The following is a 57,671-nucleotide window of genomic DNA, read 5'->3' as shown; positions in this document are numbered from 1 at the left end:
AAGCTAAAAACAGCAGATGACAGCACTGTGACAGTCGCTGCTATCGCGCTGCCCAAGCGAGCTAAATATGACGCGTTAAGGCGGCTTTTGAGCTGTAAAAACCCTACTCGCAGAGCAAAGAACGGGCTCTTGCACGGTGTTATCGCATGACGTGGTCATGATGCTGTCATATCATTGAGCCAATATGACCCTGCCCATAGTGAAGTTGGCCCGCTAGCATAACCACACACTAATTAACTCAAGGTCTTTCATGCGCTTTAACCCATTTCGTACTCATCCCTTACTGGCTCATATAAGCATCGCTTGGCTGGTACTTGCCGCGCTACTCAGCTATCAGCTGGGGGAGCTCAAATACAGTGGTGATATTGCCTGGCTTGATATCCTTGGCGAAGGCGGCATTGTGCTCATGACATTAAGCTGGATTGTCGCACTGCTGGTGTCTCGGCCACCGGGTAAAGTCACAACCTTGTTGGTGCTAGGGCTGGGGCTATTTATGTTTTCTGCATCATTAGACTTGCTTGATGAGTGGTTACACCAGCCCAGTCGTTATTGGTTAAGTTGGATTGAGTCTCTGCCTGCCCCCATAGGCATGTTATTCACCAGCGCCGGGCTGTATTGGTGGCATCAAGAGCAGTTTGTGCTAAACCGCCAACTGGCTCGCCGTGAGGCGCATATGCGCGACCACCAAAAAGTGTGCCCGGTCACCGGATTATATCGTATTCAGTATGTGCAAAAAGTCTTCGATAGTAGCCGCGAGAGCGAGACTAAATGCTGTATTGCCATGATTGATGTAGAGAACTTTGCCGCCGTCAACGCCCGCTTCGGCCTTGCCACCGGCGATCGATTACTGCGTGAGCTCAGCGATTTAATGGTGATGAATATTCGTATGGGCGATATACTCAGTCGTTATGCCAGCGACAGCTTCATTCTGCTTTTGCCCGCCACCACGAGTCGCCAAGCACAGCAGCTTATCGCGCAGTTACAAAGCGCCATTGGCCACTGCGCCTTTCGCCTTGACCCCCAAGGGCAAGCCCACTACATAAACACTTACAGCGCCGTTATTGAAACCGCAAAAGATGAGCCGTTGCCGCAGCTGTTGAGGCAGCTGCAACAGCAATTACAACAACAAAAACACCGACCAGGCCAGGGTGATGCCACGCTTTGCGCTTCAAGATAAAAAAGTCATTAGCAGTGAGGGGCTGATCAGTGCCATCGCCGAGCTGGCTCTGGCTCGTGGTGCTGATTTGCACAAGCTACTGCGAGGCACGGGGATTTTTAGTGACGACTTACTCGACCCGCACAGCCGTTTTAGTCATCATCAGCTAATGCGCTTGCTGGCACAATACCACGGCCAATTTCCTCACCCCGATGCGGGATTTTTATTAGGGCAGCAACTACTTAATGAACTGGGCACTGTCGGGCAAGCCTTGCTTAGCGCGCCCACTGTTGGCGATAGCCTACGTATGCTGCAACGCCTCTACCAACACATTGCGCCACTGGTCCATGTTCGTTATCACCTTTATCAGCGCCAAGTGCATGTGTTTATTACGCCAACGCTGGCCCCAGAGAGTAAGGCAACCGAATTACTTATGCAGGCCTATAGCAGCGCTTTCTATGCCCTGTTAAAGCGCCTAAGCCAAGGCTATCCACACTGTCACTTTGATTTTGCCTGTAAGCGCCCACGCCATATGTATGAGTTTGAGCACAACCTCGGCACGCGTTTACGCTTTGCCCAGCCCGTGTATAAATGGTCCTTTGCTGCTAGTATGCTCAGATGCACTAACGACAATGTCAGTCTGTTGCGCTGGCAACGTCTGCAAAGCCAACCTCGGTGTGAGTCGCCGCCGTATTTCATCGATGCGCTGTGCCAGTTGTTATCGCGCCAACCGCACCTTAGCTTAGCCGCACTCGCGCAACATATGGCCATGAGCCCTGCCACTTTTAAGCGCAAACTCAAAGAGCATGGCTGGCGCTTTTCCCAATTACAACAACAACAGCAAACGCTTAGAGCAGTTTATTTACTTAGCATTCGTGATAAAGGCAACGATTATGTGGCCAACCGCTTAGCCTTTTACGACACCCCGAACTTTCGTCGCGCATTTAAGCGCTGGACCGGCCTCACTCCGAGCGAATTAAAAGAGTCAATGAGCCTGTAAAAGGGCATAGGGTAACGCCGTGTAATACTTTTATTGCGCCCATGCATTATGCTGTCATTAACAACAGGAGTGACTTATGCACAGCAAACCCAATTTAAATCACCGAAGTGCCTATCCACGCTGGCTACTCATCGGCATTCGCGCCTTGCTCGCAAAGCTGCTAACCCTCTATTTCGCATGGCATTCACCAAAATGCACCGCTACGTATAAATTAGCGTTAATCGCCGCATTGGCGTATCTGCTTTTTCCCTATGATTTAATCCATGACTTGGCCACAAGTTTTGGTTACGCCGACGACGGCACCTTTATGGGCGCGGCGATCATGACGTTTTCATCATGCATTGATGCGCGAGTAAAAAGCCTAGCCAAACGCAAAGCACAGGCCATGGTCTATGTCCCCAAGGGTAAGCGTTAACTGCGTGCCTGCGCTTGCTCATTTAAGCGCAGCAAAAGCGACGTAAACACCACACCACTGTGTGCTTTAAGGCCAATTTCACAGGTGCGACTGTTGCTGTAACCGCTTTTGCAGCCAGGGGGCTGCGAGTCTGTGAGATGACGCAAAGCATGGCTGTTAAGCTCAGGATACGTGAACCCTTTATCACCGGCAAAACCACAACAACTGATATCGGTGGTACTGACTTTCTCACTCAATGCATTTGCCAGCGCCAACATGGCCTTGCCTCCGTCGAGGTGTTGCGAGCTACAGGTGACATGTAACCAGATAGGCTCGGCACTGGGGGTAATGTGCAGATGTGGCAGCAGGTACTGCTGCGCAAAGGTAATACTATCAAGCGGCGCGATGTCACCGTCACTAGCGCTGTGCAAGGCACAGGGGCTGGCATCCATGACCACTGGCCAACGCCCGTTGTCACTGAGCTCGGCCATAACCTGCTGAAGCTGTTGCTGCTTATACTGGGCTTGGTGCACCGCGCCTCGACTGTGAAACGCCATACCACAACACAATTGCCCTAGTTGTTTGGGCACAATAACCGTAAAGCCTGCTTTGGCACATAATTGTTGCAGTGTTTGCTGCACACTGTGCTCGCCATCGTTGGCAAAAACCCTATTTGCACAACTAGGAATGTACACCACGTTACGCTCCCCTGACTTACTGTGGCTCTGTGCTAGGTTTGGCTGCTTCTGCCCTTGCGGCCAGGCGCTGAAATAGAGAGGGGTGCCAAAACGCTGATGCAACCACTGGGTGCTGTTGTGTAGCTGCGTCTCGCCCACTACATGGGCCAGTTTTTTCATGCTACTGAGGCCAAAACGGGCAAGCTGCGTACTGCCCTGAAAATGCTGCGCACTGTATTGGGCAATGCGATTAGCCAAACGCGATTGCGCAAACCCCTGTTGGCGTAGCGATTTCACATAGGCACCGGTGTCTATGCCAACAGGGCAGCGCGTTGCACATAATCCGGTCGCGGCGCAGCTGCTATCGACTAAGTGCTGAAAGCGGCTTTGAACGGCCCCTAAACGCTGCCTTAAACGAGGGCTTGGGCTGGTGCTACTGGCTAATTGCGCCTGAAGCTCTTGTTGATGACGACTCAAACTAATACGTTGGCGCGGCGTTAATGTGTAACCTTGCGATGGACAAACAGGTTCGCAAAAGCCGCACTCGATACAGCTATCAATAGTGTCATCGGTCGCTGGCAGAGCTTTAACATGCTGCAGGTGCGCACGCGGGTCGCTATTGATGATCACCCCAGGGTTAAAAATCCCCTTGGGATCAAACAGCTGTTTTATCTGTTTCATGACTCCATAGCCGTCATCTCCCCACTCTAGGGCTACAAAGGGGGCCATGTTTCGTCCCGTCCCATGCTCGGCTTTCAGCGAACCATTGAGTTCAACGGCCACCAACTGCGCCACCTCGGCCATAAATTGCTCGTAGCGCGCCACCTGCTCATCGTTATCAAAGCGCTGGGTAAATACAAAATGAAGGTTACCGGCTAAAGCATGACCGAAAATAATGGCTTCTTGGTAATCGTGCTTGGCAAACAAGGCATGCAACGCCTTAATGCCGCGTGCCAAATCGCTGAGCGCAAAGGCGACATCTTCAATAATCACTGTGGTGCCTATCTCCCGCACCGCCCCCACCGCTGGGAAGGTGCCCTTACGCACATTCCACAGCGCCTGTGCCCGCTCGCTATCACTGCTAAGAGCATATTGATGAATAATATCGCTTTGATAACGCTCGAGTAAGGCACTGACAGCGGCGCTGGTGGTCTGTAATTCAGACTCGTCAGCGCCGGCAATTTCAATCAACAGCGCGGTGGCCTGCGCCGGAAAATCGACAACCTCGTTGGGCATAATGGTCTGTTCGCGCACCGACATCAGCGCGCGTTTATCGAGCATTTCCACCGCCTCTACGGGGTAGCGACTGAGCTGCTCAATAAAATCGCAAGCGCTGTCTATTGTCGCAAAGGTAAACAGCCCAGTGTGTTTATGCGCACTATGAGGCACGGTGTGGTAGGTAATATTGGCAATGAATCCAAGGGTGCCTTCGGAGCCGATCAGCAAATGCTTGATAATATCGATGCCATCTTGGTAATCGACAAGCGCATTCAGGCCATATCCTGTGGTGTTTTTCAGTCGGTATTTATGTTCAATGCGCGTGCGCAGCGCCTGGTTTGCCCGCACTTGCTCGCCGAGATGCTCGAGGGCCTGTACGAATTCGCCGTGACTGCGACGAAATTGCTCACAAGAGTGTGCATCTGCGGTATTTAGCTCAGTGCCGTCGGCCAATATAATGTGCATGTCCTTAAGCGTGTGGTAGCTGTTATGCTTAACACCACAGCACATGCCTGAGGCATTATTTGCGGCAATACCGCCCACCTTGCAGCTGTTGATCGAAGCCGGATCAGGGCCTATTTTACGCCCAAATGGTGCCAGCAGCTGATTGACCTTAGCACCGATAAGCGCCGGTGATAGCGTTATCCAATCACCGTTGCTACCGATTTCATAATCCTGCCATTGCTCACTGAGCACCACCAATACACTGTCGCTAATCGCCTGCCCGGAGAGACTGGTGCCAGCAGCACGGAAGGTTAACGCAACCCCAAAGCGCTGGGCTAGGGTGATTAACTGTTGCACCTGCGCGCGGTGGTGTACACGCACCACACACTCGGGGGTAAGGCGATAAAAACTGGCGTCGGTGCCTAGGGCATAACGCAAAGCATAATCTGTGATCACCTGCTCGCAGGATAAGGTTTCACGGGCAGCCTCAATGAAGGCTTCCATGGCGGCGCGGTACTCTGACATAATGACGGTCACTAATAGCGGGCGATGTGCCTTAGCATAGCTTGGAATAAAATATTATTAAATCCCTTAAGGTAGATAGTTTTACGCCTAAGCAACTGAGATCAGTACATGTTAAGGTCAGTCCGTCTAAAGTGATTGTTTTTTTACCACTACACACTATAGAATCGTGAATAGTTTATTCCAAAATCAGTCTCGGAGCGAGCCGTGTTTTTTCGCCAGATAGCCAAGGCACTAAGCCTTGCCATAGTAGGATATGCCGTTATGAGTGCCCCAAGTTTTGCCGCTACCCAGCTCACCTTAAAGCAGCAAATTGGCCAAAAGCTAATGTTAGACTTTCGCTATTACTGCGGTGATAGCACTGCCAGTGACCGCTGTCGCACCCCGATGACCAAGCTGCCACAGGCCCTTGCCGATGCCATTAGCACGCACCACATTGGTGGCGTGATCCTATTTGCCGAGAACATCGACAACACCGAGCAAATTGTCGCGCTGAACCGCGACTTACAACAAGCGGCGCTGGCCTCCTCATTAGCGGCCCCTTTGTTTATTAGTGTGGACCAAGAAGGGGGGCGCGTTGCTCGTATTCCCCGTCATCTTGGTACGGCGATGACTGGCAATATGTCCATCGGTGCGACCTATGCAAAGCATGGCAGTGAATATGCCAGCGCCAGTGCTAAAGTGATTGCTAAAGAACTTCGGGCCATTGGTTTTAACGTTAATTACGCGCCCACCTTAGATGTCAATATGAATCCTAACAACCCGGTGATCAATGTGCGCTCCTTTGGTGAAGACCCGGCCCGCGTCGCAGAGCTTGGCGGCGCTCAGGTTGACGCCTATCAACACCAACAGGTCATTGCCGCGTTAAAGCACTTTCCGGGTCATGGCGATACCAATGTCGATAGCCACACGGGTTTACCTAAGGTCATGCATAGCAAAGAGCAGGTCATGGCCCAAGATATTGCCCCGTTTAGGGCGGTGATTGAGGCCGGCCATGCCCCGGGCATGATTATGACCGCACACATTCAATACCCGGCGCTCGACAGCAGCACCTTTGTCAGTAAACAGGGGCAAACAATGGTTAAACCGGCTACTATGTCGCGGGCCATTATGACCTCACTGCTGCGTGAGGAGCTGGGTTATCAGGGTGTCACCATCACCGATGCGTTAGATATGGCGGGTATCAGTGACTTTTTTACCCCCGAAGACGCACTCATTAACACCTTCAAGGCCGGTGTCGATATTGCGCTTATGCCCATTGCTATTCGCAATGAACAAGATATTGCCGAGCTTAATAAGCTCATTGATGCCGTAGCCCATGCCATTGAGCGCGGCGAGTTAGAGCGCGGCGAATTTGCGCAATCAGCGCAGCGGGTTATGGCTTTGAAAGCCGACTATCAATTACTGCCAGCGCACTTTGACAATCACCTGCTACAAACCGAGCTAGCGGCGATGACCTTAGGCAACGCCAGTCACCGGGCCATTGAAGCCGAGCTGGCCAGCGCCGCTATCACCGATATCAAAGCTGGACAGCGGGCCACCACCTTAATTAAACAAGCGCGCAAAGTGGCGCTCATTATGCCCGATACCCGCAAGTGTATGGCGTTGCAGCAAGCTCTGGATCACCTCAGCGAACAGCACCGAGTGTTTCACTGCATTAGTTTGCAAGGCCACGACCCTGAGCAAGCATACTTGGATATCAATGACGCCGATGTAGTTATCGCGGCGAATGCCAGCCCACCACAAAGTGCCGTCGAAATAGGCGGCATGGACGATGTTTCAGCCTTAGCGCAATTTGCGCTGAATCGTCAGCAGCAACCCGATGCGCTGGAATCGTTATTACAACACGCGCAGCAAAGCGACACCCCGGTGATATTTGTCAGCTTGCGAGCCCCTTATGACATTACTCAATTTGGCGCCTACGCGCAGGCCGTGTTGGCAACCTATGCGTATAATATTGATGTTGATGATGGCGAAACCGTACAAGGCCCAGCCTTTACTGCATTGGCCAAGGTACTCTTAGGACTGCGGCAGGCCCCTGGAGAACTGCCGGTTACTATAGCGCCGACCAAGGTTCTGCGCTAGGGTGGGGATAAACACGATATAAGATACTGTTATGGACGCAAACGCCTCTTTAAAAACACCTGCGGACATCCGTCGGTTGATACGCGATGGTCATTATTCAGGGCATACCTCAGGGTTTGCCCCCGGTTATGTGCAAGCAAATGTGGTGATCTTACCTAAAAAATATGCCTATGATTTTTTGGGCTTTTGTCAAAATAACCCACGCGCCTGTCCGTTACTCGGTCACACTGAAGCGGGCGCCACCGAGCTACCGCGTTTAGCGCAGGATCTGGACATTCGCACCGACATTCCCAAATACCGAGTGTATGAGCTAGGACAAAAGATCAGTGAGCAAACCGAAATTACCTCGCTGTGGCGCAAGGACTTAGTGACCTTTCTGATCGGCTGCTCATTTTCTTTTGAAGAGGCGTTATTGGCCGATGGCATTGAAGTGCGTAATATCACCGAAAACTGCAATGTTCCCATGTATGTGACTAATCAAGCCTGTCACCGCAGCGGCGTGTTTGGCGGCAACATGGTGGTGAGTATGCGGCCCATGACCCCTAAAGATGCCATTCGCGCCATTCAAATATGCAGCCGCTTTCCTAGTGTGCATGGCGCACCGGTGCATTTTGGCGATCCTCAGGCCATTGGCATTAACGATATTAAGCGGCCCAACTTTGGTGATGCGGTGAGTATAAAGCCAGGCGAGGTGCCGGTTTTCTGGCCATGTGGGGTGACGCCGCAGGTGGCCATTGCCACTGCTCGCCCGGATTTTTGCATCACCCATAGCCCCGGGCATATGCTGATTTTAGATATTAAAAACACCGCACTATCGAGCTTTTAGGAGTGTTTATGCTATTGAATTGCGACTTAGGTGAAAGCTTTGGCAACTGGCGTATGGGTGAAGATGCCTTAGCCATGCCCCACATTGATTTAGCCAATATCGCCTGCGGCTTTCATGGCGGCGATCCTCAGGTAATGGCCTGCACCTTAGCACTGGCCAAACACCATCAGGTAAGTATTGGCGCACACCCCAGCTACCCTGACCGTCAAGGCTTTGGGCGACGCTCCATGGCGCTCAGTGCTGACGAACTATGTAGCGATTTACATTATCAAATCGCCGCTTTAGAGGGCATGGCTAGGGTGCAAGGATTAACGCTGCGCTATGTGAAGCCGCATGGCGCCTTATACAACGACATGATGCGTGATAACGCTATTCTCGCCACCGTGATGCAGGCCATCGCCAGCTATCCGAGCGAGTTGCAGCTGATGTTGCTGGCCACCGGGCAGCGTCAGCAACATGAATTAATGGCGCAGCAGCACGGCCTGTCATTATTATTTGAAGCCTTTGCCGACCGCCGCTACACCGATCAAGGCACCCTTACCCCACGCTCACAATCAGGCAGTGTGTTGGATAAGCAAGCTATGCTTGAGCAAGTTCAATTATTGGTGGCCGAGGCCAAAGTCATCACCGACAGTGGCCAAAGCCTCACGCTCAATGCCGATACCTTGTGTGTTCATGGCGATAATCTCGAAGCCGTCAATGCCATCAAAGAGATCCGTGCACTGTGTGCCCGCTAACACCGCAACTACAACTCAGTCGACACATTGAAGATTGCCTGGTGGCGCAGAATTTGCGCGGCATGACGCTGGTACAAAAGGCGCTGCAGCCCGGCTATGTCTATCGCGCCGCAAAACAGTTATTTGCGGCCCAAGAGCAAATTTTAATTGCTACAGGCTTCCCCGTAGCGGGGACTTTTGAAACCGATGGCCCGGTCGGTGCAATGGCGCTATATCAGGCGCTAACCACACTCGGCAAAGAAGTTAAATTAATCTGCGCAGATCCGCTATACAGGAAGATCGCCGAGGATTATAACTGTATGCCGCTGCCTTTAAATGATGTCGTAGGCGCTCATCAACAAGCCCAGGCCTACTACCACCATCACCGGGTCAGCTGTGTGCTCGCCATTGAGCGTCCTGGGCTCAACGCGCAAGGACGCTACACCAATATGCGCGGTGAAGATATTAGCTCCGGCTGCGCCAGCTTTGACCCCTATATGACGTTGGCCCCGTGTCCAACCTTGGCCATTGGCGATGGCGGTAATGAAATTGGCATGGGAAAGGTAAGCGAAGCCCTTGAACAACTCGCAATTACCCCCAGTGTCACCAGTTGTGATGAGTTGGTTGTGGCCGACGTATCGAACTGGGGCGCATATGGCTTAATTGCTTTTCTGGGGTTGTGGCAGCAGCAAGACCTGTTAGGTGATATTGATAGCCCGGCGTTATTGCGCTACTGCAGCGAGCTCGGCAGTGTCGATGGCGTCACTTTACGCAATGAGCTGACCGAAGACAGTCTCGATGCCAGCCATGGCCAAGGCATCATCAACCAATTACGACAGTTAACGGGCTTTTTGCCCCAAGAGAATGAGGAAACCCCATGAGCCTTGTGTATTTAAATGGCGATTACATGCCACCAGAGCAGGCTAAAATCTCACCGATGGATCGCGGTTTTTTATTTGGTGACGGCATTTATGAGGTGGTGCCCGCCTACCATGGTAAGATGCTCGGTTTTGATGCCCATATCCAACGCATGCAATCGGGGTTAGCGGCCATTGATATTGAGCTTGACTACACGGCGCAGCAATGGCGGCAAATCTGTGACACCTTGATTGCCAAGAACCCGGGCCCAAACCAAGGTATCTATCTGCATGTTAGCCGTGGGGCCGATAGCAAACGCAACCACGCCTACCCGCAAGGTATCACGCCCACGGTTTTCGCCTTTTGTTTTGAGCTGCCCGGCGAGCCGGTTTGCGATCCGGAGTTAGCCACCAGCTACCATGTTTCCCTCGAGCAAGATAAACGTTGGCAACGCTGTAATATTAAGTCCACCGCCCTGCTTGGCAATGTGATGCATTATCAAAGCGGCGCAGCGGCAGGTAACAAAGAAACCATCTTATTCAATAGTGATGAGCAGATTACCGAAGCAAGCTCCAGCAATGTGTTTATCGTCAAAGATGGCGTGATCAGCACCCCGCCGTTAGATCACCAGATTCTTCCTGGGATCACCCGCTGGCTGATCCTCACCATTTTAGCCGAGCACAGCGACTTTGCCGTGCAACAACGCGTGATCAGCAAAGCGGAATTACTTAACGCCGATGAAGTATGGATCACCTCGGCAACCAAAGAAGTCGGTCCGGTGGTTAAAGTCGCCGATCAAGTCATTGGCAGCGGCCAACCCGGCCCGGTATGGCAACAAGTGCAAAGCCTGTTTAGCCAACATAAGTTCGACTACTAACAACGACCCCTTATAGCGCCGGTGTGAGGCTGTCGCTGCATTCGAATTCAGGGTACAAACCTAAGCTCAGCCCTTGCTTGAGGGTGCCACTTTAAATTATCATACAAATAGGCGTCGTACAGTCTCAGACTCAATCTCTCTCTCCTGTTTTTCTGTCTCCATTGGCGCCGATAATCACAACCAATTACTACAAAAGGGTTCTTATGCACCACCTTGATAGTCAGGGCCGCCAACCTATTGGCGTTATTTTACTCGTGTTGGCCTTGGGGACCTTTATTTTAGGTCTGACCGAATTTTCGATGATGCCCATGTTACCTTTGATCAGTGAGACCTTTGCGGTAACCCCCGGGCAAAGTGGCTATGCCATTAGCGCCTATGCCATCGGCGTCGTGATTGGCGCACCGGTGTTTATGCTCGTGTGCGCAAACATGAATAAGCGAAACGCGCTGGCCATATTCGTTGCCATTATGTTTGTTGCCAATGGCCTCAGCGCAATGGCCCAAACGCTGGAGCAGCTCGTGCTATTTCGTTTATTAAGCGGCCTCCCCCATGGCGCATATTTTGGTACTGCGCTGTTGCTGGCGGCTCAGCTGGCCCCCGCTCATCGCCGCGCAAGCTTTATGGCTAAGGTATTTATGGGGCTGACCATCGCCACTATTGTCGGTGTGCCGCTCGTTACCTTAATAGGCCAATCACTCTCATGGCGCTATTGTTTAGCTCTGGTGGCCCTACTCGCCTTAATCGCTTTTGTGCTGGTGTTATGGCTGGTGCCAAACCAAGCCAACAAAGAGCACACTCATTTAGGCGATCAGTTAGAGGTGCTTAAGAATCCACTTGTTTGGTCTATTCTTGGAATTATTATCATAGGTTTTGGTGGCGTCTTTTGTATTTATACCTATATCGCCGACACCATTTTACAGGTTACGCAAAGCGCTGCCGTCACCATTTCCATCGCTATGGTGATGTTCGGTATAGGCTGTACATTAGGCAATTATGTACTGGGTAAAGCCGCCGACCACTCTGCGCTTATCACCACAGGTGCAGCGCTGCTTGGCGCGACCTTGTTTGCGTTGCTGTATGTTAATGTAGCCACAAATATTTATCTGCTGTGTGGGGTGATCTTCTTTATTGGCTTTAGTGTTGGTTTAGGCACCGTGATCCAGTCGCTGCTTATGCAGGTCTCGCCGCAAGGCCATGCCATGATTGGGGCGCTAGTGCAATGTGCCTTTAATACTGCCAATGCAATCGGTCCGTGGGCTGGGGGCATGGCCCTTACTTATGGTCTACAGATGAACGAAACAGGCTATGTCAGTGCAAGTTTGTTTACCGGTGGCTTGGTGATGTGGGCGCTGAGCGTAGTGTTACTGCGACGTAAAGTTGCGGCACCTGTAGATTACCAACAATATGCGACTCGACGCCTGTAAACGTTACCTGTTAACTTGTTCAATTAATGCAATCGCCTCTTCAATCATACTCACCGATAAAGCCCTTGCCTTGTCGACTTCGCCATTTGCAACGGCAAGGAAGAGGTTTTTGTGCGCCTCAACAACCATATGCGTGTCGCCCTTAATCGGTGTAGTGTAACGAACACTGACATTAAGTGCGGTACTGGTAAAGTCTCTGAGCTGACGAAGAAAGCGGTTGCCACTTGCGTTAAGTAACTCTAGGTGAAAATCTATATCGTAGCGATGAAAGTTACTGTCGCAATCCACAGAGGCTGCCATGTTTTTCCAAGCGTGTTCTATTTTAGCGATAGACTCACTATCAGCACGCTGAGCCGCTAAAGCTGCGGCTTGTGGCTCAATAGCGAGCCTCATTTCCAAGAACTCCTTGAGTATCGATAACGAAGGGTTGCTGTCTAGCATCCAAGTAAGAACCTGCGGGTCGTAAAGATTCCAGTTATCAGCGTCTTCTATGCGTATTCCTTGGCGTGGACGAGAAGAGATTATTCCTTTTGCCGCCAGCATTTTTACTGCTTCACGTACGGCTGTACGACTAATATTGTATTGCTCACATAGTTTAGCTTCAGTAGGCAAAGCGTGGGCGCTATTGTAGTGTCCAGATATTATTGCTTTTCCCAGTTCATCGGCTAATTGCATGGACAAACTGGTCTTTCTTAGTGGTGCCATAAATTGAAATGTTACTTATAACTAGTTAAATAAGAGTGTGTGAGATATACCCACGATACAGGTGTTAAGTGTTTAAGTGTACTTGCTTTTGCGCCTTTTGTTTTTTAACTTCAACTCAGTATATTACTGGTTCATATTTTCACTAAAGGTTACCATATACTTCAAAACCTTATCTTAACGGGATCTGCTTTGAAGTCATCACTTTTCGCTGCCGCATTGGCACTGCTAAGCCACGCGAGTTTAAGTCACGCCACCCCCACTTACCACGACGCACTGGCACAGTACGCTGTCGATGAATACCAAGACGCACAAATTCACACTCTCGCGAATATGGTGTCGTTCGCTACGGTTAATACAAGTGCATATAAAACACCTGATAACCCTGAGTTTATTGGCTTCAAACACCTTTTGAAAATGAAGGCTGCGCAGCTCGGCTTGGATTATCAAGATTTAGGCTACACCGTGCTTATTGGCATGGGTGAGCAGCGGGACAAGGTGACTATAGTGACCCATGGCGATGTGCAACCAGCCGATGCATCAAAGTGGGCCAAAAGCCCGTTTGTGCTTGATAGCACGAGCGAGCCGGGCAAACTAATCGCCCGGGGTACCGAGGACGACAAAGGCGCAATCGCCACCGCGTTGTATGCCATGAAAGCCATTAAAGACCAGGGCATACAATTAGATAATCGCATTGAACTGATGATTTATTTGGCTGAAGAGTCCGACTGGCAACCGCTACGCACCTTTATGCAAAGCTATCAGCAGCCTAAATATGCGGTGACCATTGATGCCAGTTACCCTGTGGTGGTAGCCGAAAAAGGCTGGAGCCTAGTGGCCCCCACTTTTAGCGGTACTTATCAGGGCTCACAGATGTATGTCAGTGAGTTAACAGGAGGCGCGTTTGTAAGCCAAATTCCTGAAGATGCCAGCGTGCGTGTGCACAATGCCAGTGCCGAAGCGATAGCTACGCTGCGTGCCAATGCGGCAAAGCTCAGTGACGTTGAGGTTCAAATTGAAGAGCTGGCCGATAATGAAGTGTTAGTGCGCGTCAAAGGCACCTCAGCGCATTCGTCGGAGCCCGAGTCTGGAGTCAATGCCATTGCCCATTTAGGCGCGGTGTTTAATGATCTGGAGCTGGCAACCAATGCCGATGGCCAAGCCTTGCTGTTTATTAATGAGCTTATTGGCTTAGATCTCTATGGCAAGCAGTTTGGCGACATTGCCTATAGCCATGACTTTATGGGCCCAATGACGGTAGCACCGACCTTAATTGAACGCCAAAACGACACGCTCACCCTCTCGGTAAACTTACGTCGGCCAGAGGGCAAGCCAGAGTCGCAACTGCGTACAGAAATTAACAACGCTTTGAACAGATGGCAGCATCGTCACCAAGTTGAGCTAGCAGCGGTTGATATAGAAATTGGCACCCCTATGCTATTAGATGATGCCCCGCACGCCGACGCCCTGCTAAGTATTTTTAAGCACTACACTGGCGATGAGCAGGCGGAATTTGTCTCCATTGGCGGTGGCACCAATGCCAAGCTGTTTAATAACGCCGTGTCTTTCGGCCCATCCATGCCTGGCAAAGCCTATACCGGTCACTCCGAGCATGAGTTTATGACCCCTGAGCAGCTACGTCTCAACCTCAAAATGTACACCGCCATGATGGTGACCTTAGGTAATATGTAGTGCTTCAATGGCAGCCGTTATGGATGACGGCTGCTTGAATGCCAGGTGCACAATAACGATTCGCGCTGCACCGAGTTAGTGCAGCAAGCACATTTTAATTAAGCAATAGCAAAGGCTGCGTGCGCTATACCCTAGTTTAAACACAAGTGTATAGTTGGTTTATAAATTGCTTCTTCTCTATTTTACTCAAAAAAATACTTATGCAGACACCCATTAGAGGACTTCGCGCATTCTGTTTCGCAGCTCGCTGCTTGAGCTTCAAACAAGCGGCTGAGCAACTCTACCTCACTCCTTCGGCTGTCAGTCACCAAATTAAACAACTCGAGCAGCAGCTTGGCTTCGCACTTTTTCAGCGCCGTACCCGGGCAATAATACTGACTAACGAAGGTAAAAACTTCTTCGATGCCATAGAGCCTATTATCACTGATCTTGAGCAGACCATTCGCACCTTTAGTCACAAAGATAATAACGTCACCATTAGCATTGCCTTGCCAGAGTTTTTCGCCAGCGAGCTATTGATGCCAGTGCTCAGTGAATGGACTTCACAGCATCCCGATGTCAATTTAGAGGTCGACACTTTGCGCACCCGCACACAAAAAGTGCGCAGCACCGATTTATCAATTGTTCTCTCGCATGACACTCCGGTCAGTGGCATTGCCACTGAATTATTTGCGTTGGAATATATTCCCGCTTGTAACCGCACTACCTACGAGCAGTGGCAACATAATAGCGAGCAGGCATTAAGTGAGCTGCCACTAATCGTCCATCAGTCGCGACCTTGGTCTTGGCATCAATGGGCTGAATACCATTATGCAGGGGATTTCGCGCCCAAGCAGATCATTCAACTTGATAGTATGTTTGGGGTTGCCCGCGCAGCACAGCAAGGAATGGGGGTGGCGTTAATCCCCATGCCGATTAGCCGCACTTGGTTTAATGAAGGATTACTATGGCCATTGGTCAACAAGCCCTTATGGACCAAGGATAAATACTATTTAGTTGAGCATGAAGTGGCTGAACCTGACTCGCCCCTGGCTGATTTTACCCAGTGGGTGATCAATACCTATAAACAGTAACGCGATAAGTCCTCTGGTATCGACAACCAAAGTAGCGTGTTATATCAATAAGTGAGCTGCTAACACTGTTAAGCCATCGCTTAAAAAAACGGGTGCATATTGTGTCAGCAAGCTCGCCTAAAACTTCAATTTATCTTGATAAGATTAAACAACAGCATGGCCTATGGTGATATTGATGGTATTTCCAGCAAAGGCCCACACGCCCAACAGGTAGCCGAAGTGATACATATTGCCATTGTTATTCGTTTCGTAGATGCTGACACCATCTTTAAATAAACTGACAATGAAAAACACAGGCATTAATAAACCATGCCACAGCCCAGATAAAAATCCGGCTTGCGAGGCATCCTCTGCTTTGTATTTTGATTGAAATCCTGGCATTGATAGCGCATAACTCATCGTTTACATCTTCCTTATTATTGTTGTTATCTCAAAGCGGCTCTTACATCAAAAGCAACAACCTTTCGCTTTGTCCTGATATTATTACTTTTACCAAACCTGAGTGATGCTTCCAACGACAGAGTTGTTACAAACTTTGTAAGTGTGTCTGTGCTGTACACAAGATGAGATTGATGCCTTGAATAGGTCAATTAGGGTTGAGAATTTTTGATTTTATCTGGGCGCAGGATGGCGATTGAATAGCCAATCCGCTATGAGAAGATTGGGGACCCAGCTTAACCAGGCAAGTAGCGGATAAAAATCAGTAAAAGGTATGCCTAACGCCATGAACGCCCCCAGATAAATGCGCAAGGTGACAGCAGAGAAAGTGACAGAGAAGTTGCGTATCATCCAACGTCGATGAGCATCAAAATCCTTTTTCATAACACAGAAAAAGGCCATAAACCCAGTGATTAACCACACCAAAGCTGAACCAGTAAACCCAACGATAGACACTAAACCACCAAACGCAGTTTGTGCCAATGCCAAGCCAGCGAGCCCACCTAGCAGCACACCGACTAGTAGATAAACACGGCCAAACCAACGGTGCAGCTGCGGGTAACGCGAACGCAGAGTAGACAAAAATTGCCACGGTCCCAGCGCTAAAGCCGTTAGCGAGCCAAACACATGCACATAAATAGCCAGTTGATGTTGGTTAAACACCACTTGCATATCGGGGTGCACCAACGAGCCGAGAGGCAAAAAGCTGTAAGCGTATAACGCATAACCAGCTACACCTAATGAACAAAGTAACAACGCCCACCAGCTTAAAGTTTTCACGGTTGTATCTGCCTCAATTGCAAAAAGTCAGCGCTTAACAGATACCGCGTCAAGCTAGGGTCAAAGCATAGTCCTTAATTTAGGTAAAAACCACCATACTGATAATTGCTATTTTCAACATTTTTAGCAGGCAATAAAGTCCAGACGCGACCATCTAGACAACGGCGATAACCTAATCAGGGGCTAATTAATTGATTGTATTTATATTATTAGCTTCGCATAGAACTCCGGCTGCACAATGAACTCGCGGATTCATCTATAGATAAATTTTTTTCATTTAACGGTGCGATTTATATCGTTTGTAGAGTAAAAGCTTTAAACCTACAGTTAATACCGAAGCAAACACACAACCCGAGGATAGCACCGTGAAGACGCTCAAATTAGCTCTAGCCATTACGACAGCCACATTTTTAACGAGTAGTTACGCCGCTGACTACAAATTAGCAGTCATCGATGACAATGACACATCAAAAGCAGTACTTGCAGGGCAATACGACCAGGTAATTAACTTAGGTAATGTCACTGAGTTAGACCAGCAAGCTGCATTCGAGAAGTCGGTGAACCAGTGTGCTGCGCACATCCAAGTAGGCAAGGCAGACGAAGCGCTTTCAATGTGTAGCCTCGCGATTGAACTGATCAGTGAGATAGATGTAAATGCCAACAAGCGTCGCGAGCTTACTGCTTACGCCTATGGCAACCGTGGCATCGCCCACTCTTTGAAAAACGAATACCAGGCCGCGCTGGACGATTTCAGCGCCGCATATAAAACAAAGCGCAATACCATTACCCGTGCAAATCTAAAAACGGCGCAATCAAGCCTTAAGCAATTGCAAGGCCATGTAGCACCGTAAGACCCTTCTCATAGTGTGTTGTTCCTGCTCAAAGGAACCCCCAAAAGCGTCCATCTGGGCGCTTTTTATATTATCAGCCCCGCTCTAAATACTAATAATATTCGCGGACAACTTCACGCAAACCATAGCGTGTAGCCTACCCACTTTTACGGCTGCGCGGGCCCCCGAGCACAATAGCCAGCTGGCATAAGCACACACTAAGAAACGCGCTGACCCCCAGGGCGCCGCCATAACCGTGTAAATACGGCACCAAGTAATGAAATAGCAATGCAAACAACACGGCCGCACTGGTTAAGGTGTAGTAGCCAAAGCGCGCCGGGGTACTCATACCCACGAAGGTGCCGCCAAAGAAAACCACTGAATACAGCTCTGCATGAGTGCTCATCAATAAAAACAGCGCATAGGCAATAAGAGACAACAAACTAGAGGCTCGTAGCGCGTTGAAGTAACGCAGCTTGGAAAGGAAATAGGTGGCAAACGCAGCAGTCACCGCAATAACAATAGTGAGCACCATTAACCTACCCCTCCTTGCACTAACATAAATAGCGCCACACTGACAAAGGCCACGCTTCCAAGTTTACCGCCGAAGCCAGTAAAAAGATTCATCGTCAACGCGTACAACGTTGTGCCAATAAAGGCGATAACGGCTAGTTGCCAGTAACCCGAAATGAGCTCAGCTGAACACATACCCGCAAAGCTCCCAGCATACACAGCGGCATTGGGGTGGCCTGCAAAGCGTTTTGGAAAGGGAATAACGGAGCCTATTAACCCAGTCGCAGCGGCAGCGGGAACGAGCGGCACAGCCCAATGGCTATGTAAAATAAAGCAGCTTAAACAGCCCGATAGAAAAGCAAGGTACTTAACAACAAAAAACAACCACAGCGCCCTTGGATAAAATAAGGTGGGGTATTATGCCACAGCTTAATGTTTACCTCGACATCAGCTAGTTAAGCAGGCCACCACCGCACGGGGGCGTATCTGAGGCGCAAGCGCTCATAGTGTTAGCTTGTTCTCTTTCGTCGCTATTTTTAGCCAAGTACTTACAATTCTTTTAGTGTAGGCTGCAAACAGTATCAGCAATAGGAACAGAATAAAAAATGAAATGCTCTGTATATATAGCAACAAGCGCAGACGGTTACATTGCAACTAACGAAGGAGCAGTGGATTGGCTCCATAGTGCCGGTAACTCTGATGCTGATATGGGAAATAACCCAGACATGGGGTTTAGCGCTTTCATGGCTGCTGTTGATTGCATGGTCATGGGGCGCAAATGTATGGAAACGATTGCAAGCATGAATTTAACCCCCGAACAATGGCCTTATGGTGATACGCACATCGTTGTTTTAAGTAACACGATAAAAGAGCCACCCGAAAACTTGATGGGTAAGGTAGAGATGTTCTCTGGTGATATTACTGACTTAGTTAAAGGATTAGCAAGCAAAGGGTTCAAGCATGCCTATATTGATGGTGGCGCTACGATTACTTCGTTTCTTAATCTTAAACTCATCGATGAAATGACCATCACTAGAGCACCTGTACTATTGGGAAGTGGAATCCCACTTTTTGGTAAACTCGACAACCCCATAAAGCTCGTTAACTCTAAGGCAATAGCCTTTGCGAATGACTTCGTTCAAGTAAAGCACGATGTAAAATACACATAACAAGCAGGTGCAGTGGGTTATTTTACACAGGGCCGGAGACTCTCACCCGGCCACAGGTATTACGCATAGGGAATTAAAATTACCAAAACCTTGAAGGAGCCTGGTCAGACCGTCATCCCGCCACCAAAATCACCTTGTATGCATCTAGCCCCTTTGAGTTTCTCCCATAGTCAGGAAAACGACCCTTTGGGTCGTTTTTGTCGTGTCTGCGTGTAGAGCAATGTAGTGAAACTTCAACGCTGGTAAGTACTTCCTTAATTTGCTATCAATGGTCATAGGACAAAAACGAGACTGGTTGCGGCAGAAAAACGACCCAATCGCTCGATATTAAATTGTTAGCTCCCAATAGGATCAATCAGGCAAAGGAGTATTGATGTCAATACCTGAAAAAACTGTCGCAAGTGTTTTAGTAAAGTGTGCTAGGCATTGCAGTATATGTAGAAGGTTTTCGCCTTTACAAATTCAAGTTCATCATATTATTGAGCAGTGTGATGGCGGCACCCATGATGAGGATAACCTTTTACCTGTTTGTATTGGCTGTCATTCGACAGTTCATACAAAGACACAAATGACCAAGAACTTCTCCGCTAAGGAATTAAAGGGTCACAGGGATGAAGTTTACGACATGGTTGCTAAAGGTAAGCTTCCCGCCCAAGCTCAAGTAACCGGTGGCGAAATGCATGCGTTGTCGGCAACTATATTGGAGACACTAAAGGCCCAAAACGAAGATACAAAGTTGTCTGAAACAGCAGCAGAACTTCTACTTGCAGCTGCGTGTGAAGAAGACAAATTAAAAGTCCAAAAGTTTGATGAATTTTTCCATATAACAGTTGGCGGTCAAAACTTCTCCTTAAAGGCAAATGACGAAGTCCAATTTCCAAAAGAAGTACTTGAGCTCGTAAACAAAGGCTACGTGACTGTCGGGAGTGACTATGCGGAAATTTCAGATTCTGGCATTTCGCATGTTCAGGAGCTTGTAAAAACTACAGCCAAGTTCATTGAAAAAAAGGTGAAGTGTTTGAAATGTAGCCTTCATTTCACAATACATTCTTGGAACCCTGACTCACATCGAGCAAAAGATCTTCATTGTCCCGAGTGCGGACAATCGGACGGCGTTTTTGTTGTGTGGGCGCAACAGAGATTTGGATTTATATTTCAACAAGTACCTGGAAATGCCTCCCCTTGGGATCTTGGTGACTTGAGCAAGCTTGGAGCTAACAAGTAAATCAAAGGGACAAAAACAATTGGCACCCGCTCGTACCTCGCGAATATAGCCAATCTTTTTTTGCCCATTATTTAGGCGTTATGTCTTTTGGAGGAAACCATGAAAATAATAAGAAAACTTGTGTTGGCTCTATCGTTATTCTCTGGGTCGGTTTCAGCGCAGGTGGATCCGGCTTTTGAACCAGTTATGGCGCTATTTTCCGGAATGTCGGAAATTGACCACTCAGGTATGAGGGCGGCGGTAACAGATAAATTCAAACTCCTTGAAAACGGAGAAGTTTGGGGTATTGATGAGCTTGTCGCTGTTGTCGCTCCAAGTGAATACAAGAGAGAAAATTTCTTTAGTCTAATCTCTTCTGATGTGAGAGAAGATATCGCGCTTATAAATTACTGGAATAAAGCCGTATTTTCGTCAAAAAAATCCACGCAGAATGTTGCGTGGCTAGAAAGTGTGGTGGTAGTCAAGGACAACGGAAGCTGGCGTCTGCAGCAGATGCATTCTACGCATGTTAACGAGGAAAAGATTCCGGATTCTGTAGCATTTATCGAGATGCGCTAAAACATAACAAGCCAAGTCAACGCGACAATTTTAAGCTGGCTCCCGTCGCTTCGCTCTTCAGGGTCTGCCGCACATCGCGCTGCAGCCTCTAAACACAGCGTTATGACAAGGGGGACATAATTCAGGTGAACGTAGGAATTTACATCTATGATCAGGCCGAGGTTTTAGATTTTTCAGGACCATTTGAGGTATTTTCAACGGCTTCGCGAGTTTGCAAGAATGACAACCCTTTTGACGTTTTCTTGATCAGCGAAAGCGGTAATACGATTAGCGCCCGAGCTGGTTACAGGGTAATGCCAAACTATGGGTTTAATGACCATCCTATGATTGATGTTCTAATCGTTGCAGGTGGTGTTCACTCCAATGAAATAGGCAAGTCCCAGGTGATGGGATGGATCTCCCAACAATCGACAAACGCATCCATCACAGCCTCTGTTTGCACTGGTGCGTTTTTGCTAGCTAAAGCAAAAGTGCTGAAAGAGCATAAAGTCACGACTCACTGGGAAGATCTAGCTAATCTAAGGAGCGAGTTTCCCCAGCTGAACGTTATCGAAAATGTGCGATGGGTCGATGAAGGAAATATCATTACTTCAGGTGGTATCTCAGCAGGAATTGACATGAGTCTACATTTGGTAAGTAGGTTGCACAGCAATGACTTGGCCGAAAAAACTGCAAGGCAGATGGATTTTTCATGGACAAAGAACTCATAGCTAAGCTAGTCACGGCGACGTCTACCACGTTGCGTAGCCACGCGTGCTTAGCGGCGTTGCCATTGTTCACTTCTAGCACCAAGCTGACCGTCAGGCCAGCCAGTGTGCCAATATAAACTTTAATCTTCTGGGTCACTACGCATAGCTACGGGCAGTCATTATTCAGGCCTTGCGTAATAGCTTTGCTATAACTGGCAGCCGTTGGAACGGCACCATCACAGGCGCTTTTATTGCTGAGTACGGCGTCATACTTCCATATAAAGCCACCGGCAAGACCCTGCTCGCTCACTGCAGCGAAGGATTGGCAGAACGCGCTAGGGCACAGCTCTGGGTTGGAGTCGCTGGCCCCTTTTACCGCCAAACCAGCGACTAAGTAAGCGCCGCCCTGCCCTTCACCAACAACGGCCGAAAGCGCATCTAGCCAAGGTTGTAAGCGCTCAAGGTTACCAAGGCCACCGGAATAACATTGTAGATTCCACCAACTAACGCGGTAGCCCTTATCCCACAAGGTTTGCATATACCCTTGCCACAACGAGGGTTGTTGGTAAGGGCAAAAGGTAACCTGATAGCCTAGATCAAACAGGATTTCGGCAAACTCAGTAATGGTACTTGCTTTCACCACCTCTTCATTATCGAAATCAACACCATCAATTAGGCACTCGCCATCGACCGTAAAGGCCTCTCGCAATGTTTTAAAGTTGGCTTTAATTTGCTCGCGCATGCCTTTTTCCAACATATACTCAATGGCTTGAAAATCGCATACTCCCCAACCACCGATAGAAATAAAGATTTTTTCTACCTTGGAGCCATGTTGTTTTAGCTGCGCCAACTTACTAGGCCAAGCGGCTATGTCGGCGTCGTTGTTAGGGTTAAAGGTGTCGCCATCGGTGATGCGGATATTGCCATCATTGAAGACCAACTCTCCCCAGGATTGGCCGGGCACGGCTTGGCAGTTACTGTTATTTAAATCACCGGCGCGGCCAATATGCATGGCCCAGAGAATAAGCGTGGTAAAACCACTTTGCTGCGCGTCGCCAATGCATTCGTTGGTGATCCCTGGGCCAAAATCACCACTGCAATAGGCGGCAAGATTAATCGTACTCATAATAAACACTCCTTTGGTTAGGGTGAGGTAGCCACCATGGCGTGTGCTCTCTCACTGTCGCCATGATGCTACTGTGTCATTACTATGAGGCTAGCTTTGCGGCGCGAGTGGCGCTGTGAGGTGTTAGCAGCTGTAACAAAGAAGGAATAACATTTTGCAATAGCTAACCGCTAAAGATTAGCATTCTTTAGTAGGTGGGGTGCTGGCAAGACGAGCTGCGTTATCGTTAAAAGCAGCTCGTTAATAGGAAACTTAAGGCTTTGCAGGGGTTAGGATAACACCGCTACTGTCTATTTCTGCCAAGTATGCGTTTATCCACTTGTTATCTGCATGCAAAGGAATGATGTCTTTTTCGTCTTTGTAGCCTGCGTATTTAGCACTGGAAAACACACTAATGCTCCAATCGTCTTGCCAACTCATTTCATGGAAGCACTGATCTAGGACTAAGTTCGACAATGACTCGACTTTAAATTGGGTATTAGACACAACAAAAAAACGATGATTGATTGGATCAGTTCTAACAACCTCAAAACCTAGAGTTTGCTGTACGCAATTTTGTACCGTCTCCGTTGAGTTCGCAGCACAACTCACTTGGCTGAACAATAAAGTCAGCGTAAAAAGATATTTATTCGCCAAACTGTTCAAAACTCCATCTCCTTGGTTGCTGTTCAAAAACACCTTGAATATTCGAAAAATAATCTTCTTTCTTTTCTTGCTGCACCGTACTCAACACTTAATTCGCTGGTGTGCTTTCGACATAATATAGGGAAACATAAAAAAGGCCACTCAACAGTGGCCTTGGTGGGTAACATCACAATTTTATTTTAGGTCAAAGCGATCCGCTGTCATCACCTTGGTCCAAGCGGCCACAAAGTCTTCAACAAACTTTTTCTCGGCATCTTTAGACGCATACACTTCAGCGATGGCACGTAGCTCTGAGTTAGAGCCGAAGATCAAATCAACCGGTGTCGCCGTCCACTTTAACTCGCCGCTTTGACGGTCGTGGCCTTGGTAGATACCTTGCTGTTTATCTGACTTGCTCCATTTCGTTGACATATCCAGCAAGTTGACAAAGAAGTCATTGCTTAATGTGCCTGGTTGGTCAGTAAACACGCCATGATCCATGCCTTTATAGTTGGCATCCAGGGTACGCATACCGCCCAGTAGCGCCGTCATTTCCGGCACACTCAAGTTCAACAGATTGGCACGCTCAACCAGCATACCGGTAGGCGATTTCCAACCACTGTCGTAGTAGTTACGAAACGCATCAGCGGTTGGCTCAAGTACCGCAAACGACTCAACGTCAGTGTACTCTGGCGATGCATCCATACGTCCTGGTTTAAACGGCACCGTAATGTCATGGCCCGCGTCTTTGGCTGCTTTTTCAATGGCCGCAGCGCCCCCTAAGACGATAAGGTCCGCTAATGAAACCTGTTTGTCGCCGCCTTGGCGATTAAAGTCTTGCTGAATGTCGCCCAGTACCTTTAATACTTTAGCCACTTCTTCAGGGTTGTTCACCGGCCAATCTTTCTGCGGCGCTAAACGTAGGCGTGCACCATTAGCTCCGCCGCGCATATCGCTGCCACGGAAGCTAGACGCTGATGCCCATGCCACACGAACAAGCTCTGGCACGGTCAATCCTGAATCTAGGATCTGTTCTTTAAGTGTACTGATGTCTTGCTCAGTGACCAGCTCATGGTCAACCTCTGGAATATAATCTTGCCAGATTAAGATTTCCTCAGGAACTTCGTCGCCGAGGTAACGAGCACGCGGACCTAAGTCACGGTGATTTAGCTTAAACCAAGCTTTTGCGAATGCCAGCTCGTATTGATCTGGATTGGCGCGAAAACGCTCAGCAATTTTGCGAAACTCAGGGTCTTTTTTCAGCGCGATGTCGGTAGTAAACATAATCGGCGCATGGCGTTTACCTTTAACATGGGCATCTGGCACTAAGTTCTTCGCCGACTCATTGGTCGGGATCCACTGTGTGGCACCGGCCGGGCTCTTGGTTTGCTGCCACTCGAAATTAAATAAGTTATCGAGGTAGTTCATGCTCCACTGCGTTGGGGTCACTGTCCACGCACCTTCAAGGCCACTGGTGATAGTGTCTTCAGCGTTGCCTTTGCCACATTTGTTTTTCCAACCAAAACCTTGGTCTTCTAACTCAGCCGCTGCTGGCTCTGCGCCCACGCAATCAGGTTTTTTCGCACCGTGAGCTTTACCAAAGGTGTGACCACCGGCAATAAGCGCCACAATTTCCTCATCGTTCATCGCCATACGACCAAAGGACATGCGAATATCGCGCGCTGCGAGCAAGGGATCGGGTTTGCCATGCGGACCTTCAGGGTTGACATAAATCAGCCCCATTTCAACAGCAGCAAGTGGGCCTTTGAGCTTACCTTTTTTGTCACGGCGCTCGTCGGTCAGCATTTTGCCCTCTGGGCCCCAGTAAACCAAATCTGGCTCCCAGTCATCTTCACGACCACCGGCATAACCAAAGGTTTTAAAGCCCATATCTTCTAGGGCAACATTTCCGGTCAGGGCCATTAAATCAGCCCAAGAGATATTGCGACCGTATTTTTGTTTAATCGGCCACAATAAGCGACGCGCTTTATCCAAGTTGGCGTTATCTGGCCAGCTGTTAAGTGGGTCAAAGCGCTGCTGCCCGCCACCTGCGCCACCGCGACCATCAAATACACGGTAGGTTCCAGCCGCGTGCCAGGCCATACGAATGAAAAAAGGTCCATAGTGACCATAATCTGCTGGCCACCAATCTTGCGAGTCTGTTAGTACCGCACGAATGTCGGCTTTAACGGCGTCAAGGTCGAGGCTTTCAAAGCCCTCAGCGTAGTCAAATTCTTCACCATAAGGGTGTGACTCCACGCCATGAGCTCGAAGGGGGCTTAAATCAAGCTGCTCAGGCCACCAAAACTGATTTGATTTCGGCTCGCTGGCATAAGCCTGCATAGATACGACTGATGACACTGCCATGGCAATGGCAGTCGCCAAAGGAATTGCTTTGTTGCGCATAATCTTCGCTCCTAATGGGAGGGTTGTTAATCGAGAGTAAATATAGACCAGTTTTCCAATCTATTGGAGCGAGAAAAACAGATTAGATTAATCGATAATTTTGATAAGGGTTTTATTCCAAATTGCTCTACACTAACGCGGCTTTGAATTTTACCGCGCGGGTATTGGTGGTGGCGTCGTACACTTAGCTGCGCAAGCTCAGCTCTAACTGCTCTAACGACTTGCCCTTGGTCTCTGGCAGATAACGCCATACCAGCGCTAATGCAATCAATGCAAAAATACCGTAAATGGCGAAAGTCGCTGCTGCCCCGAACTGGCTAAGCTCCCAGGGGAACACCAGCTGCACCGCAAAACTCACTGCGTTATTCACTACAGTGACCGCTGATATGGCAATCGCCCGCACAGTATTCGGGAAAATCTCCGCAAACATCACCCACATCACCGGCCCAAGAGATAACGCAAATGACGCCACAAAGAGGGTGATCCCCAACAGTACCAAGGTGGCATTCATGGTGATCGCTTCACTGAGGATCACACTTTCATGTTTGCGCGCATCTTGGACCCCTAAATGCTGAGTCAACGCTGCTTTAAAGGTAACATCATCGCTGTAAATATGAGCCCGCATAGGACTTAACTGACTGACCACAGTGGCCGGTAGTTGCTGTTGTAGTGCGCGTAGCTTGGTATCGTCAATATGGTAGCTGGCTTGTTTGAAACCCCAACTACACAAGGCCATGCTGACGATAATACCGCCCAACCCCAAGAGCAGTAGAGGACGTCGGCCAAAACGATCGATGCACAGCATGGCGGCCACCGTAAACACAACATTCACTAAGCCTATCCACAGAGCTTGGGCAAAGGCCGCATTGGTGCCGACGCCACTTTGCTCAAAAATAGTGGGGGCATAAAAGAAAATAACATTGATGCCGGTGATCTGCTGAGCCACAGCCACCAGCAGGCCAATCAATAACACAAAACGCACACGCCGCCCGGCTAACAAACGAATACGTTGCGATAGCGGCGCTACTCTTTGCTGCAATGAGGCTCGCATACTGCGTAGTTGCTCATCAATACGTTGCCCACTGAACAGGCGAGCGGCAACGCTTTGCGCCTCTTCATGCTGTTGACGCATCAGTAGCCAACGTGGGCTGCGAGGAATAAAGAACAACAACAGCAACCAACACAATGCTGGGGCGATTTCCAACCCGAGCATCCAGCGCCACAAATGCTCATTAATAGCCAGGCTTTGCGCCCAGCTAGCCTCGGATTGGGCTAAGTTCAGTAAATAGTAATTGGTAAAATAAGAAACCGAAAAGCCCAACACGATATTCAATTGATTGATCGACACCAGCTTACCGCGATGCTCGGGCAGGCTAATTTCAGCAATATACATGGGCGCAACCATCAATGAGCAAAATGCCATGCCGCCAATAAAGCGCGCCGCAATCAGCATCCAATAACTTTGTGCAAAGGCCGAAGCCAGCGCCGACACTAAATACAATGCGGCAATTACAATCAAGGTTTTGCGCCGACCGATGGCATCGCTAATGGCACCGGCAAAGCAAGTGGCTAATAGCCCGCCAAGCGTTGGCGAGCTCACGACGAACCCTTGCTCCCAACTACTTAAGTGGAAATCGTCAACAATAAAGCCAACCGCACCGGAGATCACCGACGCGTCGAAGCCGAAGATAAAGCCTCCCAAAGAAACAACAAGCGTATAAAATAACGCCGGAGGCAGGGTTTTGATCATGGTGCACTCACCAATGAGTCGCGGGCAACCAAAGAAGGCGCAAACAGATTACGAGGCTCGGCGACCCCCCGCTGCTGGTACACATGTGCCAAGACCCAGTGCGCGGCCGCCTCACCCATCAGCCGAATGGGGTTGTCTATGGTGGTTAATTTTGGATACAAGTAACGAGCAAACAACACGTTGTCGAAACCAATAATCGACAGTTGCTCGGGGATCGCGATACCAAGCTCACGGGCTGCGGTCATCGCCCCAGAGGCCATCTCATCATTGGCGCAAATCAATGCACTGAATTTATGCTTTGCTCTGTAGAGCTGTTCCAGCCCTTGTGCGCCCTCCGCTTCGTGATAGCCGCCCTCAACTAATAGCGCATCGTTAAATGCAATATTGGCCTCAGCTAAAGCACGCTGATGCCCCGCCAAGCGCTCTTTAGCGTCGCCTTTGAATAATGGCCCGCTAATATAAGCAATATCCTTATGTCCGGCATCCAATGCTGCTTTGGTAGCCAAGTAACCGCCCAGTTCATTGTCGGTGTAAAAGCAACGCTCGCTGATAGCATCAATTTTGCGGTTAATAAGAATAATTTGTGCGTCACCTTTGGCCAGCTCGAGCAAATACTCATCACTGACCGCTTCGGCATGTAAAATGAGGGCGTCACAGCGACGGTCGAGTAAAAATTCAATGGCCTGTTTTTCTTTTTCTTCATCACTGTGGCCGGCGGTGATCACCACATGCTTGCCTGCTTTTCGCAACACATTTTCAACTGTGCTCATCATATCGCCGAAGAACGAACCATGCAGCGCTGACACCAATAGGCCAACGCTGTTGCTGCAATTAGAAGCCAGCGACTGGGCAATGGCATTGGGTTTGTAGCCCAATTCGGTCATGGCTTTAAGCACTTTATCCCGGGTGCGTTCACTGACCCGGACATTGCCGTTCATCACTCTGGAGACGGTGGCCAAAGACACGCCCGCTGCTTTTGAAACTTCGTAAATGGTTGCCATGTTTATTCTTTTAGATTGTCCTTTGAGGCCTAAAGCTAATATAAAGCGCGCTTAGAGTCTATTCTCAAGCAAGCCTTTATATGCCAGCGCACTGTCTTTCAAGGTGCGTTGCTGCGTGTGGTAATCCACATGAACAATACCGAAGCGTTTACTGTAACCAAGCGCCCATTCAAAGTTGTCCATTAACGACCATGCAAAGTAACCACGAATATTGACACCTTGTTCAATGGCATTGTGTACCGCGTTAAGGTGGCTATTAAAGTAATCGATACGTGGCTTATCATAAATGGCGCCATCAACTATCTGGTCATCGAAGGCGGCACCATTTTCGGTAATATACAGTGGCGGCAATGAAAAACGTTGGTGTAAATCTACCAGTAATTTCTCAAATGCCTCTGGAACCACTTCCCAGCCCATGGCGGTTAATGGCGTTTTCGTGGGTTCACACTGAGCGAACCAACCTTTGCCATCACTGGCAAACACCGCACGGGTGTAGTAGTTGATACCAATAAAGTCGTTTTTAGCGCTGATAATAGCCATGTCATCGGCGCCAATTTCAGGGCGCACATCTTCAGGCAAGAGTGCCAGCACGTCAGGGTAACGGCCTTCAAGCAGCGGTTGTAAGTACCATAAATTATGATATTGGTCGGCCAATTGCGCCGCATGTGTATCGGCAGCGCTGCTACTTGCGCCGTAGGCAGTAGAAAAGTTCAGCACAATACCGCATTCACTGCTTGGGACCGTGCGTCTAAGTACCTGCATGGCTAAGCCATGTGCAAGCAGTAGGTGGTGCGCTGCTTGGCGACCATAGCGCTGACCCTTTTTGCCAGGCGCATGAATGCCTACCTCGTAACCAAGATACGCAGAGCAAAACGGTTCATTTAACGTTGCATAAGAATAAACCTGTTCACCGAGCGCTTGAGAAATAACATCGGCATACTCAGCAAAGGCATAAGCTGTTTGCCGGTTGAGCCACCCACCTTGGTCCTCTAAATACTGTGGCAGATCCCAGTGGTATAAGGTGACAAAGACTTTGATGCCCTGCGCCGTGAGTGCCGCCACTAAATTCTGATAAAAACGGATCCCCTCTTGGTTGGGCTGCCCGTGCTCATCCATTACTCTGCCCCAAGCAATTGAGAGCCGATACGCATCGACGCCAAGATTGGTTATGAGCTCGACATCTTGTTGCCAACGGGCGATATGTTCACAGGCGACATCGCCATGACTGCCGTCAACGATGGCACCCGGCTGACGACAAAAGGTATCCCAAATACAAGGTAAGCGCGCTGCTCTTGCCCCCTCTATTTGAAACGAGGACGTCGCGACGCCGTAAATAAAGTCGCGTTGCAACATCTTGGATTCGGTAGGCAAGGTCAATTTAGGCATCTGTGTTACTCAGTCCGTTTGCAACCCTTTTGGGTTTTTATTTGAATTCATGCGCGCTTTCTGTAATTATCAAATAAAAATGTAAGCGCTTTCATAATTAAATGTAAGCGCTTTCCTTAAAAAGATCAATAGGAGAACACCGTGGCCCTATCCATGCAGCAAGAATCTGTGCAGGCGCAGCCATCGAGCAGCGGCGGAAACTACCGTTTTGCGCTGGTTGCACTGACCTCACTGTTTTTTATGTGGGGGTTCATTACCTGCCTCAACGACATTTTGATCCCTTACCTCAAGGGGGCATTCGAGCTTAATTACACCCAAGCGATGCTGGTGCAGTTTTGCTTTTTTAGCGCCTATTTTATCGTCTCGCTTCCCGCCGGGAACTTAGTGGGGCGCATCGGCTATCAAAAAGGCATTGTCTTAGGCCTGGCTGTTGCCTGCGTTGGCTGTTTGTTGTTTTACCCGGCAGCAAGCAGTGGCGTTTATGCCCTATTTTTAATCGCGCTGTTCGTATTGGCTGCTGGTGTCACGGTGTTACAGGTGGCGGCCAACCCCTATGTTAGCGCGCTAGGGCCGCAAGAGACTGCGCCGGCAAGGCTGACCATGACCCAAGCGTTCAACTCATTGGGCACCACAGTGGCGCCGTTTTTTGGCTCAATCCTTATCTTTACAGAAGGCGCTGAAGTCATAAAAGGAGACGCTTCAGCAACGCAGGTCCCTTATCTTATGCTCGCCGGCGCACTGCTGTTACTAGCAGGTATTTTTGCCAAATTGACGCTGCCCAAGCTAAGCGGCCAAACAGTGGGAGTCGATGCCGTATCAGGGTCAGCATGGCGTCATCGTAACCTGACCTTAGGCGCACTTGGCATCTTTGTTTATGTCGGCGCTGAAGTGGCTATTGGCAGTACCTTAGTGAACTTCTTTAACCAGGAAAACATCGCCAATATGCATGAGGCGCAAGCGGCGAAATACATTGCCTATTATTGGGGCGGCGCCATGGTAGGACGCTTCATCGGCGCCTTAGTGATGCAAAAAATCTCCGGTCGCACAGTTCTTGCTTTTAACGCCGTCAGTGCCTTTGCCTTGGTACTCATTTCAGTGTTTTTCGATGGCTACTTGGCAATGTGGGCCATTCTTGCCGTTGGTTTATGCAATTCAGTGATGTTCCCCACTATTTTTAGTTTGGCCCTCAATGGTTTGGGCAAGCATACCGCGCAAGGCTCTGGCATTTTATGCTTGGCCATTGTCGGTGGCGCCATTATTCCGTTGCTGCAAGGCATGCTTGCTGATGGGATTGGGCTACAATGGTCATTCCTGTTGCCAGCACTATGTTATGTGTACATTGCCTACTATGGTCTCAAGGGCGCGACTCCCGCCGTTATCGAATCAGGAAAATAACAATGACAGGTAAAATAAAATATCTAGCCGTCAGCGTGGCGGCATTGGTACTCGGTGCTTGCTCTGAGCAACCACACACCAGTGGCTCAGTCGCTACACCAATCAATAACGACGCTATCTGGCCGAAGAGCGAAAGCACCGTGGCTGAACATCACGATGTGGAAGCGCAAGTTGAAAAGATTTTGGCGGGTATGACGCTGGAACAAAAAATCGCGCAGATGATCCAACCCGAGATCCGCGACATCAGCGTTGAAGACATGCGTCGCTACGGGTTTGGCTCTTACCTCAATGGAGGCGGTGCCTTTCCCAATAACGACAAGCACGCCAAGGTCAGTGATTGGGTTGCGCTCGCTGAAAAAATGTATCAAGCCTCTGTCGATGACTCGCTTGATGGCAGCACCATACCGACGATGTGGGGAACCGATGCAGTGCATGGTCACAATAATGTGATTGGTGCGACCTTGTTCCCGCATAACATTGGTCTTGGCGCCGCTAATAACCCTGAACTTATAGAAAAGATTGCCCGTATCACCGCCAAAGAGGTGCTGGCAACGGGTATAGATTGGGTCTTTGCGCCAACGGTAGCGGCAGTGCGGGATGATCGCTGGGGCCGCACCTATGAAGGTTACTCGGAAGACCCTGAAATAATTCGTGACTACGCCCATGCGATTGTCACTGGCTTACAAGGCAAACCGGGCGAGGGCTTTTTGGGTGAAGGCCAAGTGATCAGCACAGTAAAGCACTTTGTTGGCGATGGCGGCACCGTTAACGGCGACGACCAGGGTGATAACATCAGCTCTGAAGAGCAGCTCTTTAACATTCATGCTGGCGGCTATGTTGGCGGTTTAAACGCCGGGGCGCAATCGGTGATGGCCTCTTTTAATAGTTGGCATGGCGAAAAAATCCATGGCAGTAAGTATCTGCTTACTGAAGTACTAAAAGAAAAGATGGGCTTTGATGGCTTTGTTGTCGGAGACTGGAATGGTCACGGCCAAGTAAAGGGCTGTAGTAACGATAGCTGTGCTCAGTCAATCAATGCCGGACTGGATATCTTTATGGTGCCCGGTGATTGGAAAGCATTGTACAACAACACCTTAGCGCAGGTAAAAAGCGGCGAAATTGCCACCAGCCGGATCGATGATGCGGTGCGTCGCATCCTTCGGGTCAAGCTGCGGGCCGGATTATTTTCCAAGCCTAGCCCAGCTCAACGCCAATACGCCAATAACACCGATTTGATTGGCCAGCAAGCGCACCGCGAGGTAGCACGTCAAGCGGTACGGGAATCGCTGGTGTTACTAAAGAACAAAGGCCAGTTGCTGCCGTTAAAAAGGCAACAGCGGGTGCTCGTTGCTGGCGACGCTGCCGACAATATCGGTAAGCAGTCTGGGGGGTGGACCATCACTTGGCAGGGCACAAACAACGAGAATAAAGACTTTCCAGGCGGCTCGTCTATTTGGGATGGAATCCAAGCTCAAGTTACACAAGGTGGTGGGCAGGCCGTGCTCAGTGTTGATGGTAGCTACCAACAAAAGCCTGATGTGGCCATTGTGGTGTTTGGCGAAGATCCCTATGCCGAAGGTCATGGCGACCGTGCAACTCTGGAGTACCAGAGCGGCGATAAGCGCGATCTAGCGCTGCTTAAACGCCTCAAACAACAAGGTATTGCCGTCGTGTCAGTGTTTATCAGTGGCCGACCTATGTGGGTCAACCCCGAGCTCAACGCCTCTGATGCTTTTGTGGCGGCTTGGTTGCCGGGCTCAGAAGGCCAAGCGGTGGCCGATGTGCTGTTTCGCGATGCTCAAGACCAGGTGCAATACGATTTTAGCGGTCGGTTAAGCTACTCTTGGCCAAAAACCCCCACACAGATTGTTAATCGCGGTGATAGCGATTATCAGCCCTTGCTACCTTATGGCTTTGGCCTCAGCTATGGCGATGACAACGTCTTAAGCGATGAGCTTAATGAGCAAGTTCGCACCGAGGGCGCACAACAACACGATGTTGCCCTATTTACTGGTACTGTGCAAAAACCGTGGCAGATGGCGCTTTATTCTGGCGAACAAGTGCTCCCTGTGAGTGCCAATACTCACACCTTGGGGGCACTGAGCTATCGCACTATTGATAAACAAGTGCAAGAAGATGCCCGCAAGTTAAGCTTTGATGGCAGCGCTCGCGCGGGCATGCGCCTAGCCAGCGAAAGCTACTTCCGCGAAGACTTACAAGCCAAGCTAGGCAGCGAGGCGGTGTTGAGCATGCAGGTCATGGTTGAACAAGCACCCAGTGCTGCGGTGAAGGTGATCATGAATTGTGAGAGCGAAGGCGACACCCCGGGCGTATGCCACAGCGAAGTCGATATCAGTGAGCAACTGCGTACCCTGCCCGCTAATACGTGGCAGGCACTCAGTATTGATAGCCAATGCTTTACAAAGCAAGGGTTTAAACTTGCTCACACCGTAGTGCCGTTTGAGCTTACGACGCAGGGCAAGTTGATAGTCAGCGTTGCCGATATTCGGCTGCAGAAACAAACGGATAAAGGTGCAACCATCAGTTGCCCTTAATCAGCGCTTATAAAAAGAAAGCGGCCTTGAGCCGCTTTCTTTTTATATCCAGCGCCGTACTTGGCGTTGATAAGTTCGGTAACGCTCACCGAATACCGAACATAAATGCGCCTCTTCAGCTTGGGTTTGTCGATACAAAGTGAGCCAACCGACAATAAGACACAACAGTGAGAACGCCGAAGGCAAAGCCATAAAAAAGCCTAGCTGCGCTATGCCAACCCCAACAAACATAGGGTTACGGGAGATGCTATAAACCCCTTGGGTTTGCAGCAGCTGCGGCCCTTGGCGGTCAATACCACTGCGCCAGTGACGATTAAGGTTTAGGTTAATCAGCGCCGCACTAATAAAACCGCCTGTCATCAATGCCGTGCCGATGATAACAACAACACTGTTTTGATATAGCGGTTGCAAAATTCCAAGATAACTATCCGCTTGCGGCCAAGGCCAGCGGATCAGGCACACTAACCAAATAGTGATGCGAAACACCCGAAAGGCCATGTGATTCCACCAGTCGCCACAATAGGCTTGCCCAGGAAAAATCAACTCTTCGCCATGTTTGCGCTTTAAAAGCATGATGCGCAATGTGTAAAACACAGCCACGCAAGTGAAAAATATCGCTAAATAGCCTCGGGTGAAGGCCTGCAAAGCGTCTAGATTAATGCTGAAAATAACGGTCCCTTATCGTAAAAACGACACCCCCCTCAGGCATGAGCGGTGCAAGAATTGAAAAGTGTTAAGATACAAAAAGATAGCACGGTTCATTTAAAACATTAAATACATTGCACATTCATCCGCATTGCATACACTGAATATCAGGCGAGCGAATGCTTGTTCGCTGCAATGAACAATAATCAATAACAATGGAGTTCATTTATGAATGGCAAAATTCTTGGCATTATTTTAATCGTGGTCGGTGTTGCCTTAGTTGCCTGGGGTTATAACGTCTATGATGCAGTAGAGGCTCAGCTAACCCGTACTTTTAGTGGCGACACCCCAATAGAAGCATGGATTGGCATGGTCGGCGGTGCTATCTGCGTGGCTGTAGGTGTTTTCAAACTAAAATAACGCCCAGTGCGGGCAACCCAGCCCGCCTTTGACACTTACTTTATTCAGCGCCTTTCTTTAATGGCAAAGTAAACACTTTGTTAGCTATACACACTCACTTCACTATAAAACGCTCAGCAACTCACCACTTGTTGACGAATCAGCGCTGCCCTTTTTTCAACCAAAAAGTAGTAAGTAGTTGTAAAATAACTGCTTATTAAGCATATACTTTAGTATTGGTTTATTGCAAAAAAGGTAAAACCTTTTGACTATAGAGTCATAACTCTATTCAATACATTTCCTTTTTTTGGAACTTTGAATTGGATTAAGTTGTGAACATAACAATTAAAACAACATTCTTTGTCCTTGCTTTAATAACACTTGCGGGCTGTGGCGGTGGCAGTGGCGATAGTGAGCCCAGCGCAGAACCAACTCCTCCGCCAGAGGAAAATACCGAGCAAGGCGGTAATAATACGGCAGTAATAGAAAAATCATTGCGCCTCAATGACGCCCAAGTCGGGGTCCAATATACGCAAAAAATCGCCTTCCAATTACCTAGCGCTGTGTATCAATATGAAGTGGAATCCCTGCCCAGCTGGGCCACGTTTAACGAGGCCACTAAGGTGCTCTCGGGCACGCCACAAGCCGCTAGCAAAGAACAGGTAGTGATAAATGTGAGTGCCGATGACAACCGTTGGCGCTTCAGTGGTTATCTACAAGTGCAAGCTGCTCAGCCTGTTAACACTGAGACTTTGAATTTGGCAGGAGCCATGACTAATGAGCCGTATTCCTATCAGCTCACTTTAGATTTACCCGAGGGGCAATACACTTATAGTGCAGAGCAATTGCCTGACTGGTTAAGTTTCGATTCGCAAACACTTACGCTCAGTGGCACGGCTACTAGCAACGAACTAGCTCAATTCGTGATTGTCGCAGAGGGCACTCAGGCTACGTGGCGATTTGAAACGACCTTGCCAGTGCGCACTCTAATCGCTAAGCCAATGGCGTTTGCCAGTGGTTTAATCGGCGCGACTTATGAGCAACAGCTGACCTTTGATTTACCCCAAAGCGACTATACATTTAGTGCCAAGACGCTACCGAATTGGCTATCTTTTTCTGAGCAAACACACACTCTCAAAGGCGTTCCGCGCAATGAAGGCCTGTATAACGTTATTATCGATGCCACCGACCACGCCCATATTTGGCGTCTCTCAGGGGTTATCCCGATTCAACCTCATGGCGATAACGCAGCCACCATCATTACCCTTGCTCACGGCATCAAAAATGAACCTTACTCACACCTCTTGGATCTTGCGTTACCTGCAGGAAACTATGACTACCAGGTCACGAGCAAGCCGCAATGGTTGCAATTTAACACCTCAGAACAGCGCTTGTCCGGCACGCCGACCTCTGCGGGCGTTTTTGTATTTGCCCTTAATGCGTATCAAAATGAACAAACCTTCTCGTTCAAGGGTGTAATTCAAGTGACTGAAGCTCAGTCGGTGGCACTGACTCTGCCCTCTGCCTCGGTGGGAGCAGATTATGAGCATACCATTTCAGCTTCTTTGCCTGAGGGTGATTACACTTATACAGCAAAAACGTTGCCTTCTTGGGCATCATTCGATCCCGCCTCGTTGCGTCTCTCTGGGGTTGTTAGCAATAGTAGCAGTCAAGATGTGGTTATCTACGCCAGCAATGGCCTACAGGTATGGCGTCTATACGGGGAAGTAGATGTCTCTGGAACAACCACAGTGCTTAACAAACCGCTTGCTCTACCCATGGCTGATGAAGGGCAGGCTTACAGTCATACCGTTGATTTTCAACTGCCATCAGCGCAGTACAGCTATGAGCTTGAGCAAGCGCCGGGATGGCTTAATTTTAATGCGCAAACGCAGGTTTTATCTGGTGTGCCATTAAGTGCGGGGAATAGCCCTGTTGCGATTCGCGTCACCGGCGATGGCAAAGTTTATCTGTATCGCGGTGAGCTGCAGGTAAAAGCGAAAGCCGATACAATCAACAAACCCTTAAACTTACCTTCGGGCATTACGACAGCGGCGTATTACGCACAGGTAAACTACGCACTACCCAGTGGCGACTACCGCTATGAAGTGCTAAACATCCCCTCTTGGCTAAGCTATGACCCCCAACATCACACTGTGACGGGCAAACCAACCCACCCTGGGGTGTTTAACATCGAAGTAAAAGTGGCCTCTGACGAGCAGCAATGGCTGTTTAGCGGCGAGATAGCAATTGAAGATCACAATACCTACCTAAGCCGCGATGTTATCGATTTCTATGCTCGCGATTACAGTTACCAGCCTCGCCAGCTTCGGGATGACCTAAGTGGTGAGCTGGCAGCAGAAATTCAATTTGTGCAGTCACATGCAGTCGCACCTAACAATAATTATCAGCGCAACAGCAGTGATGAAACACTGTCTCGGTACATGCCGAGTGTGGTTGCTCAGCGTGAGGCTTTGATACTTTATTTACCACATGATGGCGAAAACATTGACGGTGTTAGTGCCAAAATAGCCTTAGATGGTCAAGCCGTTTTAGACCTTGATTTGAATCACCCCAACACCTTGCCTCGCGCTGATTTTCAAGGCGGTGACGGTGTCGCCTACTCCACTAATGCTTGGTGGGCCATTTTACCTTGGCAGCATGTTAGAAATGGACTCTCTATTGAGTTCTCCTCCGAGCAAGCTTCAGGCACTCTGAGCGCAGACAGTATTGATATCGCCGATGCTTCGCACATGGTATTTAAAAGTATTCGCTTGGGAATGCTGACGTACTACGATGAAAGCAATGGTCATTGGACACTGCGCGATCCTGTTTCTGCTGCCACCGACTATTTTCAAACACTGCCTATCTCCAGTCTCGTGCTCGCTAGCTACGATGGCCAAGAACTGGATAAAGTGATCATTCGCGATGGAACCATTTACGACAAAGAGCGTGATGTGTCGAGTGCTGTTGAGGGCGGCATTTACTCCGGTGATATGCGTGGCGATGTTGCAAAATCTCAAGTCAGCGTGGGCATAAATATGGCCGATTATGGCTATACCAGCAACAGCATGAACCAACGCTACAGCCATGTGTTCAAGCAAATCACCAACCATCACGCATGGGGGCAATACACTAACGGACGTATCAAACACGGCTTAAGTGGCGGTAACGGAATTGGCACTCTTGTTTCCTCGTGGGGCAATGAGGCCAGCCATGAATGGGGCCACGCTTATGGCTTGGGCCACTACCCTGGGCAAGGACTGACCACCGATGGACGCTGGGCTGTGCACCACAGTGACAGTGGCTGGGGATGGATAGCTCATCGCAAACGTATGCGTGCCAATATCACGGCTATTAATAGCGATAATACCTTTGGCTTTCATAAAGACGCCATGTCTGGCGGGTGGGAGAATTCGCCTTTCTCTGTGTATACCTATTACACCGGATTTACGGCTCGTATTATTCAAAATAATGTCGCTGGCTTCCCTGTACCGGATGCTAGCTACGAGTCTGGCTATAAAAAGTGGGATAGTGACAGCGGTGCTTACACACAGCACATTTCCTCACATCCAACGCCTGTAAAAGTAGGAGTCCCGGTGGCGACGATTCTTGGGGGATACGATCCCGATGGCAATAACGCTCTCATCTACCCAGTGTTTCATGGCAATTACGGGAATATATACGATTTACCAGCGCCCGACTTGAGTGCTAGCGACGATCAATGCTGGGTGAGTGTCAGTAATGCGGCCGGTGAGCAGCGGCAGATCAAAGTATCAGCAACACGCCATGCGAGTAATTCCATCAACCAGTTGCACTTTAATTTAGAAGCGCAATTTAAGCCCACCCAAGCGGTGCTCACTTGCCGCAGAGATGGCACTGATGTAGAACTCACCCGCACTCAGTTCAACGGGCTTATTCCTGAATTACCAGTCGTTGCCCAAGTTGGTCAAGAACATGGCTTTAAGCAATTGAAAGATCGCGAGTTCGAAGAAATCGAGGCCGAGCTACAGGCGCTAAGCGAGGATGCAAGCTTCTTACCTGCCAGTGTTGCCTACAAAGTGGCAAGCTATGAACTAACGGAGCTATTACCTAATTTGAGTGAGTCTAGCCGTGCCAAGTTAACGCGTATTCATAACTTGGAAGCAGCGGTGCAAGGCCTGCGCGCGCTCATTGCCCATGCCCAAGCTCAAGGGTTAGACGCATCGACCTTCAAGCAACGCGTGCTGACGCACTTGTTAGCCGAAGGGTTGAGCGATAGCAGTGACCTGACATTATCAGGCAGTGAGATACATGGTAATAACTACTTTTTTAGTCACGATGGTAACGCAGGAAGCAATGTGCAGTTAGTTGCCCGCACTGACGATAATCAAGGCCAACGCACGCAATGGGTCTTTGACGATTTAGGTCGCCTGCATCCAGTCGCCACGCCTTGGCTATGCGCCGAGCAGGTGGGTAGTCGTGTCAATCTAACATCATGCTCAACCAGCAATACCGCCCAACAGTGGCTATTTAATGCAACCAACCCTTGGGTTATTAAAAACGCCTCAACCAGTAAGTGCTTGGACTTTGATCGCACCAACATCAAGCTGATTCCTTACGGGTGCCATGGCGGTTGGAACCAGAAATGGTATAACTTGAGCTTCAATAGTGAGCTGTGGCTCTCTTTATTAAATGCCGATGAGCTCAAAGTATTGCATGAGCTGTTATTAAACTAGGTATTACACTAAAAAGGAGCATTGGCTCCTTTTTCTTCTTTAAAACAGCACAACTGCCCGCTAAGGCTTTCAATTTAGAAGGCACCAAGAGCGCTCAGCGTTGAAATCGCCCAAAAAGCCTCTTCATTTCTATGTTGAAAATCTATAGATAACTCTGCTTCGCGCTTGGGTAATGGAAAGGGGGTTTACAGTTTATCGCTCTCAACATACTCCCACCTTAAAGCGTACGGATTTCGCGCGTCATATCTACCGAACTCTCATTGTGCGGCTAACGCACACAGGAGCGCACGATTTCTAACCCTGCACGCAACTCATCGCGGGTTTTTGGCCCGGTCAGCGAGAGTCGAATGGCGTTAGCCTGGCCATAACCGCCAACGCAAAACTGTTGTCCCGAGCGTACCCTCACTCCGAGCTCGTATAATTGTTTAGTAACCTGCTCGGCTTGATGCTGTGGCGGTAGTGTTAACCAATAATTGAAGCCCTGGATAACATGATCTGCAGGGCGCTCTAGATGTTGCGCTAGAATCCGGTAGCGAGCCCGCAGTTCCATCGCAATGTAGTTATCAACTTCCGCCATGGCACCGCTACATAGCCAGCGGCAAATAAGGTCGATAAGTATCGGACTGACATGCATACACGTGGAGCGAAGTGCTTTTAATAGCGGCACCCGTAAATTAGCTGGCAACACTAAATAGCCGACACGAACACCACCGGCAAAGTATTTAGAGAAGCTGCCAACATAAACAGTAATATCAGGCGCTATGCTAGCGAGCGGCAGCTGCCGTTGTTCGGGTGGGCAGTACATCACGCCATCTTCGATGATCAAAACATCAAAGCGCCGGCAAATATCAATTATTTGCAAACGACGTTGCGCACTAAGTTGCACCGCCGTTGGGTTTTGAACATTAGCAGTAAGGTATAGCAATCGTGGCCGATGACGCTGACATTGCAGTAATAAATCCTCTGCTACCAAGCCCTGTTCGTCTATCGCCACGGGCTGAAGACGGCGCTCTAGTTGCGCACAACTATGAATAAACTCTCCATAGCATAACCCCTCAGTGAGCACCGTATCGCCACTGCGAGTCAAAGCTTGGAGGATAACACTTAAACCATGCTGGCCCCCATATGTCCATTGCACCCGCTCCGGCGTTAACTTGCTATGCCAACGCTGATTAAGCCACTGTCGCAAGGTATCACTGTGGCCGCACAAACCATCGGCACTGAAATAATCCAAAATGGCTGATTGTGCTTGTGGTTGTTCCAGCATCTGCTGCAAAGCGTTATGTAGGTGCTGCTGTTGACTGACGATCAGTGGTCGGCACAGCGACAGATCGATGCCCTGCTGAGAATCAAGGGGATGGTAATAGCTGTCAGCACTGAGAGCTTCCTTAACATAAGTACCGCTGCCCACGACTGACAACGTTTTGCCTAATAAAGACAGCTCCTGATAAGCGCGCGTGACTGTGCCTACGGTAACCCCTAATTGGTAAGAAAGGATACGCTGTGAGGGAAGCTTAGTTCCCGCTTTGATTTCACCGTTATCAATCATATCCGCGTAGGCTTCAGCCAACACTTTATATTTTGGGCCCTTGCGCCCATGCATTTGCGGGAGCACCCTGCCTCCAATGTTACCCAGACACTTTTATTAACTAACAAGAATATGTGAGGGCTGCGGTAAAGTGAATAGTTTAAATGTCATGGTGACGCATCAATACTCTCCCTTTGCCTGCAAAATTGCTTAGCATGGGCTCGTTCACCCATACAGGAGCCGCTATGACCTTAACCGTTATGTTTTCTTTAGCCCTATTTACGCTTTTTGTTGCTATCACGCCAGGGCCCAATAACCTGTTGCTCGCCGGCTCTGGCGCCCAGTTTGGGATACGTAAAACTGTGTCACATTTAATAGGCATTCGCTTGGGCCTGAGTGTCATGCTGCTAGTATGCGCCAGCGGTTTCAGCTCCATCCTAACAACAAGCCCCATACTGGCTGCCACACTAAAATATCTAGGGCTGGGGTATATGCTCTGGCTGGCTTTGGCAATGCTGCGTCACCAAGAGATAGGCCACACACCTATCAATAGCAGTCCATTTTCTGTAACCCAGGCGGCGTTATTCCAATGTGTAAATATCAAGTCCTGGACTGCCAGTATGACCGTCATTGCAGGCTTTAGCCAAAGCACTCACTATTGGCTGTCAGTCGCGTGTATTATCACCATATTTATCATTGTCGGGCTGTTCGCTAATCTTTGTTGGGTGTGGCTCGGTAAAAAGGCTGCGGCCCTACTGACGACCGTAAAGCGTACACGAATCTTTTACGCCACCTTGTGCGTTCTGACCATTATGAGCATGGTGCCCTTGGTTGTAACCTAATATATCGACATAGCTAACTGAATAACCAGTATATTACGGTGCAGCGGCTGCACGAAGCTAAAGCCGCTCACTCGCTCCCTTTGATGAGTCACTCTATTCCCACTTTTACTATTGCGCTCTCCCACAGGCGGGAAAAACCAGCGCCACATATATAAAATACTTATATATTTCATAGTGTTAAAAACTGGCATAGCTTTCGCTAAAGGCTAGGTATCGAATTCATTAACCTGTTGTCACCTATGGACATCAAGCATAGCTTAGCGAAAAACAAAACCTCCTCGCGCCGGCCTTTAATCTATGGGGCAGCCTTGGCTGTTCTGATCATCATAACGGCGAGTATCGGCTTTTCATGGCGCAGCCAACGTATTGATCTCAATGCCCTGACGCTTGCCACCGTGCAGCAAGGCCCTCTCAATACGCAGGTATCGGGGTATGGCGAATTGCGCTCTAAATACACACGGTTTTTAACCGCCAACCACCAAGCCCAAGTTGAGCAGGTGGTATTACGCCCCGGCGCACGCGTCACCAAAGACGATGTTATTTTACGCCTTAGCAACCCGAGCTTGGAGCAGCAATTAAACCGAGCCCGTCTTGCTTTAGCACGACAACGAGCCAACTTTGAGGCATTAAAGCTTGCCCAGCAAAGCGAGCAACTCACTGCCCAAGGTAACCTCACCTTGCTAAAAAGCGAGCTCGCCGGAGCCAAACTACGCGCTCAAGCTGAAGGCCAGCTCATAGCCGAGGGCATCGTCTCGATGCTGGATCATAAGCGCTCGCAGCTACGCGTTGCGCAGCTGAGTGAGCGGGTAGCGTTGAGCGAACAACAAATGCAGCAGATGCAGGCTTTACATCAAAAGCGTTTAGATGTTGAAAGTGAATTGGTTGAGGAGTTTAGTTTAGCCTTTGCCAGTGCCCAAGCCGATGTCGACAAATTGCAGGTGCGTGCCGGCATCAATGGCATGCTGCAACAGTTGCATGTTGAACAAGGTCAATCGGTTCAAGTGGGCGCACCGCTGGCCGTGGTTGGCAGTGAACATGAATTGCTAGCCGATTTACTGGTCAACGAGCGCGATGCCAGTCAGATCGTGGTCGGCCAGCAGGCGATCATCGATACCTTTACGGATACAGTGGCAGCACAGGTCAGCCGCATCGACCCTATTGTCCGTGACGGCCGCGTTGCCATCGAACTGGAGCTGGCAGCGGATTTACCTAGCAACGCCCGCCCGGCGTTGACCATCGAAGGCGAGATCATCACCGATACCTTAGAGCATGCTCGGCACTTGCGCCGCCCCAGTTATGTCGATGCCGAGCAAAGGCGTCCGTTATTTATCGTTGACCCCGCCGCAAATCAATTAGTCCAAGCCGAGCTGGAGTTTGGTAAACTCGCAGGAGACAGCATAGAGCTGCGCAGCGCGTTGCCTGCTGGCACTCAAGTTGTGATTTCGGATATGGGCGAATACATGCACTTACAAAAACTAACAACCGTTTCCCATTAACAGGATGTCATTATGCAAACCAAGCCAATCATTGAATTACAACAAGTGTCGAAGGTATACACCAGCGACGATGTCGAAACCCATGCGCTACGCAATATCGACCTCAAAATCTATAAAGGCGATTATGTTGCCATCAGCGGCCCTTCTGGCTGTGGCAAATCCACCCTGTTGAGCCTAATGGGGCTGCTCGATGATATTAGCGCTGGCCGCTATTACATTGAGGGCGTGGACACCCAAAGCCTCGATATGGATACCCAAGCCGAACTAAGAAACTTGCATATAGGGTTCATTTTTCAATCGTTTAACCTTATTGATGAGCTGAGTGTCTTTGCCAATGTAGCCTTACCCTTGCAGTACCGCGAGCCGGCCTTAAGTAAAGATGAAATACGCCAACGTGTGGAGCACGCGCTCGCCCAAGTGGAGATCAGCCACCGCTCTGGGCACCGCCCAAACCAACTCAGTGGTGGTCAGCAGCAGCGTGTCGCCATCGCTCGGGCGCTGGCGGGCACACCCAGTATCTTGCTGGTCGATGAGCCAACCGGTAACCTCGATTCTAAAAATGGCGATGCGGTAATGGCTTTGTTGAGCGAGCTAAACCAACAAGGCACCACCATATGCATGGTCACCCACGACCCCCGCTATGCCGGTTACGCCAAAAAACAAATCAAATTACTCGATGGCGAAATGATGCATCGTGATGCAGGCCTGAGCAGTGAGGCCAATACCGAGCTGGAGGCCGTATGATGACCCGCTTACGCATGCATTTACATATGGCTCTGCTGTCGCTGCGCCAAACGCCCGGTTTTGTTGCTGCGGTGGTAGCAACCTTAGCCATCACTCTGGCGTGTTTTTTCGTGGTGATGAGCTTATTCAGTAGCTATTTTGTGGCGCCCCTCAATGTTGAACAAGAATCACGTTTAGTCATTGTCGAGCAAGACAATATCTACCCGGATTACAACAGCCCGGGGTTTCAAAGTTTTCAATCGGTGCTGCATTGGTATGAAACACAAACCTCCTTTAGCCGCCAGGCCTTAGTGAACTCCGGTGAAGATGTCATCAGTAACCTGCCAGGGGAGCCACGTATCGCCATCACCTATGCCAGTGACGGCTACTTTGAGCTGTTTCGTGTGCCTTTAGCATTAGGACAGCATATGAGCCGACAACAGCGTGTGCAGGAGCCGCTGGATGAAGTGCTGATCTCTTATGACTTTTGGCAACGTTATTACGGCGGCGATGACAATGTGATTGGGCAAACCTTAGTGAAGCTAGATAAGCACTATCGCATTGTCGGTGTGGTTGCCAAAAACTACCAAGATCCCTATATGTTCAACCGGGGTGACAATCAGCTGTGGTTCAAATTTAGCGCGGATGCGCGCTACTTTAACGATGACAACCCAAGCGCTTGGTGGAATCTATTTCGGGGTATGAAACTAGTGGGCGTGCTTAAACCCGGGGCCACCAAAGCTTCAACTGAAGCCGAGCTTTACCAAAGTATTCAGGAAATTAAAGCGCAGTGGAAAGAGGAGTTTGATGAACTGGATGATCTCAAACCCATTGTCACTCCCTTTCGTCAAGCCGAGTTGGGCGACAATGACGATTTGGCGATTATGCTCCTTGCCGGAGTCACAGGGTTAGTGCTTATTGCGCTGTTAAATGTCAGCAATCTATTCATTGCCCGCGCCGTAGCCAAGCATAAAACATTGGCGTTACAAGCGGTGTTGGGGGCTAAACGTAAAACCCTCTTTGCCAGTATTTTAAGTGAAACCTTCGTGCTTATGGCCTTCGCCGTAGCCATCGCCTTATTTATCGCCGCCTGGGGCGTGAAGCTCTTTAAGTGGGTGAGCAGCGGGCATTTGCCACTGGTTCACACCGTCGGCATTGATATTACCGTGGTTTCCAGCGCACTGATTCTCTGCATCTTATTGGCCTTGCTCTTTGCTTGGATCACCAGTCGCCTGATTAACTTTAAGCAGTTACGCTCACAGGTACAGTCCTCTGGTAAAGGGGCGGTCAGCCAAGTCAGCATGCGCACCGTAAAATGGATGATTGCTATTCAGCTGTTCCTCGCCACCAGTTTAGTGATAACGGCGACCATGGTGCTGCACAAAAGTGTGGAAACATTGCAGCGGCCACTGGGTAGCCGAGTTGATAACATTTACCAAGTGATGGTGTTTATCGAAAAAAATCGGGATGAGCTCAGCAAACGCTACGATGATTTACAAAAATTCCTTCACGCCGCAGAGCAAATTCCCGGAGTCAAAGCGGTTGCACACGGGCAAAGCCCAGTTGATAGAGGCAAACGCGCCAGCACCATTACCGATATGTCCGGCAAAGGCTCTATTTTCATCCCGCAAACTTGGGTTGGCCAAGATTACTTCGAATTTACCGGGCTGAAAATCATTGAGGGCCGTAATTTTAGTGAGGCGGCTATTCGCGGCGAAAAGCATGAGTTCTTGGTCACCAAAGCAGTGAATGATTTGCTTAAGCCGGAAGGCTCACTGATTGGCGAGAAGTTTTACAGCTTCGACCCTGACAACCCAGTAGAAGTGGTTGGCATCACCGAAAACTTTAACCACCCCAAGTTCTATGATGAGGACCTAGGACGGCATTTATGGTGGCCTGCTCAGCCTTATGGCTTTGCGATCATGATAGAGATGCAGCCCGGCCAGCAGCTGCAAAGAGAAACAGTATTTCAAGCCATGCAGCAGGTCAGTAACCGTGCCGGCATATGGACTTTTAAGTCTTTAGAGGAGCAATACGCAGCCATCACTCATTTAGACAAAGTGACCTTGATGCTGTGCACTGCACTGGGCATATTTACCCTGTTGCTCGCCGGTATCGGTATTTATGGGGTGCTCAGTTATAACCTCAGATTACGTCGCTATGAACTGGGTATGCGCATGGCCTTAGGTGCCAAACGTAAATTGTTATATCATCAACTTATTAAGGATACTATTATGCCGTTGGTTGCTGCATTTTTATTGGCCCTGGGAGTATCCTTGGGCGGTTACGTCCTATTTCAACAGTCGGTGATGCTGTGGCTGTCTCTCAATCCGCTGTGGTTGCTTTTCGTCAGCGCTGCAATTATCGTTTTCGCACTGGCTTCGGTCATCTGGCCCATGCGACAACTAATACACGACAAGCCCATGGCGGCATTAAAACAACAATAAAGAATCAGGGGGCCCTGCGCCCCTTAGTTATTAGGAATACCCTGTACATGGCACGTATACTTATAATTGACGATCAGAGCGATGTGCGCCTAAGCGCCCGCATTGCGCTTGAGAGTGATAATCACCACTGCATAGAGGCTGACTCTCCCACAGCCGCGCTCAGCCAGCTTAACCGCCATCAGGTTGATTTAGTCTTACTGGACATGAATTTCACCAAGGACACCACCTCTGGCAAAGAAGGCTTGGCCTTTCTCGATAGCTTACGGCAATGTTCTCGGCGCATCGCGGTGGTGGTGATCACCGCCTATGCCAATGTCGAATTAGCCGTCAAAGCAATGCAATTAGGAGCTTGTGATTTTGTTGAAAAACCCTGGCAAAACCGCCGTTTAGTGAATGCTGTGCGCAAGCATTTGCCTCATGACAATAGCGATGCCAATGACCGCTTTCTGGCCTTTTCAAAAAAGACGCAAACCTTGATTGAAAACGCCAAGCGTATTGCTGCAACCAACGCCAATGTACTCATTACCGGTGAGAATGGCACCGGTAAAAGTATGCTGGCTAAGCTCATCCACCAGCATAGCGATAAAGCCGATGCGCCCTTTGTCAGCGTCAATATGGCCGCTATCCCGGAGAACCTCTTCGAAAGTGAGTTATTCGGCCACAGTAAAGGCGCGTTCACCGATGCCAAAGAAGCGCGTACCGGGCGCTTTACCCTAGCGCAATCGGGCATCCTGTTTTTAGATGAAATAGGCACCTTGCCCCTGGCGCTGCAAGCGAAGTTATTACGGGTATTAGAAAGTGGCGAATACGAGGTGCTCGGCAGCTCCACCACCTTGCACAGCGATGCGCGGGTGATCTCCGCCACCAATGCCGATTTACAAGCGGCTATTGCTGGCGGTGATTTTCGCCAAGACCTACTGTACCGACTCAATACCTTGGTCCTTACTTTGCCGCCGCTGCGCCAACGCAGTGACGAGCTCGTCAACCTTGCCGAGCATTTTATTCGCATCCACTGCCAGCGTTACCAGCTGCCTGTAAAAACCTTGAACCGCTGTGCCCTAGACAAACTTAGCGCCTATCAGTGGCCAGGAAACATGCGCGAGCTCTCACATGTATTGGAGCGCAGTGTGATCATGAGCGACGCTGATAGCCTCAGCGCTGAGCATATCGCCTTGCAACCTCACCAAGATATTGATTCGAGCCTACCGCTAATGAACTTAGAGGAAGCGGAAAAACGCATGATCAGCAACGCCATCGCTCATTTTGACGGTAATGTGGTCGCCGCCGGTGAGTTTTTAGGGTTGAGCAAATCCGCCATGTACCGACGCTTAGATAAATATCAGCTGGGCAACCAATAATGGCGCGCTCAAGCTCTTTAGAGCGACGCTTTATCATCCTTGCAGCCATCCCGCTAGGCACCCTATTGGTGCTGTTATTGGCCATCGGTGTTTACCTGCAATTGGATACACTGAGCCAAGTAACACTGCTATTGTTGGTTTTAGGCCCCTGTATCTGGGCACTCTGTAGTTTGTACCAAACCGTGTTCGACGCTTTTGATAGCGTCGCGGTGCAGCTAGATAGCCTCGCAAATGAGGAATTTACAGTGTGGCATTTTGCCCGGTATCGACATGGGCGCATTTATGCTTTGAAAGAGGATTTGCGCCGTATTGCTACCCGCATTAGTAATAAGCGTGCAGAATACGCGCACCACGAAAGCTTTGTGTTTGACTTGGTAAACGAGCTGCACTCGCCGGTGGTGGTGCTTGATGGCCATGCTCGGGTGTATCATGCCAACCCAGCGGCATTAGCTCACTATCATCAAGACTCACTGCTAGGAGTAGCGACCAAAGAGCTTGGCTTATATCGTCATCAGCATCAATGGCAGTTGCATCAAGGGCAGCATCAACCACGCTACAAAATTGACTGTCATAGCCTAAAGCGAGGCGCTCGTCATTACCAACTCTTGGTCTATGTGTCGATTGAACAGCCCCTAAGAAGCACCGAAAAAGAGGCCTGGCAAAAGTTGGTCAAGGTACTGAATCATGAAGTGCGTAACTCGCTGACGCCAATTTATTCGTTAACCCAGTCGCTGCGCGAGCAGCAACAGGCGCACTCACTGCAAGCGCAAATGCTCGAGGTGATAGAAAAACGCGCGCAACATCTACTCAACTTTGTTGCCAGTTACTCAAAGCTATCGCAGCTGCCACAACCGCAACTGCAAGCGATACCAATCACCGAGCTGGTTAGCCGCTTACAGGTGCTGCTGCCGCACATAGACATTGACTGCCAAAGCCACAGCGGCCGTTTATTAATCGACCCAGAGCAACTGGAGCAAGCATTGCTTAATTTGGTGCGTAATGCCGAGCAGGCCAATACCCTTAGCGGCACCGAAGGCATACGCTTAGCGATTAGTAAGCACAACCAGTGGCAACTCAAGCTGTATGATAATGGCCCTGGCATAGATAATCCCGATAACCTATTTGTGCCATTTTACTCCACCAAAACCCAAGGCACTGGCATTGGATTAGTATTGAGCAGAGAGATAATTAGAGCTCAAGGCGGTGAGTTAACACTTACCAACCATTCTCAAGGTGGGGCATTAGCGCAAATATCTTTACCTAAGGCAAAATAGCAAAAGCGTTCACCGCCATTCCCGTAGCCCCACGAACACGAGGCGGGTTTAGCACCAACATAAACTCATTGCTTTTGCCCTTTGCAAGCGCCTCGCTGAGCGCTTCTAAGTTAAGATTTTCAACAATATAAATACCATGTTGTGCGAGTAAAATGCGGTGTGCGGGAAAACGCGTTCCACTCTCAGGCACCACCTCGAAACTCAGTTGATCAGCACCTGCTAAGAATACGTGTTGCTGTGCTAGCCACTGTGCCGCACTCTGCCCTGGGCCCGGGCGAGGTCCGAGGTAAGTTGCATTGTCAGTATTAAAAAACTGGCCAAAACCGGTGCGGATCAACACCGACATCCCAGCCTTAATACGAACCTGTTGTGCTTTGGCTGTATCCTGCAAATCCTTTACGGTAATTTCGTATCCGCCAGGTAAGTGTGACACGCCTTTAAAACGCGCCACATCAAGTAACGCTGCACGATTAAGTAAGCGCTCGCGAGGATATTGCTCAATGCCAAGTTCCTTAAGGCCCCGAGCGCCATCGATAGCATCGGTGCTGATGCCACCATAGGCCTGGCCGTTGTGGCCAATATGGCCAATGGCATCAAGGTTGGGCGCGCCATGCTGGCCGCTAAAATACATAATGTCGGCGGCAAAGGAGAGCTCGGGGATCATCCCTTGGGTATCTTGATGATTATCCATCAGCGCCAACGCATAAGGGGGATTAAAACTCAAAAGCGGGGAGTTGTGATCCCACACATGATTGAGCTCAATAATGCGTGCTTTGGATAAACTCTCCAATAACTTAGCTTGGGCACCTAAACCGCTGTGAGTAAACATCAATGCAGCGAGTAACAGTATATATTTCATAGCGTTTCCCTGTTGTGATTGTGACATCCTGCTTGAGTATAGGCCAAAGCAAGAGCAACATGAGCGACTGTGCAGCTCCTTTTCCCCATTATGGTTAAACATGGTACATTAGCGGGCGTTTTTTCGCTCACGTACTCATTCACCCCCTATGCTTGCAATTATTCTTGTATTTCTCAGTGCTTTTTTACTGTTTCAAGTCCAGCCGATCATGGCCAAAATGCTGTTACCCAGCTTTGGCGGCGGCACCCAAGTATGGACCGCTTGCCTGTTGTTTTTTCAAGCCTTTTTATTGGCTAGTTACGGCTATGCGCACCTACTCTCAAGCCGCTTTAAGTTAAAGAATCAGTTTATTGTCCACGGCTTGCTGCTGCTCGTAGGAGCTCTAGCATTACCTATTGGCACCCAAGCCTTAGCCGCCCCGGGTGCTCACCCAGCTTGGCAGGTGTTATTGCAACTAAGTATTGCTGTAGGCTTACCCTACTTTGCCCTCGCCGCAACGGCCCCATTGATGCAAAGCTGGCAGGCAAAGGTCGATAACGAGCATGCCTATAAGCTCTATAGCTACTCTAATATTGGCTCGTTTTTAGCCCTACTTTCTTACCCCTTTGCTATTGAGCCTTGGTTCGCTTTAGGCCATCAATCGTGGCTCTGGAGTGGGTTATTTGTGGCATTTGCCGTCGTTTTTTACGGTTATATGGCACGCTTTTACAATCAGGCGAAGCGTTTAGGTACTACCGAGCAAAGTGCGTTTCGTGGCGGGCTTCATCACAAATGGTTACTATGGTTAGCTCTGAGCGGCTGTGGGGTGATGATACTCACTGCCAGCACCAACGCCATTACGCAAAATGTCGCCCCGGTGCCGTTTTTATGGCTTTTACCGCTGGCGTTGTATTTGCTTACCTTTGTTTTATGTTTCCACTCAACCAAGCTTTACCATCGGGTATTTTGGTTGGCGACCCTTTCGGTGTGCGCGCTTATCGCCTGCTTTTTGTTTTTCATTGGCAGCCAGTTCGATATTGTCAGCCAAGTAGTCCTGTATTCCTTAGTGCTGTTTGCCGCTTGCATGGTGTGCCATGGTGAGCTGGTTAAAGCCAAACCTAATACCGATTATCTCACCCAGTTTTACTTGTTAATGGCCCTAGGTGGGGCCTTGGGCACGGCGGCCATCACCTTTGTTGCGCCCCTCGTATTCACCTTGTATTACGAATACCCATTAGCCATTGCCATGGCCTTGATGCTGTTTGCTGTCGCCGTGCTACTTGATAAGCAGCACCAAAGTTCGCCATGGTTAGCCGGCAGTGCTGTTATTGGCGTGGCCATCTCGGCGCTGTTATTTCTATGGCTAGACAGTCAGTTTAAAAGTAATGATATTACCCGTTTGCGCAACTTTTACGGCTTGTTAACCGTGACTGAAGTTAATATCGACAACCGCGTTGAACGACGTCTGATTGATGGCACCACCACCCACGGTGTGGAAGTGTTGAGCGGTCCAGGACAAGGCGAGCCACAGAGTTACTACCGACAGCAAACCTTGGTCGGGCAAATGCTCTCACAGCTCTCGGCAAACGCCAAAGTCGGTTTTATCGGTTTGGGAGCGGGGACGTTGGCTGCTTATGGCAAGCCAGGCGATCACTACCATTTCTACGAGCTTAACCCCAATGTACTGGCAACGGCTAAAAGCCAATTTAGTTACTTAAACGCTTCAGCTGCGCAGCAGCATTATCACTTAGGTGATGGTCGCGTGACCTTATCTAAGCAACCCGCCCAGCGTTTTGATGCACTGGTGCTGGATGCCTTTAGCGGCGATGCCATCCCCATGCATTTGCTAACACAAGAGGCCACCGACCTGTATCTTAGTCATCTCAAGGATAACGGCTTGCTGGCGGTGCATATTTCCAATACCCATTTGGATTTAACACCTTTGATGCGCGGCTTGGCTGAGCATTTTGAATTAGCCATTGTTTACAACGAAAGCAAATCGCAACAGCGCCATGGTCACGATGTGCGCTGGGTCGTGCTTAGCCGCAGCGCTGAGCGTTTGGCATCGCTGCGCTCTAGTCAATCTCCTTGGCCAAGTACAACCACACCCTTTGTGTGGCGCGACGATTACAGTAACTTATTGCAGGCGATGAAGTTTATGGGCGATTAACTTAAAAAAGGCGGGAATTCCCGCCTTTTCTTTGCCTACTCGACTATCAGCACCTTGGCATGCGGATAGGGCGTACGCACTATGCCATCATCGGCATAAACCTCAACTAAATACCAACCTGGATCACTGACCGTTATCGTGGTCTGTGCTGTGCTTGTCGATGAGAAGGTAGCAGTGGCATTTGTTGGCGGCTCGACTCGCCACTCGTAAGTCAGCGGGTCGCCATCAGGATCGCCTGCGTTAACCACCAAGCGAATGGGCTGATCTGCTTTCAGCTCATCCAATACCTGCATGCCAAGAATATAGGGCTGGCGATTGGTGCCCGCTTTAACCTGTACCGACATAACATGAGGCTCGCTCGAGAGTTCACCATCAGAGGCCGTTACGCTCAGCGTATAGGTACCTGCTTTATCGAATGTGAGGCTTACTTCATTGTTTTCTATATTGCTAAGCTGCGCCTCACTTTGTGCAGGTTTATTTATCAACTGCCACTGGTAAGTGAGTACATCACCATCTGGATCTTGGCCTTTGGCGATAAAAGAGGCTGTTTTATAAAGTTTCACTTGGCCCGATGATAGCTCGATTTGAGCACTAGGCGCACTATTAGACGATGTGACACGATGGATCAATGACTTTTGACTCGTTAAAGCCCCATCAGACGCCTGCAGCGTTATTTTGTAATCGCCTGGGTCTTGCGCTAAAAAGGTGGCTTTGGCGCTGGTTTCATTTTCAAGACTGTATGTAGCACCTTCTGGTGCTTCTATTTGCCATAAAAAGTCTAAGGTATCGCCATCAGGGTCCGTAGTTGCTGAGCCATCGAGCGTCACTTGCTGATAGGTTTTGCTTGAGCTTGGAGTGTTTAATAGGCGCACAAAGGGCGCGCCATTGTTAGCTGTTGCGGTGATCTCTTTGGTTGCCACAACATATTCTCCAGTGCTTGCCGTGAGTCTTAGTTGTACTAAATAAGTACCGGCGGCATCTGCGGTGAAAAGCGCTTCAACAGCATCGTGAGTAGAGAGTTCGGCGCTGCTACCTTGTGGTTTACTCTTTAACTGCCAAGTAATTCCCACCCCTTCATACAGCTTGCTATTTGCTGCGCTGAGTTTAATTTCGGTGCCCACTTTTACGCTACTAGGGGCAGAAATCACCGGCTCTAAGGATTGTTCTTGAACAGTAACTGTGCCTTCGGTGCTGTGCTGTAACTCACCGTCATCAACAGTTAAGCGAATGGTATACTTCCCCGCTGATTGAGCCTTAAATAGTGCCTGAACGTCGGTATGGGCACTAAGTTGAAACTCGGCAGAGCTATTATGAGGCTGTGCTTGCCACTCATAATTTAGCGTATCGTTATCCGCATCGAAGCTTGCTGAAGCATCTAAATGAATAGTTTCGTTCTTACCAAAATGTGTTTGCGCCAATTCAAAGCGCGCCACCGGCGCAGTATTATTGCTACTGTCAGCGACAGTAATGGTGGTTAGCACTTCACTGCTATTATTGTCGCCAGCGTCTATCACCAGCTTGAGCTGATAAGTCCCCGCGACAGTAGGTATAAAGGTAGGCTTCAACGTCTCTTTATCAGTGAGTTCAACTGCGCCATCTTCAGGCACACTGTGCCATTGCCAAGAAAAACTGCCGCCACGAGGGATCACACTTTGGGTCGCATCAAGCTGTATTCGTTGTCCTCGCTGAGCCTGAGTGACCGCAGCAACATGAGCCTTGGCCGATTGCGAGGTGTTCTCTACAACAGGTGTCGCATCCTTGTTACTGTCGCTTCCTCCACACCCCGATAGTGTTAAACAAAATAATGGGCAAAACAAAGCAAGTCCTTTGTACATTTCTATATCCTTATAAAGTTCCTATAAAAGGAATGCTATATTAAATTTATTTTAATTTCCATTGCAGTATCAATAAGATGATTAATTATTGATACTAATTCAAATCTGAAAAATACTAGATATATTGACTTTAATTATCACTGTGTAAAAGATAGACATTAGTGACTTTGATAAAAAGGCATTGCCGTTATGGTTAAGTACTTATTGGCATTAGCTGTTGTATATTCATGCTCGTCATACTCACACAGCGTGTACTCCAGAGCCAGTGAGTGCCATGTTGACGAGCGTTCGGCGCAATCTGTACAAGTAACATATCGAGCCCGTATGGGGTCATTCAGTGACGATGAGCTAATTACACAGACTAAAGAAAAGCTGCTGCATAAACTGCAAGATATCGCCGACAATACCGATGCGGGTATCATGGAAACGGCTGTCAGCTTTAAACGTGATCCGAACTCATCCAATATTGATGCAATTGCGCAAATCGCATCAGTCACTGAATGCTACGGTGATAGATTTAAAATAACGAAAGAGAATATTGATTATTTATCATCAACAGTTTTCAAATATACGAGTAACGACCTTGATATAGAAACTTCATTCACATTACCAGCCGCCCCCCTAAAACAGCTTCAGCAGTTAACACCGACTTTAATTATCACCGAGGATTCTATATTTACTTTTAAAATGGGTGATGAATTCGCTCAAGTACTCGAAAAACTAGGCCGTTTTACTATGTTATGGCCGATAAATGACACAAAGTTACTGGCTTTTATTGGTCGCAATCATGTTTTTAGTTTTCACCAAGGTAAGTTAGTGGGTTATCAATACAACCAAGCTTTGTTGCCTATTTCGTTAGCTAACCAGTTGGAAATTGTTGCCGAAGACTTTACATTCTCCTTAAATGGAGCACAGTTTGCTTCTACAGCAACCCTTGATGGCCAGCAGGCAGCACTCATTGACTCGGCTTATAGCGAACCCAAATTTTTAACACTACAACAAGTTAGCGACCTTGATGAAACCGCGCAGAAGTTAGCTGGGTTTAGTGTAGGCAAGCCCTTCACCGACTTTAGCAAGGTGCAAACCTCTCCTTGCTACCAACACGCCATGAGCATTGACGAGTATATTAGCACCTATGGAAACAGCCTAATTCAACTAGTCGATGCCGATAATAAGCGTGCTTTTTTCACCCCTTGTCGGCAAAAAATTGTGATGTCTACTGCAGAGCAAGTGGACCATATTAAACTCATGGAAGACTTCTCCGCCCGCAGGGCAGGCATCTACGGCAAAAACGAGCTCTTCGATAACTTTTCAAAATGGCAGTTTGCTGGCCTTGGCCAAGGAGACCCTTATGCCAAGCTTGAAGCCATGTGCAACACTAATCTAGAGTGGGATACCGCTTATGTCACTACAGAAAAATGGCATGGGCAGTTTTTGGTGATTGATGACACCTTGATTAGTGGCAAAGTGTTCCATTAGCTGTGCCGTGGTGTGGGAGCAACATTGTGGGAGCAGCTAAGCTGCTCCTTACCTATTACCACTTCGCCAGCAGCGTTATCGGTGCCCCTTGCTGCAAGCGAGTCACAATATAGGTGTTCACACTGGAATAACTGCCGCCATCAACGCCATTTTCCATATAGAAAATAGCATCTTCGATGCCATCGCCATTATAGTCGCCTTGGGCCATGAGCGTTAAACGCTGAATACTGCCATCGGTATCGTAATACACCGCTTGGTCTTCACTCGCAGGCTCAACTTTTTTGATTGTGGTCACATCACTCCAGTGCTCGGACTGCGCCACCCGCTCAACCGTATCATTAGAGATAGCGAGGGCGAATTCGGCAGGTAATTCCTTGGCCACTTCTTTACCGTGAGTAAAGTTGATCCAACTGCTGTGAGAGGCTTCTAGTTTCGCCATCGCCTGCCAGGTGTCGCAGATATGTTTGGTTGCTATTACCGCCTCTTGATAAGAGTATGTATCTGCCTCGAAGCCTTCCGCTAAAGCCTTTTTGAGCTCTAAGCAATTCGATACCTCAATAAAGTCCACCCCCTTATTGAGAGTATCTTGGTAATACCACTGTTTGTTGTGAAGTGCGGCAATCTCTGAGCTGTTCTTCAGCTCAATGCGTTTATCAAAGAAGCTATGGGCTTTGTTCTCTAAAGTATAACGAGGCTCTATACCTGTCTTTGCACACACGCTCAGTGAACCAAAAAGAGCGGTCACTGTTATGAGGTTTAATTTAGTCACTCTGAGTTTGCCACAGGAGACCTGACTACCACTTCGCCAGCAGCGTTATCGGCGCCCCTTGTTGCAAGCGAGTCACAATATAGGTGTTCACACTGGAATAGCTGCCGCCATCAACGCCATTTTCCATATAGAAAATAGCATCTTCAATTCCATCGCCATTGTAGTCGCCTTGGGCCATGAGCGTTAAACGCTGAATACTGCCATCGGTATCGTAATACACCGCTTGGTCTTCACTCGCAGGCTCAACTTTTTTGATTGTGGTCACATCACTCCAGTGCTCGGACTGCGCCACCCGCTCAACCGTATCATTAGAGATAGCGAGGGCGAATTCGGCAGGTAACTCCTTGGCCACTTCTTTACCGTGAGTAAAGTTAATCCAACTGGTGTGAGAGGCTTCTAATTTCGCCATCGCCTGCCAGGTGTTGCAAATTAGCTCAAGCGCTTCAATAGCGCCTTGCATTGAAAAGTCTTCGCCCTTGAAACCTTGAGCCTGCGCTTGCTTTAATTGCTCACAGCTTGCAATTTCTGTGCTCTTGCCAGAATCATTTATTAGCGGATAACTAAAAAACCACTTACCACTTGCTAGCGCTTCCACATCCGCTCGGCTATCTAGTGATACGGGATCGACAAAACGCCCCTCAGTTTTATTGGTTTCGCTATAACTTGGAGCAATACTTGGTTGCTCTGTATTTGCGCAGGCTGCAACAGAAAGCAGCATGGCCCCAGATAATAAAAAAGTGCTTTTAGTCATTATGAGTTTGCCAATAAGTTACGAACATACATATTGCGCTCTTCGGAGATGTCTTTACGAGACGACTCGAGCGCGGCATTTTTATAGTCACCCGCGTTAATATAGCGGTTAAAGTTAGGGAAGGTGTTTTTAAGCTTGGTCATACCCAGGTTAAAAATCATATCGAATAGCGCCAATTTGACATTGTCTGGGAAGGCAGCGAACTTATCGGCCCCGTATATTCTTTTTAGCTCCGATTCAAACTGACGAATATGCTTCTCAATCTGTGCATCCATAGTTTGCTCAGACAG

At 49.1% G+C, this 57,671-nt stretch carries 47 protein-coding genes (1 of these 47 running past the window's edge); 28 read left to right on the top strand and 19 right to left on the bottom strand.

From position 1 onward, the window contains the following. The first annotated feature begins 250 nt into the window (after nucleotides 1-250). From MHM94_RS01525 to MHM94_RS01515, 3 genes are all read left to right on the top strand, one after another. Nucleotides 251-1,177, top strand: a complete 927-nt coding sequence (locus MHM94_RS01525) for a diguanylate cyclase (RefSeq protein ID WP_235418475.1) — start codon at nucleotides 251-253, stop codon at nucleotides 1,175-1,177. Then, complete coding sequence (locus MHM94_RS01520; protein ID WP_235418472.1) at nucleotides 1,152-2,156, top strand: AraC family transcriptional regulator; 1,005 nt, start codon at nucleotides 1,152-1,154, stop codon at nucleotides 2,154-2,156. The genes MHM94_RS01525 and MHM94_RS01520 overlap by 26 nt, the downstream gene beginning before the upstream one ends. Before the next feature lie 76 nt (nucleotides 2,157-2,232). Beyond that, nucleotides 2,233-2,571, top strand: coding sequence for a DUF1232 domain-containing protein (locus MHM94_RS01515; protein WP_130146169.1), 339 nt, complete (start codon nucleotides 2,233-2,235; stop codon nucleotides 2,569-2,571). Here MHM94_RS01515 and MHM94_RS01510 read toward each other — a convergent pair. After that, nucleotides 2,568-5,414 carry an FAD-binding and (Fe-S)-binding domain-containing protein gene (locus MHM94_RS01510; protein WP_235418470.1) on the bottom strand — a complete coding sequence of 949 codons (2,847 nt, stop codon included), beginning with the start codon at nucleotides 5,412-5,414 and terminating at the stop codon, nucleotides 2,568-2,570. The genes MHM94_RS01515 and MHM94_RS01510 overlap by 4 nt on opposite strands. Nucleotides 5,415-5,675: 261 nt before the next feature. On the opposite strand from MHM94_RS01510, the gene MHM94_RS01505 reads away from it, so the two are divergent. The 6 genes from MHM94_RS01505 to MHM94_RS01480 all read left to right on the top strand — a co-directional run bounded on the left by MHM94_RS01505 (nucleotide 5,676) and on the right by MHM94_RS01480 (nucleotide 12,197). Further along, nucleotides 5,676-7,496, top strand: coding sequence for a glycoside hydrolase family 3 protein (locus MHM94_RS01505; RefSeq protein ID WP_235418468.1), 1,821 nt, complete (start codon nucleotides 5,676-5,678; stop codon nucleotides 7,494-7,496). Nucleotides 7,497-7,527: 31 nt separating this feature from the next. Next, a complete protein-coding gene (locus MHM94_RS01500; RefSeq protein ID WP_235418467.1) occupies nucleotides 7,528-8,322 on the top strand; it encodes a putative hydro-lyase in 795 nt (264 codons plus the stop codon). 8 nt (nucleotides 8,323-8,330) lie between these two features. Continuing rightward, complete coding sequence (locus tag MHM94_RS01495; protein ID WP_235418465.1) at nucleotides 8,331-9,059, top strand: 5-oxoprolinase subunit PxpA; 729 nt, start codon at nucleotides 8,331-8,333, stop codon at nucleotides 9,057-9,059. Between the two features lie 41 nt (nucleotides 9,060-9,100). Next, on the top strand, nucleotides 9,101-9,919 hold the full coding sequence (locus MHM94_RS01490) for a glutamate cyclase domain-containing protein (protein ID WP_235418463.1): 819 nt from the start codon (nucleotides 9,101-9,103) through the stop codon (nucleotides 9,917-9,919). Beyond that, nucleotides 9,916-10,773, top strand: a complete 858-nt coding sequence (locus tag MHM94_RS01485; RefSeq protein WP_045980096.1) for a D-amino acid aminotransferase — start codon at nucleotides 9,916-9,918, stop codon at nucleotides 10,771-10,773. The genes MHM94_RS01490 and MHM94_RS01485 overlap by 4 nt, the downstream gene beginning before the upstream one ends. A 203-nt stretch (nucleotides 10,774-10,976) precedes the next feature. Next, on the top strand, nucleotides 10,977-12,197 hold the full coding sequence (locus tag MHM94_RS01480) for an MFS transporter (protein ID WP_235418461.1): 1,221 nt from the start codon (nucleotides 10,977-10,979) through the stop codon (nucleotides 12,195-12,197). Nucleotides 12,198-12,200: 3 nt separating this feature from the next. Here the strand turns inward: MHM94_RS01480 and MHM94_RS01475 are convergent, their stop codons facing one another. Next, nucleotides 12,201-12,902, bottom strand: coding sequence for a FadR/GntR family transcriptional regulator (locus MHM94_RS01475; protein ID WP_130146181.1), 702 nt, complete (start codon nucleotides 12,900-12,902; stop codon nucleotides 12,201-12,203). 216 nt (nucleotides 12,903-13,118) lie between these two features. On the opposite strand from MHM94_RS01475, the gene MHM94_RS01470 reads away from it, so the two are divergent. Continuing rightward, nucleotides 13,119-14,591: a dipeptidase gene (locus tag MHM94_RS01470; RefSeq protein WP_235418794.1), complete on the top strand. Its 1,473-nt coding sequence runs from the start codon at nucleotides 13,119-13,121 to the stop codon at nucleotides 14,589-14,591. 200 nt (nucleotides 14,592-14,791) lie between these two features. After that, nucleotides 14,792-15,664 carry a LysR family transcriptional regulator gene (locus tag MHM94_RS01465; RefSeq protein ID WP_022945468.1) on the top strand — a complete coding sequence of 291 codons (873 nt, stop codon included), beginning with the start codon at nucleotides 14,792-14,794 and terminating at the stop codon, nucleotides 15,662-15,664. Between the two features lie 144 nt (nucleotides 15,665-15,808). Here MHM94_RS01465 and MHM94_RS01460 read toward each other — a convergent pair whose 3' ends face one another. After that, complete coding sequence (locus MHM94_RS01460) at nucleotides 15,809-16,063, bottom strand: hypothetical protein (protein ID WP_052698265.1); 255 nt, start codon at nucleotides 16,061-16,063, stop codon at nucleotides 15,809-15,811. Between the two features lie 213 nt (nucleotides 16,064-16,276). Beyond that, nucleotides 16,277-16,882, bottom strand: coding sequence for a DUF2306 domain-containing protein (locus tag MHM94_RS01455; RefSeq protein ID WP_235418459.1), 606 nt, complete (start codon nucleotides 16,880-16,882; stop codon nucleotides 16,277-16,279). Nucleotides 16,883-17,247: 365 nt separating this feature from the next. Between MHM94_RS01455 and MHM94_RS01450 the strand changes: the two genes are divergently transcribed. Continuing rightward, a complete protein-coding gene (locus MHM94_RS01450; RefSeq protein ID WP_022945464.1) occupies nucleotides 17,248-17,733 on the top strand; it encodes a hypothetical protein in 486 nt (161 codons plus the stop codon). 136 nt (nucleotides 17,734-17,869) lie between these two features. Here the strand turns inward: MHM94_RS01450 and MHM94_RS01445 are convergent, their stop codons facing one another. Together MHM94_RS01445 and MHM94_RS01440 are read right to left on the bottom strand one after the other, a co-directional pair. Continuing rightward, entirely contained in the window at nucleotides 17,870-18,247 is a 378-nt protein-coding gene (locus MHM94_RS01445) for a hypothetical protein (protein ID WP_235418457.1), read from the bottom strand. Then, complete coding sequence (locus MHM94_RS01440; protein ID WP_171036783.1) at nucleotides 18,247-18,609, bottom strand: hypothetical protein; 363 nt, start codon at nucleotides 18,607-18,609, stop codon at nucleotides 18,247-18,249. The genes MHM94_RS01445 and MHM94_RS01440 overlap by 1 nt, the downstream gene beginning before the upstream one ends. A gap of 221 nt (nucleotides 18,610-18,830) precedes the next feature. Between MHM94_RS01440 and MHM94_RS01435 the strand changes: the two genes are divergently transcribed. From MHM94_RS01435 to MHM94_RS01420, 4 genes are all read left to right on the top strand, one after another. Next, entirely contained in the window at nucleotides 18,831-19,394 is a 564-nt protein-coding gene (locus MHM94_RS01435) for a dihydrofolate reductase family protein (protein ID WP_235418455.1), read from the top strand. 373 nt (nucleotides 19,395-19,767) lie between these two features. Beyond that, entirely contained in the window at nucleotides 19,768-20,619 is an 852-nt protein-coding gene (locus MHM94_RS01430) for an HNH endonuclease signature motif containing protein (protein WP_235418453.1), read from the top strand. Between the two features lie 99 nt (nucleotides 20,620-20,718). Next, on the top strand, nucleotides 20,719-21,177 hold the full coding sequence (locus tag MHM94_RS01425; RefSeq protein ID WP_235418450.1) for a nuclear transport factor 2 family protein: 459 nt from the start codon (nucleotides 20,719-20,721) through the stop codon (nucleotides 21,175-21,177). Between the two features lie 125 nt (nucleotides 21,178-21,302). Continuing rightward, nucleotides 21,303-21,887, top strand: a complete 585-nt coding sequence (locus MHM94_RS01420; protein WP_235418449.1) for a DJ-1/PfpI family protein — start codon at nucleotides 21,303-21,305, stop codon at nucleotides 21,885-21,887. A 145-nt stretch (nucleotides 21,888-22,032) separates the two neighbouring features. On the opposite strand, the gene MHM94_RS01415 is transcribed toward MHM94_RS01420, so the two are convergent. The 6 genes from MHM94_RS01415 to MHM94_RS01390 all read right to left on the bottom strand — a co-directional run bounded on the left by MHM94_RS01415 (nucleotide 22,033) and on the right by MHM94_RS01390 (nucleotide 30,159). After that, entirely contained in the window at nucleotides 22,033-22,992 is a 960-nt protein-coding gene (locus MHM94_RS01415; RefSeq protein ID WP_235418448.1) for a hypothetical protein, read from the bottom strand. Nucleotides 22,993-23,244: 252 nt separating this feature from the next. Next, the gene (locus tag MHM94_RS01410) at nucleotides 23,245-23,637 is read right to left on the bottom strand and encodes a hypothetical protein (protein ID WP_239348330.1); all 393 of its coding nucleotides are present in this window, start codon (nucleotides 23,635-23,637) and stop codon (nucleotides 23,245-23,247) included. 174 nt (nucleotides 23,638-23,811) lie between these two features. Continuing rightward, complete coding sequence (gene katG, locus MHM94_RS01405; RefSeq protein WP_235418445.1) at nucleotides 23,812-26,022, bottom strand: catalase/peroxidase HPI; 2,211 nt, start codon at nucleotides 26,020-26,022, stop codon at nucleotides 23,812-23,814. Between the two features lie 184 nt (nucleotides 26,023-26,206). Beyond that, nucleotides 26,207-27,772, bottom strand: a complete 1,566-nt coding sequence (locus MHM94_RS01400; protein WP_235418443.1) for a sugar porter family MFS transporter — start codon at nucleotides 27,770-27,772, stop codon at nucleotides 26,207-26,209. After that, entirely contained in the window at nucleotides 27,769-28,773 is a 1,005-nt protein-coding gene (locus tag MHM94_RS01395) for a LacI family DNA-binding transcriptional regulator (RefSeq protein WP_022944808.1), read from the bottom strand. Before MHM94_RS01395 ends, MHM94_RS01400 begins: the two co-directional genes overlap by 4 nt. Nucleotides 28,774-28,824: 51 nt before the next feature. After that, the gene (locus tag MHM94_RS01390) at nucleotides 28,825-30,159 is read right to left on the bottom strand and encodes a GH1 family beta-glucosidase (RefSeq protein WP_235418441.1); all 1,335 of its coding nucleotides are present in this window, start codon (nucleotides 30,157-30,159) and stop codon (nucleotides 28,825-28,827) included. Between the two features lie 153 nt (nucleotides 30,160-30,312). Here MHM94_RS01390 and MHM94_RS01385 point away from each other — a divergent pair, with 153 nt between their 5' ends. Together MHM94_RS01385 and MHM94_RS01380 are read left to right on the top strand one after the other, a co-directional pair. Next, the gene (locus MHM94_RS01385; protein ID WP_235418793.1) at nucleotides 30,313-31,554 is read left to right on the top strand and encodes a sugar MFS transporter; all 1,242 of its coding nucleotides are present in this window, start codon (nucleotides 30,313-30,315) and stop codon (nucleotides 31,552-31,554) included. Nucleotides 31,555-31,556: 2 nt separating this feature from the next. Continuing rightward, a complete protein-coding gene (locus MHM94_RS01380; RefSeq protein WP_235418439.1) occupies nucleotides 31,557-34,109 on the top strand; it encodes an exo 1,3/1,4-beta-D-glucan glucohydrolase in 2,553 nt (850 codons plus the stop codon). Between the two features lie 42 nt (nucleotides 34,110-34,151). On the opposite strand, the gene MHM94_RS01375 is transcribed toward MHM94_RS01380, so the two are convergent. Next, the gene (locus MHM94_RS01375; protein WP_235418437.1) at nucleotides 34,152-34,682 is read right to left on the bottom strand and encodes an isoprenylcysteine carboxylmethyltransferase family protein; all 531 of its coding nucleotides are present in this window, start codon (nucleotides 34,680-34,682) and stop codon (nucleotides 34,152-34,154) included. 300 nt (nucleotides 34,683-34,982) lie between these two features. Between MHM94_RS01375 and MHM94_RS01370 the strand changes: the two genes are divergently transcribed. Beyond that, complete coding sequence (locus tag MHM94_RS01370; RefSeq protein ID WP_022944803.1) at nucleotides 34,983-35,174, top strand: DUF3185 family protein; 192 nt, start codon at nucleotides 34,983-34,985, stop codon at nucleotides 35,172-35,174. A gap of 311 nt (nucleotides 35,175-35,485) precedes the next feature. Further along, nucleotides 35,486-39,871, top strand: a complete 4,386-nt coding sequence (locus MHM94_RS01365; RefSeq protein ID WP_235418435.1) for a putative Ig domain-containing protein — start codon at nucleotides 35,486-35,488, stop codon at nucleotides 39,869-39,871. 268 nt (nucleotides 39,872-40,139) lie between these two features. Here the strand turns inward: MHM94_RS01365 and MHM94_RS01360 are convergent, their stop codons facing one another. Continuing rightward, the gene (locus MHM94_RS01360; protein WP_235418434.1) at nucleotides 40,140-41,486 is read right to left on the bottom strand and encodes a PLP-dependent aminotransferase family protein; all 1,347 of its coding nucleotides are present in this window, start codon (nucleotides 41,484-41,486) and stop codon (nucleotides 40,140-40,142) included. A 158-nt stretch (nucleotides 41,487-41,644) separates the two neighbouring features. Between MHM94_RS01360 and MHM94_RS01355 the strand changes: the two genes are divergently transcribed. The 6 genes from MHM94_RS01355 (at nucleotide 41,645) to MHM94_RS01330 (ending at nucleotide 49,539) form a co-directional block, all read left to right on the top strand. Continuing rightward, complete coding sequence (locus MHM94_RS01355; RefSeq protein WP_235418433.1) at nucleotides 41,645-42,241, top strand: LysE family translocator; 597 nt, start codon at nucleotides 41,645-41,647, stop codon at nucleotides 42,239-42,241. Nucleotides 42,242-42,549: 308 nt separating this feature from the next. Beyond that, on the top strand, nucleotides 42,550-43,737 hold the full coding sequence (locus tag MHM94_RS01350; RefSeq protein WP_235418431.1) for an HlyD family efflux transporter periplasmic adaptor subunit: 1,188 nt from the start codon (nucleotides 42,550-42,552) through the stop codon (nucleotides 43,735-43,737). A gap of 12 nt (nucleotides 43,738-43,749) precedes the next feature. Continuing rightward, nucleotides 43,750-44,481: an ABC transporter ATP-binding protein gene (locus tag MHM94_RS01345; RefSeq protein ID WP_235418428.1), complete on the top strand. Its 732-nt coding sequence runs from the start codon at nucleotides 43,750-43,752 to the stop codon at nucleotides 44,479-44,481. Further along, nucleotides 44,478-46,907, top strand: a complete 2,430-nt coding sequence (locus tag MHM94_RS01340; protein WP_235418427.1) for an ABC transporter permease — start codon at nucleotides 44,478-44,480, stop codon at nucleotides 46,905-46,907. The genes MHM94_RS01345 and MHM94_RS01340 overlap by 4 nt, the downstream gene beginning before the upstream one ends. 47 nt (nucleotides 46,908-46,954) lie before the next feature. After that, nucleotides 46,955-48,265 carry a sigma-54 dependent transcriptional regulator gene (locus tag MHM94_RS01335; protein WP_235418425.1) on the top strand — a complete coding sequence of 437 codons (1,311 nt, stop codon included), beginning with the start codon at nucleotides 46,955-46,957 and terminating at the stop codon, nucleotides 48,263-48,265. After that, nucleotides 48,265-49,539 (top strand): ATP-binding protein, encoded by a 1,275-nt coding sequence (locus tag MHM94_RS01330; RefSeq protein WP_235418423.1) that lies wholly within the window; start codon nucleotides 48,265-48,267, stop codon nucleotides 49,537-49,539. The genes MHM94_RS01335 and MHM94_RS01330 overlap by 1 nt, the downstream gene beginning before the upstream one ends. Here MHM94_RS01330 and MHM94_RS01325 read toward each other — a convergent pair. Beyond that, entirely contained in the window at nucleotides 49,526-50,398 is an 873-nt protein-coding gene (locus MHM94_RS01325) for a cyclase family protein (RefSeq protein WP_235418421.1), read from the bottom strand. The two genes, MHM94_RS01330 and MHM94_RS01325, sit on opposite strands and share 14 nt — an antisense overlap. A gap of 148 nt (nucleotides 50,399-50,546) precedes the next feature. Between MHM94_RS01325 and MHM94_RS01320 the strand changes: the two genes are divergently transcribed. Beyond that, nucleotides 50,547-52,547, top strand: coding sequence for a fused MFS/spermidine synthase (locus MHM94_RS01320; protein WP_235418420.1), 2,001 nt, complete (start codon nucleotides 50,547-50,549; stop codon nucleotides 52,545-52,547). Between the two features lie 35 nt (nucleotides 52,548-52,582). On the opposite strand, the gene MHM94_RS01315 is transcribed toward MHM94_RS01320, so the two are convergent. Further along, nucleotides 52,583-54,382, bottom strand: coding sequence for a PKD domain-containing protein (locus MHM94_RS01315; RefSeq protein ID WP_235418418.1), 1,800 nt, complete (start codon nucleotides 54,380-54,382; stop codon nucleotides 52,583-52,585). A 189-nt stretch (nucleotides 54,383-54,571) separates the two neighbouring features. On the opposite strand from MHM94_RS01315, the gene MHM94_RS01310 reads away from it, so the two are divergent. Then, nucleotides 54,572-55,861, top strand: coding sequence for a hypothetical protein (locus MHM94_RS01310; RefSeq protein ID WP_235418417.1), 1,290 nt, complete (start codon nucleotides 54,572-54,574; stop codon nucleotides 55,859-55,861). Nucleotides 55,862-55,916: 55 nt separating this feature from the next. Here MHM94_RS01310 and MHM94_RS01305 read toward each other — a convergent pair whose 3' ends face one another. The 3 genes in view from MHM94_RS01305 to MHM94_RS01295 are tightly spaced (at most 25 nt apart) and all read right to left on the bottom strand, a layout consistent with a single transcriptional unit that may run on beyond the window. Further along, nucleotides 55,917-56,630, bottom strand: coding sequence for a hypothetical protein (locus MHM94_RS01305; protein WP_235418415.1), 714 nt, complete (start codon nucleotides 56,628-56,630; stop codon nucleotides 55,917-55,919). Between the two features lie 25 nt (nucleotides 56,631-56,655). After that, the gene (locus MHM94_RS01300) at nucleotides 56,656-57,381 is read right to left on the bottom strand and encodes a hypothetical protein (protein ID WP_138548173.1); all 726 of its coding nucleotides are present in this window, start codon (nucleotides 57,379-57,381) and stop codon (nucleotides 56,656-56,658) included. Next, nucleotides 57,381-57,671, bottom strand: partial view of a hypothetical protein gene (locus MHM94_RS01295; RefSeq protein ID WP_235418413.1) — the end only. The gene runs 579 nt beyond the window's last position; 291 of the gene's 870 nt are visible here — the last part of the coding sequence; its start codon lies off the right edge, out of view; it ends in the stop codon at nucleotides 57,381-57,383. Before MHM94_RS01295 ends, MHM94_RS01300 begins: the two co-directional genes overlap by 1 nt.

Origin of the sequence: Pseudoalteromonas sp. CNAT2-18.1 (assembly GCF_022347865.1) — a bacterium.
In the GTDB taxonomy this organism is placed as follows: Bacteria; Pseudomonadota; Gammaproteobacteria; order Enterobacterales; family Alteromonadaceae; genus Pseudoalteromonas; species Pseudoalteromonas ruthenica.
This window is presented reverse-complemented; position numbering and strand designations above follow the sequence as displayed.

Excerpts from the sequence above, each read along its gene's own strand:
- MHM94_RS01525 (WP_235418475.1), top strand. The coding sequence starts at position 251 with ATGCGCTTTAACCCATTTCGTACTCATCCCTTACTGGCTCATATAAGC.
- MHM94_RS01520 (WP_235418472.1), top strand. The coding sequence starts at position 1,152 with ATGCCACGCTTTGCGCTTCAAGATAAAAAAGTCATTAGCAGTGAGGGG.
- MHM94_RS01515 (WP_130146169.1), top strand. The coding sequence starts at position 2,233 with ATGCACAGCAAACCCAATTTAAATCACCGAAGTGCCTATCCACGCTGG.
- MHM94_RS01510 (WP_235418470.1), bottom strand. The coding sequence starts at position 5,414 with ATGTCAGAGTACCGCGCCGCCATGGAAGCCTTCATTGAGGCTGCCCGT.
- MHM94_RS01505 (WP_235418468.1), top strand. The coding sequence starts at position 5,676 with ATGAGTGCCCCAAGTTTTGCCGCTACCCAGCTCACCTTAAAGCAGCAA.
- MHM94_RS01500 (WP_235418467.1), top strand. The coding sequence starts at position 7,528 with ATGGACGCAAACGCCTCTTTAAAAACACCTGCGGACATCCGTCGGTTG.
- MHM94_RS01495 (WP_235418465.1), top strand. The coding sequence starts at position 8,331 with ATGCTATTGAATTGCGACTTAGGTGAAAGCTTTGGCAACTGGCGTATG.
- MHM94_RS01485 (WP_045980096.1), top strand. The coding sequence starts at position 9,916 with ATGAGCCTTGTGTATTTAAATGGCGATTACATGCCACCAGAGCAGGCT.
- MHM94_RS01480 (WP_235418461.1), top strand. The coding sequence starts at position 10,977 with ATGCACCACCTTGATAGTCAGGGCCGCCAACCTATTGGCGTTATTTTA.
- MHM94_RS01475 (WP_130146181.1), bottom strand. The coding sequence starts at position 12,902 with ATGGCACCACTAAGAAAGACCAGTTTGTCCATGCAATTAGCCGATGAA.
- MHM94_RS01465 (WP_022945468.1), top strand. The coding sequence starts at position 14,792 with ATGCAGACACCCATTAGAGGACTTCGCGCATTCTGTTTCGCAGCTCGC.
- MHM94_RS01460 (WP_052698265.1), bottom strand. The coding sequence starts at position 16,063 with ATGAGTTATGCGCTATCAATGCCAGGATTTCAATCAAAATACAAAGCA.
- MHM94_RS01445 (WP_235418457.1), bottom strand. The coding sequence starts at position 18,247 with ATGGTGCTCACTATTGTTATTGCGGTGACTGCTGCGTTTGCCACCTAT.
- MHM94_RS01435 (WP_235418455.1), top strand. The coding sequence starts at position 18,831 with ATGAAATGCTCTGTATATATAGCAACAAGCGCAGACGGTTACATTGCA.
- MHM94_RS01430 (WP_235418453.1), top strand. The coding sequence starts at position 19,768 with ATGTCAATACCTGAAAAAACTGTCGCAAGTGTTTTAGTAAAGTGTGCT.
- MHM94_RS01425 (WP_235418450.1), top strand. The coding sequence starts at position 20,719 with ATGAAAATAATAAGAAAACTTGTGTTGGCTCTATCGTTATTCTCTGGG.
- MHM94_RS01415 (WP_235418448.1), bottom strand. The coding sequence starts at position 22,992 with ATGAGTACGATTAATCTTGCCGCCTATTGCAGTGGTGATTTTGGCCCA.
- katG (WP_235418445.1), bottom strand. The coding sequence starts at position 26,022 with ATGCGCAACAAAGCAATTCCTTTGGCGACTGCCATTGCCATGGCAGTG.
- MHM94_RS01400 (WP_235418443.1), bottom strand. The coding sequence starts at position 27,772 with ATGATCAAAACCCTGCCTCCGGCGTTATTTTATACGCTTGTTGTTTCT.
- MHM94_RS01395 (WP_022944808.1), bottom strand. The coding sequence starts at position 28,773 with ATGGCAACCATTTACGAAGTTTCAAAAGCAGCGGGCGTGTCTTTGGCC.
- MHM94_RS01390 (WP_235418441.1), bottom strand. The coding sequence starts at position 30,159 with ATGCCTAAATTGACCTTGCCTACCGAATCCAAGATGTTGCAACGCGAC.
- MHM94_RS01385 (WP_235418793.1), top strand. The coding sequence starts at position 30,313 with ATGCAGCAAGAATCTGTGCAGGCGCAGCCATCGAGCAGCGGCGGAAAC.
- MHM94_RS01380 (WP_235418439.1), top strand. The coding sequence starts at position 31,557 with ATGACAGGTAAAATAAAATATCTAGCCGTCAGCGTGGCGGCATTGGTA.
- MHM94_RS01375 (WP_235418437.1), bottom strand. The coding sequence starts at position 34,682 with ATGCTTTTAAAGCGCAAACATGGCGAAGAGTTGATTTTTCCTGGGCAA.
- MHM94_RS01370 (WP_022944803.1), top strand. The coding sequence starts at position 34,983 with ATGAATGGCAAAATTCTTGGCATTATTTTAATCGTGGTCGGTGTTGCC.
- MHM94_RS01355 (WP_235418433.1), top strand. The coding sequence starts at position 41,645 with ATGACCTTAACCGTTATGTTTTCTTTAGCCCTATTTACGCTTTTTGTT.
- MHM94_RS01345 (WP_235418428.1), top strand. The coding sequence starts at position 43,750 with ATGCAAACCAAGCCAATCATTGAATTACAACAAGTGTCGAAGGTATAC.
- MHM94_RS01340 (WP_235418427.1), top strand. The coding sequence starts at position 44,478 with ATGATGACCCGCTTACGCATGCATTTACATATGGCTCTGCTGTCGCTG.
- MHM94_RS01335 (WP_235418425.1), top strand. The coding sequence starts at position 46,955 with ATGGCACGTATACTTATAATTGACGATCAGAGCGATGTGCGCCTAAGC.
- MHM94_RS01330 (WP_235418423.1), top strand. The coding sequence starts at position 48,265 with ATGGCGCGCTCAAGCTCTTTAGAGCGACGCTTTATCATCCTTGCAGCC.
- MHM94_RS01325 (WP_235418421.1), bottom strand. The coding sequence starts at position 50,398 with ATGAAATATATACTGTTACTCGCTGCATTGATGTTTACTCACAGCGGT.
- MHM94_RS01320 (WP_235418420.1), top strand. The coding sequence starts at position 50,547 with ATGCTTGCAATTATTCTTGTATTTCTCAGTGCTTTTTTACTGTTTCAA.
- MHM94_RS01315 (WP_235418418.1), bottom strand. The coding sequence starts at position 54,382 with ATGTACAAAGGACTTGCTTTGTTTTGCCCATTATTTTGTTTAACACTA.
- MHM94_RS01310 (WP_235418417.1), top strand. The coding sequence starts at position 54,572 with ATGGTTAAGTACTTATTGGCATTAGCTGTTGTATATTCATGCTCGTCA.
- MHM94_RS01300 (WP_138548173.1), bottom strand. The coding sequence starts at position 57,381 with ATGACTAAAAGCACTTTTTTATTATCTGGGGCCATGCTGCTTTCTGTT.